Annotated in this window: 49 protein-coding genes and 2 pseudogenes (2 of these 51 running past the window's edge); 24 read left to right on the forward strand and 27 right to left on the reverse strand. The window is 71.6% G+C overall.

Annotated elements, in window-relative coordinates:
- A protein-coding gene (locus IF17_RS0123080) for an LPXTG cell wall anchor domain-containing protein (protein ID WP_030568954.1) crosses the window boundary here: on the reverse strand, positions 1-1,028 show its 5' portion. The gene continues 313 nt to the left of window position 1, outside the view; 1,028 of the gene's 1,341 nt are visible here — the first part of the coding sequence; its start codon is at positions 1,026-1,028; its stop codon lies off the left edge, out of view.
- Positions 1,029-1,198: 170 nt separating this feature from the next.
- Positions 1,199-2,566 (reverse strand): cation:dicarboxylate symporter family transporter, encoded by a 1,368-nt coding sequence (locus IF17_RS0123085; protein ID WP_030568957.1) that lies wholly within the window; start codon positions 2,564-2,566, stop codon positions 1,199-1,201.
- Positions 2,567-2,747: 181 nt separating this feature from the next.
- Here IF17_RS0123085 and IF17_RS0123090 point away from each other — a divergent pair, with 181 nt between their 5' ends.
- The 3 genes from IF17_RS0123090 (at position 2,748) to IF17_RS0123100 (ending at position 5,977) form a co-directional block, all read left to right on the forward strand.
- On the forward strand, positions 2,748-4,418 hold the full coding sequence (locus IF17_RS0123090) for a sensor histidine kinase (RefSeq protein WP_030568959.1): 1,671 nt from the start codon (positions 2,748-2,750) through the stop codon (positions 4,416-4,418).
- Positions 4,415-5,089: a response regulator gene (locus IF17_RS0123095; protein WP_018509853.1), complete on the forward strand. Its 675-nt coding sequence runs from the start codon at positions 4,415-4,417 to the stop codon at positions 5,087-5,089. Before IF17_RS0123090 ends, IF17_RS0123095 begins: the two co-directional genes overlap by 4 nt.
- A gap of 183 nt (positions 5,090-5,272) precedes the next feature.
- Positions 5,273-5,977 (forward strand): helix-turn-helix domain-containing protein, encoded by a 705-nt coding sequence (locus IF17_RS0123100; RefSeq protein ID WP_030568961.1) that lies wholly within the window; start codon positions 5,273-5,275, stop codon positions 5,975-5,977.
- Between the two features lie 92 nt (positions 5,978-6,069).
- On the opposite strand, the gene IF17_RS0123105 is transcribed toward IF17_RS0123100, so the two are convergent.
- Positions 6,070-7,095 (reverse strand): ATP-dependent 6-phosphofructokinase, encoded by a 1,026-nt coding sequence (locus tag IF17_RS0123105; protein ID WP_018509855.1) that lies wholly within the window; start codon positions 7,093-7,095, stop codon positions 6,070-6,072.
- Positions 7,096-7,419: 324 nt separating this feature from the next.
- On the opposite strand from IF17_RS0123105, the gene pta reads away from it, so the two are divergent.
- The 3 genes from pta (at position 7,420) to pyk (ending at position 12,282) form a co-directional block, all read left to right on the forward strand.
- The gene (gene pta / locus IF17_RS0123110) at positions 7,420-9,501 is read left to right on the forward strand and encodes a phosphate acetyltransferase (RefSeq protein ID WP_030568964.1); all 2,082 of its coding nucleotides are present in this window, start codon (positions 7,420-7,422) and stop codon (positions 9,499-9,501) included.
- On the forward strand, positions 9,498-10,751 hold the full coding sequence (locus IF17_RS0123115) for an acetate kinase (RefSeq protein WP_032772464.1): 1,254 nt from the start codon (positions 9,498-9,500) through the stop codon (positions 10,749-10,751). Before pta ends, IF17_RS0123115 begins: the two co-directional genes overlap by 4 nt.
- A 103-nt stretch (positions 10,752-10,854) precedes the next feature.
- Positions 10,855-12,282 carry a pyruvate kinase gene (gene pyk, locus IF17_RS0123120; protein WP_030568969.1) on the forward strand — a complete coding sequence of 476 codons (1,428 nt, stop codon included), beginning with the start codon at positions 10,855-10,857 and terminating at the stop codon, positions 12,280-12,282.
- An 83-nt stretch (positions 12,283-12,365) separates the two neighbouring features.
- On the opposite strand, the gene IF17_RS0123125 is transcribed toward pyk, so the two are convergent.
- Genes IF17_RS0123125 through IF17_RS0123135 form a run of 3 tightly spaced genes read right to left on the reverse strand, consistent with a single transcriptional unit; the run spans position 12,366 to position 14,815 of the window.
- On the reverse strand, positions 12,366-13,097 hold the full coding sequence (locus IF17_RS0123125) for a hypothetical protein (RefSeq protein WP_030568972.1): 732 nt from the start codon (positions 13,095-13,097) through the stop codon (positions 12,366-12,368).
- A complete protein-coding gene (locus IF17_RS0123130) occupies positions 13,094-13,618 on the reverse strand; it encodes a SigE family RNA polymerase sigma factor (protein WP_030568975.1) in 525 nt (174 codons plus the stop codon). The genes IF17_RS0123125 and IF17_RS0123130 overlap by 4 nt, the downstream gene beginning before the upstream one ends.
- Before the next feature lie 45 nt (positions 13,619-13,663).
- A complete protein-coding gene (locus IF17_RS0123135) occupies positions 13,664-14,815 on the reverse strand; it encodes a right-handed parallel beta-helix repeat-containing protein (protein ID WP_030568978.1) in 1,152 nt (383 codons plus the stop codon).
- A gap of 212 nt (positions 14,816-15,027) precedes the next feature.
- On the opposite strand from IF17_RS0123135, the gene IF17_RS0123140 reads away from it, so the two are divergent.
- Together IF17_RS0123140 and IF17_RS1000000139900 are read left to right on the forward strand one after the other, a co-directional pair.
- Complete coding sequence (locus tag IF17_RS0123140; protein ID WP_030568981.1) at positions 15,028-15,297, forward strand: type II toxin-antitoxin system Phd/YefM family antitoxin; 270 nt, start codon at positions 15,028-15,030, stop codon at positions 15,295-15,297.
- A gap of 2 nt (positions 15,298-15,299) precedes the next feature.
- Positions 15,300-15,395 (forward strand): annotated as a pseudogene (locus tag IF17_RS1000000139900) (VapC toxin family PIN domain ribonuclease); the annotation flags it as partial.
- Positions 15,396-15,470: 75 nt separating this feature from the next.
- On the opposite strand, the gene IF17_RS0123145 reads toward IF17_RS1000000139900, so the two are convergent.
- From IF17_RS0123145 to IF17_RS0123160, 4 genes are all read right to left on the reverse strand, one after another.
- Entirely contained in the window at positions 15,471-16,832 is a 1,362-nt protein-coding gene (locus tag IF17_RS0123145; RefSeq protein ID WP_030568984.1) for an MSCRAMM family adhesin, read from the reverse strand.
- Positions 16,822-17,391, reverse strand: a complete 570-nt coding sequence (locus IF17_RS0123150; protein WP_030568987.1) for a DUF6114 domain-containing protein — start codon at positions 17,389-17,391, stop codon at positions 16,822-16,824. The genes IF17_RS0123145 and IF17_RS0123150 overlap by 11 nt, the downstream gene beginning before the upstream one ends.
- Before the next feature lie 96 nt (positions 17,392-17,487).
- Positions 17,488-18,138, reverse strand: coding sequence for a DUF6230 family protein (locus IF17_RS0123155; protein ID WP_030568991.1), 651 nt, complete (start codon positions 18,136-18,138; stop codon positions 17,488-17,490).
- A gap of 623 nt (positions 18,139-18,761) precedes the next feature.
- Complete coding sequence (locus tag IF17_RS0123160; protein WP_030568994.1) at positions 18,762-19,730, reverse strand: tetratricopeptide repeat protein; 969 nt, start codon at positions 19,728-19,730, stop codon at positions 18,762-18,764.
- A gap of 433 nt (positions 19,731-20,163) precedes the next feature.
- On the opposite strand from IF17_RS0123160, the gene IF17_RS0123165 reads away from it, so the two are divergent.
- Positions 20,164-20,805 carry a TetR/AcrR family transcriptional regulator gene (locus tag IF17_RS0123165; protein ID WP_106980226.1) on the forward strand — a complete coding sequence of 214 codons (642 nt, stop codon included), beginning with the start codon at positions 20,164-20,166 and terminating at the stop codon, positions 20,803-20,805.
- Positions 20,806-20,862: 57 nt separating this feature from the next.
- Here the strand turns inward: IF17_RS0123165 and IF17_RS0123170 are convergent, their stop codons facing one another.
- The 3 genes from IF17_RS0123170 to IF17_RS0123180 are packed head-to-tail and all read right to left on the reverse strand — an operon-like array spanning position 20,863 to position 23,755.
- On the reverse strand, positions 20,863-21,516 hold the full coding sequence (locus IF17_RS0123170; RefSeq protein ID WP_051884106.1) for a hypothetical protein: 654 nt from the start codon (positions 21,514-21,516) through the stop codon (positions 20,863-20,865).
- Positions 21,517-21,548: 32 nt separating this feature from the next.
- Complete coding sequence (locus IF17_RS0123175) at positions 21,549-22,556, reverse strand: GDP-mannose 4,6-dehydratase (protein ID WP_030569003.1); 1,008 nt, start codon at positions 22,554-22,556, stop codon at positions 21,549-21,551.
- On the reverse strand, positions 22,553-23,755 hold the full coding sequence (locus tag IF17_RS0123180) for a UDP-N-acetylglucosamine--N-acetylmuramyl-(pentapeptide) pyrophosphoryl-undecaprenol N-acetylglucosamine transferase (protein ID WP_030569006.1): 1,203 nt from the start codon (positions 23,753-23,755) through the stop codon (positions 22,553-22,555). Before IF17_RS0123180 ends, IF17_RS0123175 begins: the two co-directional genes overlap by 4 nt.
- 64 nt (positions 23,756-23,819) lie before the next feature.
- Between IF17_RS0123180 and IF17_RS0123185 the strand changes: the two genes are divergently transcribed.
- Positions 23,820-24,497, forward strand: coding sequence for a response regulator transcription factor (locus IF17_RS0123185; protein WP_030569009.1), 678 nt, complete (start codon positions 23,820-23,822; stop codon positions 24,495-24,497).
- Positions 24,494-25,909 (forward strand): sensor histidine kinase, encoded by a 1,416-nt coding sequence (locus tag IF17_RS0123190; protein ID WP_030569011.1) that lies wholly within the window; start codon positions 24,494-24,496, stop codon positions 25,907-25,909. The genes IF17_RS0123185 and IF17_RS0123190 overlap by 4 nt, the downstream gene beginning before the upstream one ends.
- 41 nt (positions 25,910-25,950) lie before the next feature.
- Here the strand turns inward: IF17_RS0123190 and icmA are convergent, their stop codons facing one another.
- The 4 genes and pseudogenes from icmA to IF17_RS0123210 form a co-directional block, all read right to left on the reverse strand.
- A complete protein-coding gene (gene icmA, locus IF17_RS0123195; RefSeq protein WP_030569014.1) occupies positions 25,951-27,651 on the reverse strand; it encodes a coenzyme B12-dependent isobutyryl-CoA mutase large subunit in 1,701 nt (566 codons plus the stop codon).
- 87 nt (positions 27,652-27,738) lie between these two features.
- Complete coding sequence (locus tag IF17_RS0123200; RefSeq protein WP_030569016.1) at positions 27,739-28,065, reverse strand: DUF3817 domain-containing protein; 327 nt, start codon at positions 28,063-28,065, stop codon at positions 27,739-27,741.
- 56 nt (positions 28,066-28,121) lie between these two features.
- Positions 28,122-28,631, reverse strand: a complete 510-nt coding sequence (locus IF17_RS0123205; protein WP_026241067.1) for a MarR family winged helix-turn-helix transcriptional regulator — start codon at positions 28,629-28,631, stop codon at positions 28,122-28,124.
- Between the two features lie 10 nt (positions 28,632-28,641).
- Positions 28,642-29,995 (reverse strand): annotated as a pseudogene (locus IF17_RS0123210) (MFS transporter).
- Positions 29,996-30,009: 14 nt separating this feature from the next.
- Between IF17_RS0123210 and IF17_RS0123215 the strand changes: the two are divergent.
- Complete coding sequence (locus IF17_RS0123215) at positions 30,010-30,993, forward strand: ArsR/SmtB family transcription factor (protein WP_030569023.1); 984 nt, start codon at positions 30,010-30,012, stop codon at positions 30,991-30,993.
- 150 nt (positions 30,994-31,143) lie between these two features.
- Positions 31,144-32,196: a glycoside hydrolase family 6 protein gene (locus IF17_RS0123220; RefSeq protein WP_030569026.1), complete on the forward strand. Its 1,053-nt coding sequence runs from the start codon at positions 31,144-31,146 to the stop codon at positions 32,194-32,196.
- Positions 32,197-32,240: 44 nt separating this feature from the next.
- Here the strand turns inward: IF17_RS0123220 and IF17_RS0123225 are convergent, their stop codons facing one another.
- The 6 genes from IF17_RS0123225 to IF17_RS0123250 all read right to left on the reverse strand — a co-directional run bounded on the left by IF17_RS0123225 (position 32,241) and on the right by IF17_RS0123250 (position 38,720).
- Complete coding sequence (locus IF17_RS0123225; RefSeq protein WP_030569028.1) at positions 32,241-33,479, reverse strand: YncE family protein; 1,239 nt, start codon at positions 33,477-33,479, stop codon at positions 32,241-32,243.
- Positions 33,476-34,033: a SigE family RNA polymerase sigma factor gene (locus IF17_RS0123230; protein ID WP_030569031.1), complete on the reverse strand. Its 558-nt coding sequence runs from the start codon at positions 34,031-34,033 to the stop codon at positions 33,476-33,478. Before IF17_RS0123230 ends, IF17_RS0123225 begins: the two co-directional genes overlap by 4 nt.
- Positions 34,034-34,117: 84 nt before the next feature.
- Complete coding sequence (glxA, locus tag IF17_RS0123235) at positions 34,118-36,073, reverse strand: radical copper oxidase GlxA (protein ID WP_030569034.1); 1,956 nt, start codon at positions 36,071-36,073, stop codon at positions 34,118-34,120.
- 3 nt (positions 36,074-36,076) lie between these two features.
- Positions 36,077-37,906, reverse strand: coding sequence for a glycosyltransferase family 2 protein (locus IF17_RS0123240; protein WP_030569037.1), 1,830 nt, complete (start codon positions 37,904-37,906; stop codon positions 36,077-36,079).
- Between the two features lie 173 nt (positions 37,907-38,079).
- Entirely contained in the window at positions 38,080-38,373 is a 294-nt protein-coding gene (locus IF17_RS0123245; RefSeq protein ID WP_030569039.1) for an MTH1187 family thiamine-binding protein, read from the reverse strand.
- Positions 38,370-38,720 carry a DUF3817 domain-containing protein gene (locus tag IF17_RS0123250; protein WP_030569041.1) on the reverse strand — a complete coding sequence of 117 codons (351 nt, stop codon included), beginning with the start codon at positions 38,718-38,720 and terminating at the stop codon, positions 38,370-38,372. The genes IF17_RS0123245 and IF17_RS0123250 overlap by 4 nt, the downstream gene beginning before the upstream one ends.
- Before the next feature lie 260 nt (positions 38,721-38,980).
- Between IF17_RS0123250 and IF17_RS0123255 the strand changes: the two genes are divergently transcribed.
- The 4 genes from IF17_RS0123255 (at position 38,981) to IF17_RS0123270 (ending at position 41,636) form a co-directional block, all read left to right on the forward strand.
- A complete protein-coding gene (locus tag IF17_RS0123255; RefSeq protein WP_030569044.1) occupies positions 38,981-39,613 on the forward strand; it encodes an AIM24 family protein in 633 nt (210 codons plus the stop codon).
- Positions 39,613-40,263: an AIM24 family protein gene (locus IF17_RS0123260; RefSeq protein WP_030569047.1), complete on the forward strand. Its 651-nt coding sequence runs from the start codon at positions 39,613-39,615 to the stop codon at positions 40,261-40,263. Before IF17_RS0123255 ends, IF17_RS0123260 begins: the two co-directional genes overlap by 1 nt.
- Positions 40,260-41,012 (forward strand): AIM24 family protein, encoded by a 753-nt coding sequence (locus tag IF17_RS0123265; RefSeq protein ID WP_030569050.1) that lies wholly within the window; start codon positions 40,260-40,262, stop codon positions 41,010-41,012. The genes IF17_RS0123260 and IF17_RS0123265 overlap by 4 nt, the downstream gene beginning before the upstream one ends.
- A gap of 147 nt (positions 41,013-41,159) precedes the next feature.
- A complete protein-coding gene (locus IF17_RS0123270; RefSeq protein WP_030569053.1) occupies positions 41,160-41,636 on the forward strand; it encodes a MarR family winged helix-turn-helix transcriptional regulator in 477 nt (158 codons plus the stop codon).
- Between the two features lie 46 nt (positions 41,637-41,682).
- On the opposite strand, the gene IF17_RS0123275 is transcribed toward IF17_RS0123270, so the two are convergent.
- On the reverse strand, positions 41,683-43,140 hold the full coding sequence (locus tag IF17_RS0123275) for a sensor histidine kinase (protein ID WP_030569056.1): 1,458 nt from the start codon (positions 43,138-43,140) through the stop codon (positions 41,683-41,685).
- The gene (locus IF17_RS0123280) at positions 43,137-43,799 is read right to left on the reverse strand and encodes a response regulator transcription factor (protein WP_030569059.1); all 663 of its coding nucleotides are present in this window, start codon (positions 43,797-43,799) and stop codon (positions 43,137-43,139) included. The genes IF17_RS0123275 and IF17_RS0123280 overlap by 4 nt, the downstream gene beginning before the upstream one ends.
- 119 nt (positions 43,800-43,918) lie before the next feature.
- Here IF17_RS0123280 and IF17_RS0123285 point away from each other — a divergent pair, with 119 nt between their 5' ends.
- Positions 43,919-44,650, forward strand: a complete 732-nt coding sequence (locus IF17_RS0123285; RefSeq protein ID WP_030569062.1) for a PepSY domain-containing protein — start codon at positions 43,919-43,921, stop codon at positions 44,648-44,650.
- Between the two features lie 81 nt (positions 44,651-44,731).
- On the opposite strand, the gene meaB is transcribed toward IF17_RS0123285, so the two are convergent.
- Together meaB and IF17_RS0123295 are read right to left on the reverse strand one after the other, a co-directional pair.
- Positions 44,732-45,700: a methylmalonyl Co-A mutase-associated GTPase MeaB gene (gene meaB / locus IF17_RS0123290; RefSeq protein WP_179115554.1), complete on the reverse strand. Its 969-nt coding sequence runs from the start codon at positions 45,698-45,700 to the stop codon at positions 44,732-44,734.
- A 37-nt stretch (positions 45,701-45,737) separates the two neighbouring features.
- Positions 45,738-46,943, reverse strand: a complete 1,206-nt coding sequence (locus IF17_RS0123295; RefSeq protein WP_076967976.1) for an acetyl-CoA C-acetyltransferase — start codon at positions 46,941-46,943, stop codon at positions 45,738-45,740.
- A 145-nt stretch (positions 46,944-47,088) separates the two neighbouring features.
- Between IF17_RS0123295 and mce the strand changes: the two genes are divergently transcribed.
- The 6 genes from mce to IF17_RS0123325 all read left to right on the forward strand — a co-directional run.
- On the forward strand, positions 47,089-47,517 hold the full coding sequence (gene mce, locus IF17_RS0123300; protein ID WP_030569070.1) for a methylmalonyl-CoA epimerase: 429 nt from the start codon (positions 47,089-47,091) through the stop codon (positions 47,515-47,517).
- Positions 47,518-47,758: 241 nt separating this feature from the next.
- Positions 47,759-51,652 (forward strand): polarized growth protein Scy, encoded by a 3,894-nt coding sequence (gene scy / locus IF17_RS0123305; protein WP_030569074.1) that lies wholly within the window; start codon positions 47,759-47,761, stop codon positions 51,650-51,652.
- 290 nt (positions 51,653-51,942) lie between these two features.
- A complete protein-coding gene (locus IF17_RS0123310) occupies positions 51,943-52,881 on the forward strand; it encodes a coiled-coil domain-containing protein (protein WP_018509889.1) in 939 nt (312 codons plus the stop codon).
- A gap of 79 nt (positions 52,882-52,960) precedes the next feature.
- On the forward strand, positions 52,961-54,013 hold the full coding sequence (locus IF17_RS0123315; RefSeq protein WP_030569077.1) for an ATP-binding cassette domain-containing protein: 1,053 nt from the start codon (positions 52,961-52,963) through the stop codon (positions 54,011-54,013).
- Positions 54,014-54,018: 5 nt separating this feature from the next.
- On the forward strand, positions 54,019-54,798 hold the full coding sequence (locus IF17_RS0123320) for an ABC transporter permease (protein ID WP_030569080.1): 780 nt from the start codon (positions 54,019-54,021) through the stop codon (positions 54,796-54,798).
- A 163-nt stretch (positions 54,799-54,961) separates the two neighbouring features.
- On the forward strand, positions 54,962-55,878 hold the 5' portion of the coding sequence (locus IF17_RS0123325) for an ABC transporter ATP-binding protein (protein ID WP_030569083.1). It continues 277 nt past the right edge of the window; 917 of the gene's 1,194 nt are visible here — the first part of the coding sequence; the start codon lies at positions 54,962-54,964; the stop codon falls past the right edge of the window.

The raw sequence follows: 55,878 nt of genomic DNA on the forward strand, positions 1-55,878 counted from the left end.
GAGGAGGTGCCGCCCGTGGACTCCGTGCCGTCGGTGGGCGGTTCGGGGGTGTCGACCACGATCTCGGCGGTGTCGTTGGCCGCGTTCTTGTCGAAGGGGCGGGCCGCGCCGCCGAAGGACATCCTGCCTGTCGTCCGGCCGACGGCCTTGTCGATGCGCAGGACGAAGGAGTAGGTCTCCCCGCCCTTCGCCTCGACCCACGACTGCGAGGTCCCGCACCGGTAGTGCGTCTGGATGACCGGGCGGCAGAACCCGTGGGCCTTGGTGACGGTGGTGCCGGCCGGGATGTGGACGTCGACGTTGGCGGCGCTGGTGCCCTGATCCCGGTAGACGCGGGCGGGACCCTCGTTGGTGAAGGTGACCAGGGCGGTGACCTTGTCGCCCACTTTCCCCTGGAGCTCCGCTCCGGTCAGCGCGTAGTCGGCGGTGTTGACCGCCGTGACCTCCGTCCGCGAGCCGGGCTCTGCATGGGCGGCCCGGTCGGCTGCGGTGGCCTCGCCCCGCTCGACCAGCTTCAGCGGCCCGCCGGTGCCCGGCTCGGGCTCGCCGTGGTGGATGTCGGGGTGGGGCACCGGCTCCTCGGCCAGCAGCCCCAGACCCACCTCGTCGTACAGCGCGTTCGCCCGCGCCGTGAGCGCGATGGGCTGCTCGGTCCCGTACAGCACACCCGGCTTCAACGGCTGGTCGACGGTGCAGTCGGCCCGGTGCTCCTTCGGCCACTCGCCGCCCGGGGAGAGGGTGTAGTACACGCAGTTGGAGTAGGTCTCGGCGGGAGCGATACCGGAGGAGTAGGTGTAGCTCACCCAGACCTTGGGCAGCTCCTCCGTCCCCTTGTTGAGCAGGCTCACCGGCAGCCCGAAGCCGCTGCCCGCGGCGATCCCGGTGACCGGCGCGAGGGCACGGACCCCCAGGTCGGGCTTGATCGCGTCCGCCTGGGCGGGTGCGGCCCCCAGCGCGATCAGGGCGGCGGTCGCCGACACTGCGGTGGCGCTCAGCAGCGTACGACGGCCGGAAGCGGCGATCCCCATGAAATCCTTGGTCAAAGACGGTCGACTGCCCCCTGGGCAGTTTTTTCATCCGCAAGACATGCCCCGGCATCGAATGGTTGTACGGACCCGCAGCGCACAGCAAGGACACCCGTACCGGGGGATACGGGTGTCCTTGGGTGGGGGGTGTCGCAGTGGCTGGAAAGGGCCGGTCAGACCTTGGCGGGCTCGGCCGCCTTCGCACGCGGCTCGGGGACCTCGGTGGAGTCGGCCGGGGTGCCGTGGTCGTCGTCGACCAGGGTCCGCTCGTCGAACGGGAACTGTCCGGCGAGGACCTGGCCGACGCGCTCCTTGTCGATCTCCTTGGTCCAGTGGCCGACCAGGACCGTGGCGACCGCGTTGCCCGCGAAGTTGGTCAGGGCGCGGGCCTCGCTCATGAAGCGGTCGATGCCGACGATCAGGCCGACGCCGTCGACGAGTTCGGGGCGGTGCGACTGGAGGCCGCCTGCCAGGGTCGCCAGGCCCGCGCCGGTCACGCCCGCCGCGCCCTTCGAGGCGATGACCATGAAGATCAGCAGCGAGATCTGCTCGCTCGCGCTCAGCGGGTCGCCCATCGCGTTGGCGATGAAGAGCGAGGACATCGTGAGGTAGATCGCGGTGCCGTCGAGGTTGAAGGAGTAGCCGGTCGGCACGGTGATGCCGACGACCGGCTTGCTGACACCCAGGTGCTCCATCTTCGCGATGAGCCGCGGCAGGGCGGACTCGGAGGAGGAGGTGGAGAGGATGAGCAGGAACTCGCGGCCCAGGTACTTCAGCAGGGAGAACAGGTTGACCCCGGCGACCAGGCGCAGGATCGCGCCGAGCACCACGAAGACGAAGAGCCCGCAGGTGACGTAGAAGCCGATCATGATGATGGCCAGGGACTTCAGGGCGTCGAGGCCGGTCTCCCCGACCACCGCCGCGATCGCGCCGAACGCGCCGACCGGGGCGGCCCACATGATCATGGCGAGGATGCGGAAGACGAGCCGCTGGATGTGGGTGATGCCGCGGATGATCGGCTCGCCCGCCGAGCCCATCGCCTGGAGCGCGAAGCCCGCGAGCAGCGCGACCAGCAAGGTCTGGAGCACCTCGCCCGCCGTGAAGGCGGAGACGATGGTGGTCGGGATGATGCCGAGCAGGAAGTCCACGGTGGACTCGCTGGCACCGGACGCCTGCTTCTCACCGGCGGCACGGGCCGCCTCGGTGATGTGGAGGGTGGAGCCCGGCTCCAGGAAGTTGCCGACCAGCAGCCCGATGGCGAGGGCGACGGTCGACATGACCAGGAAGTAACCCAGCGCCAGGCCGCCGACCGCGCCGACCTTGGCCGCCTTGCGGACCGAGCCGACGCCCAGCACGATCGTGCAGAAGATGATCGGCGAGATCATCATCTTGATCAGGTTCACGAAGCCGGCGCCGATGGGCTTGAGCTCGACGGCCACCCCGGGGGCGACGAAGCCCACCAGGATGCCGAGCGCCACGGCGGCGATCACGGCGATGTACAGGTAGTGGGTACGGTCCCGCTGTTTGGCTGCCACAGCCATCGTGGGGCTCCTCGGCTCGGTCACGGCTTGCGCCCCGTCCCTGGGGCTTCCGTCCCCCGTCCCTGGGGGCTCCGGTGACTATCCACCGCCCTGTGACCCCGGTCACCCTTGCGTTCATATCGTTCACGGGCGCTTTCGAGCCACTGGGAGAGCGCGCTCCGGCCGAGGCAGACTGTGGGGCATGCGCCTCCCCCGTACCCGCCCCCGCAGCCTGGCCGGGCAGCTCTTCGCCATGCAGGTCGTGCTGATCGCCGCGGTGGTCGCCGGGTGCGCGGTCTTCGCGTACGTCTCCGGCTCCGCGCAGGCGGAGCAGACGGCGACCCGGCAGGTGCGGGCGGCGGCCGTCGCGGTGGCCGATTCCCCCTCCGTACGGGAGGCGATCCGGACCCCGGACCCCTCCGCCGTACTCCAGCCGTACGCGGAGCAGGTGCGCCGGGACACCCAGATCGCCTTCGTCACGATCATGGACACGGAGCGGCGGCGGTGGACGCACCCCGACGCGTCACTGATCGGCGAGACCTTCCTCGGCCACACCGAGGAGGCGCTGCGCGGAGAGACCTTCACCGAGACGTACACCGGCACGCTGGGCCCCTCGATACGGGTGGTGACCCCGGTCCGGGACGGAGAGCGGATCATCGGGCTCGTCAGTGCGGGCATCACCGTGGACCGGGTCTCCTCGCAGGTACGCGAACAGCTCGGCGCCCTCGCGCTGGCGGCGGGCGGGGCGCTGGCGCTCGGCGGGATCGGCACGTACGTGATCAACGCCCGGCTGCGGCGCCACACCCACGGGATGAACGCGGCCGAGCTGAGCCGGCTGCACGACTACCACCAGGCCACATTGCACGCGGTGCGCGAGGGGCTGCTGATGCTGGACGGGCAGCGGCGGATCGCGCTGATCAACGACGCCGGGCGGGAGCTGCTGGGCATCACCCCGAAGACGGAGGCGCTGGGGCGGACCGTGGACGAGCTGCACCTGCCCGCGCCGCTGACCGGGGCGCTGCTGGCCTCGGAGGCGCGCGTGGACGAGCTGCATCTGACGGCGGACCGGGTGGTCGTCGTCAACACCCGTCCGGTGGTGGGCGGCGAGCGGCGCGGCACGGTGGTGACCCTGCGGGACCACACCGAGCTGCAGGCGCTCACCGGTGAGCTGGACTCCGAGCGCGGCTTCACGCAGGCGCTGCGCTCGCAGGCCCACGAGGCGGCGAACCGGCTGCACACGGTGGTGTCGCTGATCGAGCTGGGGCGGGTGGAGGAGGCGGTGGAGTTCGCGACGGCCGAGCTGGAGCTGGCGCAGGTGCTGACCGACCGGGTGGTGGGCGCGGTCGAGGAGCCGGTGCTGGCCGCGCTGCTGCTGGGCAAGGCGGCCCAGGCGAACGAGCGCGGGGTGGAGCTGGAGCTGGCGGAGGACAGCCTGATCGACGACGGGGCGCTGCCTGACTCCCTGGCCCAGCGGGATCTGGTGACGATCCTCGGCAATCTGATCGACAACGCCGTGGACGCGGCCTCGGAGGGGGACGGCCACGGTTCCGCGGGGGCCGTTCCCGCGCAGCGTACGGCTTCGCAGGGCGCCGGGCGGGCCCGGGTCACCGTGACCGCGCTCGCCGACGACCGGGAGCTGCTGCTGCGGGTCTCGGACACCGGGCCGGGCATCGGTCCCGAGGAGGCGGACGAGGTGTTCCGGCGCGGCTGGTCCACGCACGGGGCGGGGCGCGGGCTCGGCCTCGCGCTGGTGCGGCAGGCGGCCCACCGCAACGGCGGGTCGGTGGAGCTGGACCGGGCGCCGGAGGGCGGGGCGCGGTTCACGGTGCGGCTGCCGCTCGGGGACCGTACCGCCACGGAGGTGACCGCGTGATCCGGGTGCTGGTGGTGGAGGACGATCCGGTGGCCGCCGACGCGCACCAGATGTACGTGGAGCGGGTCGCCGGCTTCACCGTGGCCGCCGTGGCCCACACCCGGGCGGAGGCCGTACGGGTGCTGGAGCGCACCCCGGTCGATCTGCTCCTGCTGGACCTGTACCTCCCCGACGGGCATGGGCTCGGGCTGCTGCGCTCGTTGCGGGCCGCCGGGCACGGGGCGGACGTGATCGCGGTGACCTCGGCGCGGGACCTCGCGGTGGTGCGGGAGGGGGTGTCGCTGGGGGTCGTCCAGTACGTCCTGAAGCCGTTCACCTACCCCACGCTGCGGGACCGGCTGGTGCGGTACGCGGAGTTCCGGGGCGCGGCGGGTGAGGCCAGCGGGCAGGAGGAGGTGGACCGGGCGCTGGGCGCGCTGCGGGTCACCGAGCCGGCCGCGCTGCCGAAGGGGCTCAGCGGGCCGACCCTGGAGGCGGTGACCCGGGTCCTGCGGGAGTCGGCGGAGGGGGTGACGGCGGCGGCGGCCGGGGAGCGGCTCGGGATCTCGCGGATCACCGCACGCCGCTATCTGGAGCATCTGGTGACCGTGGGGAGCGCGGCGCGGCGTCCACATTATGGGCAGGTCGGCCGACCGGAGCTCCACTACCGCTGGCTGGCCGGCGGCCGCTGAGCCCCGGCCACCGGGGCATACGGCAAGCGCTTGCCGCAAGGGCGCACCGAGGTGTCGGGGCGGTGGTACCGACGGTAGGGAAAGCGCTGGTGGGGCCCATGATTGCGTACCGCCCGCCCGGTTCGCGCTAGGAGGTTCCTACGAAGCGTGTTCTGCGCGGAACAGACCGTAGCCAGGACGGAAATGGACTTCTACGGTGGGGCCGTGCACCCCACCCCGCCCTTCAACGCCCCCGCCGCGCGCCGCCTCCGCGAGGCACTGGGGATGGCTCCCGGACATGTCGCCTACGGCCTCGCCGCCCAGTACGGACTCCGGATACCCGCCGAGACCGTCGTCGCCTGGGAACGCGGTCTCGCGACCCCCGGTGAACGTGAACTGACCGCCCTGGCCGGTGTCCTGTGGTGCGCCCCGGGCGAGCTGCTGGCCGCCGCCGCCACCCTGCGCGAGCACCGGATGAGCCGGGAGCTCTCGGTGGACGACCTGGCGCGGCAGCTAGGGATGACCGGGGCCTCGTACCTGCGGATGGAGGAGACGGGGCGCTGGAAGGGCAACGAGCGGCAGTCCGCCGCGCTGTGCCGGGCGCTCGGTCTGTCACCGGCCCAGTTCCTCACGGCGACGGGCCGCGACGAGGAGCTCGCCGAGCTGCTGACCAGTGCGGTCACCACGCGCTGGCAGGCGTACGTCCGGCCGGTGGCGAAGATCGTCCCCCTGGACCGGGGGCGGATCCAGGACGTCCTGGAGCAGCTGCACGCGGACTACCAGGCCTTGATGGTCTCCACCCTGAGCTGGAGCAGCACCGGCCAGGAACGGTCCGCGACGACGGGCGACGCGGGACGGGCGTTCCTGGCCCGGGTGGTGGACCAGTTCTGGCGGACGGCGGGGGTGTGAGCCCCAATGCGCGGTCGGACGGCCGGCGTGTGAAACCCGTACGCGGTCGGACCGCCGGGGTGTGAAACCCGTACGCCTCAGGCCTCAGAGGTCTAGAACACCGACTCCGCCTCGTACATCCGGTCCAGCGGGACCGTCTTCAGCTGCGTGACCGCGTCCGCGAGCGGGACCATGGCGATCTCGGTGCCGCGCAGGGCGGTCATCCGGCCGAAGTCGCCGCGGTGGACGGCCTCCACCGCGTGCCAGCCGAAGCGGGTGGCGAGGACCCGGTCGTACGCGGTGGGCGTGCCGCCGCGCTGGACATGGCCGAGAATGACCGGCCGGGCCTCCTTGCCGAGCCGGGTCTCCAGCTCGACGGCGAGGCGGTTGCCGATGCCCTGGAAGCGCTCGTGGCCGAACTGGTCGATGGCGCCCTTGGCGTACGGCATGGAGCCCTCGGCCGGGTGCGCGCCCTCGGCGACGCAGATGACCGCGAACTTCTTGCCGCGCGCGAACCGCTCCTCGACCATCTTGACCAGGTCGTCGACCTCGAAGGGACGCTCGGGCAGGCAGATGCCGTGGGCGCCGCCGGCCATCCCGGACTCCAGCGCGATCCAGCCCGCGTGGCGGCCCATGACCTCGACGACCATCACCCGCTGGTGGGACTCGGCGGTCGTCTTGAGACGGTCTATGGCCTCGGTCGCGACGCCCACCGCCGTGTCGAAGCCGAAGGTCCGGTCGGTGGCGGAGATGTCGTTGTCGATGGTCTTCGGTACGCCGACGACCGGCATGCCCGCGTCGGAGAGCATCCGGGCCGCCGTCAGCGTGCCCTCGCCGCCGATCGGGATGAGCGCGTCCAAGCCGTAACGGCGAGCCAGCTCCTCGCAGTTCTCGGCGGCCTCGCGGAGCCGGTCGCGCTCCAGGCGGGCCGAGCCGAGGATGGTCCCGCCGCGGGCGAGGATGCCGCTGACCGCGTTGAGGTCGAGGGGGCGGACGTGACCGTCCAGCAGCCCCTTGAAGCCGTCCTCGAAGCCGATGACCTCGTCGCCGTGGCCCACGACGGCCCGGTGGACGACCGACCGGATCACTGCGTTCAGGCCGGGGCAGTCGCCGCCCGCGGTGAGAATGCCGATGCGCATCGAGGTGTGTCTCCTGCTCGTTAGTCGCGCTGTTCCAGGAGGCCGACCGAGGCGGCCCCCCTGCCCTGAACCACGTCGATTGTCCCACGCCCGGCACGGACCCCGCGCTTTCGGCCGGGCCGGGGCAGCGATCCGGCAGCGGGTAGGAGGTGGTCGGGGGGCCGGAACCTCCGGCGGGCGGCATAGCGGCCCGCGCAGGTATCGTCAAGAGGCAATGCAGGCCAATGGCCGCACCCCTCGGAGCGCCGGGGACAGCGCGGGGAGACCCCCCACGTCCTGGACGGACCGCGGGGAGCGGCACCGCACAACGACGGGAGAGCACGCGTGGCGCGCAGCGTGTACGTGACCGGGATCGACCGGGGGGACGGCCGGCAGGTCGTCGAGCTGGGAGTCATGGAGCTACTGACGCGTCAGGTGGACCGGGTCGGGGTCTTCCGCCCTCTCGTCCACGACGGGCCCGACCGGCTCTACGAGCTGCTGCGGGCCCGCTACCGGCTCTCCCAGAGCCCCGCCTCCGTCTACGGCCTGGACTACCACGAGGCCTCCACCGTGCAGGCGGAGAAGGGGACCGACGAGCTGGTCTCGCGGCTGGTCGACCGCTTCCACCAGGTGGCCCGGGAGTACGAGGTGGTCCTCGTCCTCGGCAGCGACTTCGCCGCCACCCAGCTCCCCGACGAGCTGGCGCTCAACGCGCGCCTGGCCAACGAGTTCGGCGCCTCGGTGATCGCGGTCGTCGGCGGCAAGGGGCAGACCGCGGAGTCCGTCCGCGCCGAGACCCGTAACGCCTACCGCGCCTACGCCGGGCTCGGCTGCGACGTCCTGGCGATGGTGGTGAACCGGGTCGCCCCCGAGGACCGGACGGTGATAGCGGAGCGGCTGGCGGCCCGGCTGCCGGTGCCCGTCTCCGTACTGCCGGACGACCCGGCGCTCTCCGCCCCCACGGTCGCCCAGATCACCGCCGCCCTGGACGGCACGGTGCTGCTCGGCGACGACGCGGGGCTCGCGCGGGACGCGCTGGACTTCGTCTTCGGCGGGGCGATGCTGCCCAACCTGCTGAACGCGCTGACGCCCGGCTGCATGGTGGTGACGCCCGGGGACCGGTCCGACCTGGTGGTGGGCTCGCTGGCCGCGCACAGCGCCGGCACCCCGCCCATCGCGGGCATCCTGCTGACCCTGAACGAGCGCCCCGGCGAGGAGATACTCACCCTGGCCGCCCGGCTCGCACCGGGGACCCCGGTCGTCTCGGTGGCCGGCGGCTCCTTCCCCACGGCGGCCGAACTCTTCACCCTCGAAGGGAAGTTGAACGCGGCGACGCCCCGTAAGGCGGAGACCGCGCTCGGCCTCTTCGAGCGCCATGTCGACACCGGCGCCCTGTTGGAACGGATCTCGGTGGCCCGCAGCGGCCGGGTCACGCCGATGATGTTCGAGCACGAACTGCTGGAGCAGGCCCGCTCCGACCGCAAGCGCGTGGTGCTGCCCGAGGGCACCGAGGAGCGGGTGCTGCGCGCGGCCGATGTCCTGCTGCGCCGCGACGTCTGCGACCTCACCCTCCTCGGCGATGTGGACACGATCCGCAAGAAGGCCGCCGACCTCGGCATCGACCTCGCCGAGACCCAGATCGTCGACCCGCACACCTCCGAGCTGCGCCAGGCGTTCGCCGAGCGGTACGCGCAGCTGCGCGCGCACCGCGGGGTGACGGTGGAGCTGGCGTACGACGTCGTGGCGGACGTCAACTACTTCGGCACGCTGATGGTGCAGGAGGGGCTGGCCGACGGAATGGTCTCCGGGTCGGTGCACTCCACGGCGGCCACCATCCGCCCGGCCTTCGAGATCATCAAGACCAAGCCGGACGCCTCGATCGTCTCCTCGGTCTTCTTCATGTGCCTGGCCGACAAGGTCCTCGTCTACGGCGACTGCGCGGTCAACCCGGACCCGAACGCCGAGCAGCTCGCGGACATCGCGGTGCAGTCGGCGGTGACGGCGGCCCGCTTCGGCGTCGAGCCCCGGATCGCGATGCTCTCGTACTCCACCGGCACCTCCGGCTCCGGCGCCGACGTCGACAAGGTGCGCGAGGCGACCGAGCGGGTGCGGGCCGAGCGGCCGGAGCTGCGGGTGGAGGGGCCGATCCAGTACGACGCGGCGGTCGAGCCGTCCGTCGCGGCGACCAAGCTGCCGGAGTCGGAGGTGGCCGGGCAGGCCACCGTCCTGATCTTCCCGGACCTGAACACGGGCAACAACACCTACAAGGCCGTGCAGCGCTCGGCGGGCGCGGTGGCGGTCGGCCCGGTGCTCCAGGGTCTGCGCAAGCCGGTCAACGACCTCTCCCGGGGCGCGCTGGTCCAGGACATCGTCAACACGGTGGCGATCACGGCGATCCAGGCGCAGGGCGAGGAGCGCCCCGCATGACGACTCCCTCCATCCCCCAGCACGAAGGTACGGCCCCTGTGGAACCGCATCGCGTCCTCGTCCTCAACTCCGGCTCCTCGTCGGTGAAGTACCAGCTCCTCGACATGCGCGACCGCTCGCGGCTCGCCTCCGGCCTGGTCGAGCGGATCGGCGAGGAGACCTCGCGCCTCGTGCACACCCCGCTGGCCGGCGGCGGCGCCGAGCCCCGGGAGCGTACGGGCCCGATCGCGGACCACGACGCGGCGCTGAAGGCGGCGGCCGAGGAGCTGGCGGCGGACGGGCTCGGCCTGGACTCCCCCGAACTCGCGGCCATCGGGCACCGGGTGGTGCACGGCGGGCTGAAGTTCTCCGCGCCGACCGTGATCACCGACGAGGTGCTCACGGAGATCGAGCGCCTCGTCCCGGTCGCCCCGCTGCACAACCCGGCCAACATCACCGGCATCCGTACGGCGCAGGCGCTGCGCCCGGACCTGCCGCAGGTCGCCGTCTTCGACACGGCGTTCCACACGACGATGCCGGAGTCGGCCGCCCGGTACGCGATCGACGTGGAGACCGCCGACGCGCACCGCATCCGCCGCTACGGCTTCCACGGCACGTCCCACGCGTATGTGTCGAGGAAGACGGCCGAGCTGCTGGGCAAGGCACCGGAGGACGTCAACGTCATCGTGCTGCACCTGGGCAACGGGGCCTCGGCCTCGGCGGTCGCGGGCGGGCGGTGCGTGGAGACGTCCATGGGGCTGACCCCCTTGGAGGGGCTCGTGATGGGTACGCGCTCCGGGGACATCGATCCGGCGGTCGTCTTCCACCTGAAGCGGGTGGCGGGCATGTCGACGGACGAGGTCGATGTCCTGCTCAACAAGAAGAGCGGGCTGGTCGGGCTCTGCGGCGACAACGACATGCGGGAGATCCGCCGCCGGATCGAGGAGGGCGACGAGCAGGCCGCGCTCGCCTTCGACATCTACATCCACCGGCTGAAGAAGTACATCGGCGCGTACGCGGCGGTGCTCGGCCGGGTGGACGCGGTGGCGTTCACGGCGGGGGTCGGGGAGAACTCGGCCCCGGTGCGGGAGGCTGCCATCGCGGGTCTGGAGGAGTTCGGTCTCGCGGTGGACGCCGGCCTCAACGCCGTACGGTCCGGTGAGCCGCGGCTGATCTCTCCGGAGTACGCACGGGTCGCGGTCGCCGTGGTGCCGACGGACGAGGAGCTGGAGATCGCCGGCCAGACGTTCGCGCTCGTCGAGGGACCGTAAATCCTGAGATGGGCCGAGTCGACAACTGAGCACCCCCGCGCCCCTTTGTATCTTCCACCAGACGGAATATTCCGCAGCGAAACAAACCGATAGGATCCGCCTCATGCGCCGTTCCAAAATCGTCTGCACCCTCGGTCCCGCCGTCGACTCCCATGAGCAGCTCGTCGCTCTGATCGAGGCCGGCATGAGCGTGGCCCGTTTCAACTTCAGTCACGGCACCCACGAGGAACACCAGGGCCGGTACGACCGTGTCCGCAAGGCGGCCGCCGAGACCGGCCGCGCGGTGGGCGTCCTCGCCGACCTCCAGGGCCCGAAGATCCGGCTGGCGAAGTTCGCCGAGGGCCCGGTCGAGCTGGTCCGCGGGGACGAGTTCACCATCACCTCCGAGGACGTCCCCGGCGACAAGTCGATCTGCGGCACGACCTACAAGGGTCTGCCCGGCGACGTCACCAAGGGCGACCCGATCCTGATCAACGACGGCAACGTCGAGCTGAAGGTCGTCGAGGTCGTCGGCCCCCGGGTCAAGACCATCGTCATCGAGGGCGGTGTCATCTCCGACCACAAGGGCATCAACCTGCCCGGCGCGGCGGTGAACGTCCCCGCGCTCTCCGAGAAGGACGTCGAGGACCTGCGCTTCGCCCTGCGGATGGGCTGCGACCTGGTCGCCCTCTCCTTCGTCCGGGACGCCGAGGACGTCAAGGACGTCCACAAGGTGATGGACGAGGAGGGCCGCCGGGTCCCCGTCATCGCCAAGGTGGAGAAGCCGCAGGCGGTCGAGCACATGGAGGGCGTCGTCATGGCGTTCGACGGTGTGATGGTGGCCCGCGGTGACCTGGCGGTCGAGTACCCGCTGGAGAAGGTCCCGATGGTGCAGAAGCGCCTCATCGAGCTGTGCCGCCGCAACGCCAAGCCGGTGATCGTGGCGACCCAGATGATGGAGTCGATGATCACCAACTCGCGGCCGACCCGCGCCGAGGCGTCCGACGTCGCCAACGCGATCCTGGACGGCGCGGACGCGGTCATGCTGTCCGCCGAGTCGTCGGTGGGCGCGTACCCGATCGAGACGGTCAAGACGATGTCGAAGATCGTCTGCGCCGCCGAGGAGGAGCTGCTCTCCAAGGGCCTCCAGCCGCTGGTCCCGGGCAAGAAGCCCCGTACGCAGGGCGGCTCGGTGGCCCGCGCGGCCTGCGAGATCGCGGACTTCCTGGACGGCAAGGCCCTGGTCGCCTTCACCCAGTCCGGCGACACCGCCCGCCGCCTCTCCCGCTACCGCACGGCCCAGCCGATCCTCGCCTTCACCACGGACGAGGGCACCCGCAACCAGCTGGCCCTGAGCTGGGGCGTCGAGTCGCACGTGGTCCCGCACGCGGACAACACCGACGCGATGGTCGACCTGGTCGACGCGGAGCTGCTCAAGCTCAACCGCTACAACAACGGCGACACGATGATCATCACGGCCGGTTCGCCCCCCGGCATCCCCGGCACCACGAACATGGTCCGGGTCCACCACCTGGGCGGCGAGCAGGGCTAGTCCCGCAGCCGCACCGATCCCGAGGGGCGGTGTTCCGGAGCGATCCGGGACACCGCCCCTCGGCGTTCGCAGTGCTGTGCCTCTCAGGTCGTACGGGCGAAGTCGCCGCCGACCTCGTACGTCGTCCCGTCGGCGGTCCTGGCCGTGGCCCGGTACGTGTCCGGCGCGGCGTCGCGGCCGCCCGGGGCGTGGTCGTACTGCCCGGCGAAGACATGTGTCCCGGCCGGGACCGTGCGGCCGGCCCTGAGCGTCCAGCGGTGGACGAGGACGCCGTCCCGCTCGCGTACGGAGAGGTCGAAGTCCCCGTCCGGCCGGGTCTGCCAGGTGCCGGTGGAGCGGACCTGGCCGGTCTGCGGCACGAGCAGTTCCACGGTGAGCGCGGTGAGCGGCTCCTGGGACTTGAGGGTGACCTCGCTCTGCGCCCAGTCCGGGTTGTCCTCGGGGGCGATGGAGCCGTCCGCCCAGAGCGGGCCGTCGGTGGTGGAGAGGCGGCGGCCTGGCGTGGGCGCGGGGCTCGTCGTGGTCTCCCGGGGCGCGGGCGTGACCCGCTCCTCAGGTCGTTCCTCCTGTACGACGGACGAACCCGGTACGTCGTCGGGCCCCTGGACCACCGAGGCCACGGCGAAGCCGCCGACCACACACGCCCCGGCCGCGGCGAGTCCGGCGAGGGCGATCCTGGGCCAGCCGAAACGGGTCCGGCGGGCGGGGGCGCCCCGGGTCCGAGGCCGGGCGCGCTCGATACGGGCGAGCATCCGGGCCCGGTCCGGCTCGTGCGACCGGGCCGCCTCCCGCAGCTCCCCGGGCAGGTCGCTCATCGTTCTCCCCTTCCCGCGAGTTCGAGCGAGGTCCGGCCGCCCAGCAGCCGTTCGAGCTCGGCCATCCCCTTGGAGGTCTGGCTCTTGACGGTGCCGACGGATATCCCGAGGGCCAGGGCGGTGTCCCTCTCCGACAGGTCGAACGCGTGCCGCAGCACGACGCACGCCCGCTTCCGGAAGGGCAGTTTCCCCAGCGCCTGCCGCACATCGAGGACCGCCGCCACGTCCGGTCCCTCCGCCGGGTCGCCGCGCCGGGACCAGAAGAGCGCGACGCGGTGGCGTTCGCGTACGGCCGCGCGGATCCGGCTGCGGGCCATGTTGGCGACGACCCCACGGGCGTACGCGACGGGGTGCTCGGCCGCACGGACCCGGTCCCAGCGGTCCCAGAGCGCCACCAGCGCGTCCGCCGCGAGGTCATCGGCTGCGGCCGCCTCGCCCGTCAGCAGGTGGGCGAGGCGCGCGAGTTCGGCGTAGTGGCGGTCGAAGAAGTCATGGAACTCCGCGGACGCGTCGTCAGCCACGCCCCGAACCCCTCCCTCGTACGTGCGGATCGCTGCCTGCTTCGCCTACTTCATCCCCGCGCCGATGTCCGGGGTGCCGGTGACCAGGAAGGTGGTCGCCGGGAGGGAGCCGTCGGCCCGGCGGGGCCCGTACGCAGTGGTGGGATCGGTGCGGAGGCCTGCAGGGCGCGTCTGCCCGGTGTCCCAGGTGTTGGCGGCCGAGACGACGCGCCGGGAGAGCTTCGCGGCGCCGGTCGCGTTGTCCACGGCGAGGTTACGGGAGAGGCGGGCGGGCGAGGAGGCGAAGTAGTAGCCGGAGGCGCCGTTGGCGTAGGCGGTGTTGCGGTGCAGCCGCAGGGCGCCGGGGTTGCTGTTCTCCGTGAAGCCGTGCTTGCTGTTGCCCCAGGCGGCGTTGCCGGTGACGACGTGCGCGGCGCTCGCCCCGCCGCCGCCGAGCTTGAAGCCGTTGCCGTTGCCCTCGAAGGCGGAGTCGTTCCAGCGGTCGACCCCGTTCCCGTACGCCCAACTGCGCTCGATCCGGACAGGGCTGGCCCACTGCCAGAGGTCGATGCCGTCGTCGGCGTTGTGGTAGAGCCGCGCGCCGACGACCTTGTTTCCGGTGCCGGAGCCGAACTTGACGGCGAGGCCGTCGGCGTTCTGGCCGTGGTTCCGGGCGTCGTAGTTGCCGTACGAGTCCAGGTTCTCGATCAGGTTGTCCGTCGTGCCCTCGCCGCGCAGCGTGAAGCCGGAGTCGCCGTTGCCGTGGGTGGTGAGGTTGCGGAAGATCCCGCCGGTGGACGAGGTCACGACGACGCCGTGGGCGCCGGAGTTGCGGAACGTCAGGTCCGACAGGGTCCAGTGGTCGCCGCCTATCGCGACCAGCCACTCCCCCTTCGGCAGCTTGGACCCGTCGACGACCGCCTTCTCCGTCCCGTGGGCGGTGACGGTGATGCGGCGCTGCGCGGTCCCGTTCGCCTGGCTCTTGAGGCTCTTGGCGGGGTGGTACGTACCGCCGCGCAGCTGGATGGTGGTGCCGGGGCCCGCGGCGGCGAACGCCTTCTCCAGCTGGGCCGTGGTGGAGACGACGACGGCCTCGGCGGCGCTCGCGTCATCGGGGGCCGTGGCCGCCCAGACGCCCACACCCCCCGCCGCGACGGCGACGGCCACGGCGGCCGAGAGCGTACGGGTCCTGCGGTGTCGTCCTCTGCTGGTGCTCACGTGGGGTGGTTCCTTCGCTCGGTCGGATCGGCAGGGGTCGGCGGGGCAGGTCGGTGCCTGGCCCGTGTCCCCTGGTTGCCGCCGCTCGCGGAAAGGTTGCCGGGGCGTGAGAGAAAAGAATGAGGCGCCTGATGCCGGACTGCGGAGCGGCATGGGCAAAGCGGATGAGCAGGCCGAGGCGCCCTGCGGGCGGCCTGGGTAGCGTGGTCGGCGTGAGCGCGCAGCCCGGGATCACCCAACGGGATCTCCGCAACAGATCGAAAGAGATCATGGACGCCGTGCAGAACGGCCAGGCGTTCACGGTGACACGCGACGGTCACCGCATCGGCGAGCTGATCCCCCTGCGGCGACGGAGACGTTTCGTACCCCGCGCGGAGTTCTCGGAGTTGTCCCGATCGTCCCCGGACATCTCGCTCGATGCCTTCCGTGAGGATCAGGACGTCACCGCCGAGCAGGCGCAGGACGACCGGCACGCCGGCTGAGCCCCCTGTTCACGACCACCCCCGACGACTTCAAGGGACTGGACGAGCTGCTCACCGTGGTGCCGGTGACGCGGCCCGCTGTTCTCCACGACGGATGACCGTGGGCTGTACCCCTCACGAGGGGTACAGCCCGCGGCTCTGTGCGGCTCCCGGACGGGATCAGGTGGCGGCGGCTAGCTGCGGCCGCCCTCCAGGTAGTTCTGCAGGCCCGGGACCTTGAGCGTGCCGCCGAACTGGCCGGCCTGCGTGACCTTGACCTTGGTGAAGAAGGCGAAGGGCACGTTCAGGGGCGGCGGAGTCTGCGGGTTGAAGGTGATCGGGATGAGGCCGAAGAGGTTGCCCTTCAGCTCCTCCGTGTACATCGTCACCGTGCCGTTGCGGATGGTCGACGTGGAGCCCGGACGCGACTTCACGTGGCCCGTGGTGCCCGCCGGTCCGACGGTGAGCTGGTGCAGGTCCTTGATGTCGATGGAGCTCGCGGTGAACTTCAGCACCTTCTTGATGCTGCCGTCCGCCCTCTTCACCTCGACGATGCCTTTGTAGTCCAGGCCGTTGAGCGTGAGCAGCGAGGACTCCAGGACCCACGGTTCGGCCGGGAGCAGCGGGATGCCGGGCTCCAGGGACGCCGCGGCGAGGGCCTCCGGGTCGGGTTCGGGGCAGGGGAAGCGCGGCTTGGCGCCGTCGGGGATGTCCTCGTCCTTCTTGGGGTCGAGTCCCTTGACGTCGTCGTCGAGCTCCTTGACGTCCTTGCCCGCCTTCTCGGCGGCCTCGCGGATCGCATCGGCCGTCCCGTCGGCTTCTTCCTTCGCCTGGTCGGAGGCGTCCTTCGCGGGGACGTTCGCCGGGTCCTTCGCCTCGTCCTTCTCCGGAGCCTTCGGCTTGTCGGCCGGCTTCGGGGAGTCGGCCGTGGGGCTCGGGGACGGGCTCGCCGTCTCCTCGGGCTTCTCCTCGGCCTTGCCCTTGTCCGGGTCGAAGAGGTCCTTGAGGGCGTCGCCCAGGCCCAGCGGGTCGAGCGGGTTCTTCGACTTGGTGGGCGTCGGGGTGGGGCTCGGCTCCTCGGCGGGCTTCCCGGCAGGCTTCTCGTCGGCCGTGTCGGGCTTCTGCCCCCCGTCAGGCTTCTCGCCGGCCGCCGGGTCCTCGGTGGCCGTGGCGCTCTCCGTGGGCTTCGGGGTCGCGCCGTCGCCTACGCCCGGCTCCTCGCCCTTGTCCGGCTCGTCCGTGGGCGTCGCCGACGGGGTCGGGGTGGCCTTCGGGGACTCGGACGCGGACGGGTCGGGCTCGTCGGACCGGGTGACGCAGGGGCCCGGGGCGAAGGGGATGTCGGGGTTGCCGTCGGCCATGGCGAGCTTGGGCGTGAGGCCCATGCCGACGAAGACGGCGGTCGGCATCGCGGCAAGAGCGAAGGCCTTCTTCCCGCTCGGCATGTGCAGCTTCGTCAGCAGCGACTTCTTGGGGGCCGCGTGGCGGGGCCCTTTGCGTACCGGGAGAACCTCGTCCGCGTACGCATGCGGCTGCTGTTGCTCGTCACCCCGCACGGTGTGTCCCCCCGTCGTAGCCGGAGGCCGCGTCGTGGTCGCCCGCCGGCTGCTGCGGAACGGCGGCGCCGTGCAGGGCGCCCTCGGGGGCGTACCCGCTCTCCGGCTGCTGCTTGTCCAGCGACGACGGGGCGGCCTGCGGGTCCGCTCCGTCGGCCGCCGGCTCGCCCGGCGCCCAGGAAATGGACAGGGCTCCGCCGATGAGCGCGAGGAGGAATCCGATGACGAAGCCGCCGATGTTGGCGACGGGTATGGAGATCAGCGCGAGAAGAATGGCCGCGACCCCGGCGAAGACCCGGACGATGCTGTGGAACCACATCGTCAGGCCCAGCGTGATCAGCAGGACCCCGATGATGAGGGATCCGGCGCCGGCGGTGGTGGACATAGCCAGCGTCATGTTGCCGAGGTGGAGATCGGCGTACGGGAAGTAGGCGATGGGCGCACCGCCCAGCATGGTGAACAGACCCGCCCAGAACGGCCGGTTACCCCGCCAGGTACGGAATCCCCGCCGGTAGACGGTGAGGTTGTGCTCGTTCTGCCCTGTGGACTCGGGGCTCATGGAAAACAGCTCCCTGGAACCGGTACTGCTGTGAGAGGAGAAAGGGTGGGCGGCCGGAAGGCCCGCGCGGGACGTTCCGACCACCCGGGCGAGTGCTTAGAAGCATTCCTTGACGCCCGTGTGCAACCTCAGCTTGAGGTCACTGAGCTTGAAGGTTCCGGCCGTGGTCGCCCACGCCGTCTGCCTCACCTTCGTCAGGACAGCCCTGTCGGCACGCTGCGCAAAGCCCTCCGACTTGGCCTGGGTGCCGGGCTGGACGCCAATGCTCCCTTCCTTGCCCTCCTGCTTCAGCGAGCCGGTCGCGACGCCGATGTCGATGTTCTCGAAGGCGGCGTCCGCGTCGAGCTGTGCGACGTCCAGGTAGAGATTGGTCGCCAGAACCGGCTTGTCCGGGTTCGTACCGGCCCGCAGCTGAAGGCTGACGTTGCCGATGCCGGGCACCTTCGGCGTGACCACCGACTGGCACATGTTGGTGATCTTGGCGCTGCTGAAGCCCGACACCGCGACCGCGTGCGCGGCGTCCTTGCCCTCAAGGTCTTTGCCGACCGCGACACTGCCGTACTGGACGAAGTTCCGGCCGTCCAACTCGTCGGTGCTGACCTTGAAGCTCTGGCCGGACACGCTGAAGGACGCGGCCAGCGCGCCCTGCGCGAGACCGACACCCACAGCTGCGGTCGCGACGACGCTCGGCACCATGACCAGAGCGAAACGCTTCCATCTCGTCCCACCGCGAACCTGGGAACTCATAACTTGCTCCTTCTTCTCGGACGTACATCTCCGGGCGGGTGGGAAACCCGTCCTGGGATGGGAGAAGTGCTACGTCCTCGGGAAGGAGAGCGCCCGCAGGCGGAGGCATGTACCGCATCCGCTGCACCGGCGTTCACCCCCGAGCGACAAACCACTGGCTGCACGGTGTGTACAGCCGGTCGGACAGGCCCCGTCTGTCGGCGGGAACCCCCCTGTCCACGGCCGGCGCCACTGCCGCCGGCCCACTCGGTGGGGACCCAACAGGCCCCTCGGCACCGGCTGGAGACCGGGCCGAAGGTATGGGACCGAGCGTGGCCGATCGTGGTCCATTCGGCGCCGCCGCACAAGGGGGGTCGTTACTTGCCAGTAACGACCTGATAACCGTGGCGCGACCGGGCGACATCATGCGGCCACACAGGGTGGCACGAAAGGGACATCGAAATAGCGGGAAACTCAATGGAAGCAGGACAGAGCGACCCCGTCGACTTACTGCCAGTAACAGCACGTCTTATTGTCAAGTTTTGGTAAAGCGGCGGTGACTCTTAGCGTTCGGACGGCAAAACGGCCGCGATACCCGAGGGGCATCACGGCCGTCTTGTCACATCGGAACAACCGGCTCGCGGTCAGAACAGAACACGCGCCAGCGAGGTACGCGCGGCGGTGACCCGGGGGTCGTCCGGGCCGATCACCTCGAAGAGCTCCAGCAGCCGCAGCCGGGCGGTGTTCCGGTCGTCGCCGGTGGTGCGGCGGACCGCCTCGACGAGCCGGCCGAAGGCGTCCTCGACATGGCCGCCGACCAGATCCAGGTCGGCGGCGGCGAGCTGGGAGGTCACGTCGTCCGGATTGTCCGCCGCGTCCTTGCGGACCGCGTTCGGGTCCATCGTCTGGACGCGGGCCAGCAGCTCCGCCTGGGCCAGGCCGAGCTTGGCCTCCGGGTTGGCCGGGTCGTCGGCGAGCACGTTCTTGTACGCCTGTACGGCGCCGCCGAAGTCGTTGGCGTCGAGGGCGGAGGCGGCGGCCTCCAGCAGGTGGTCGTACGGACCGGCCGGCACCTCGGCCGGGGCGGCGTCCGGCGACGCGTTCGGATCGACGGCGATCCCGGTGAGGCCGAACCGCTCCTCGCCGACCTGGATCAGCTGGTCCAGCGTCTCGCGGATCTGGGCTTCGGGGGCCGCGCCCTGGAAGAGCGGGAGGGCCTGCCCGGCGACGACGGCGAAGACCGCCGGGATGCCCTGGATGCCGAACTGCTGCATCAGCATCTGGTTGGCGTCGACATCGACCTTGGCCAGCAGGAAGCGGCCGTTGTACTCGACGGCCAGGCGCTCCAGCAGGGGGCCCAGCTGCTTGCACGGCTCGCACCACTCGGCCCAGAAGTCGATGACGACCGGGACCTCGGCGGAGCGCTGGAGGACATCGCGCTCGAAGCCTGCTTCATCGACGTCGATCACCAGGGCGGCGGGCGCCACGGCGCCGGCGCCCCCTGTACGGGCGGCCTGCGCGCGGGCCTGCTCCGCCTTGGCCTTGGCCTCGCCGGCCGCCTTGACGGCGGCGAGGTCGACGACGCCGCTCATGGACATGTTCCTAGGCTGCATACGTACATCCTCCCCCCTGAGCACGCCGTTCCGGAAAGCGATACGGGAACCGGGCCGGTCCGCGGCACCGGCCGGTGTGCCGGGCGGGCGGACGAAGACGGTTCCCAGGGCCCTGAAGAACCCCGGCGGGGCTCCGAAAAGACCCCGGTGGAACAGAGACGGGCCCCGATGAGACCCGGTGGACCTTCCGGATCCCCATCCGGCCGTGTCCGTGCGGCCCCGGGTCCCCACCCGGCGCCTGGGCCTCGGTGAAGGCCCTGGTGGCTGTCGCTCGTTCGTTCCGTGGCGTACGGGGCGGGCCTGCCGCCTTCCTTACGCTACGACCCGTAGCGTAACTGCCGATCAGCCCGCCGGAACAGGCCCTCCCGGTGATCTGTCTCACGGAACCCGGGGCGGACCGGACGTGCCTACCGGCCGGTATGGTCGCCGCATCATGAGCAGCACCGACCCCCAGACCGCCCGAACAGGGCGCCCTCGCTCCACCGCCGCCGATGCCGCGATCCTGGAGGCGACGCGCGCCTCCCTGGTCGACCTCGGCTGGTCGAAGCTGACCATGGGCGATGTGGCGGCCCGGGCCGGCGTCGCCAAGACGACCCTCTACCGGCGGTGGGCGGGGAAGAACGAGCTGGTGGTGGACGCGGTCGCCGTCCTCTTCGACGAGCTGGAGCTCCCCGACCGGGGCAGCCTGGCCGCCGATGTGCAGGGGGTGGTGCTCCAGTTCGCCGCCCTGCTGGAGCGGCCGGAGACCCGGACGGCGCTGATGGCGGTGGTGGCCGAGTCCACCCGGGACGACTCGCTGCGGGTGCGGATCCGGGACTCGATCGTGGACCGGCAGAAGCGGCTGGTGCTGGAAGGCCGGCAGCGTGCGCAGCGGCGGGGCGAACTGCCCGTCGAGCCGGACGCGGTGGTGGCGGACCGCACCGCCGACCTGATCTTCGACGTGATCGCGGGTGCGGTGGTGCACCGGATGCTGGTGAGCGCCGAGCCCGTCGACACGGACTGGGCCCGGCAGTTCACCCTGCTGCTGCTGTCAGGGCTGGGGGCGGGAACGATGGAACGGCGCCCTGGGAGTTGATGCCCCCGGGACGCCGTTCCCCTGTTCACGGCGGTCTCACGCGGTGCGCGGCACCGGTCACCACCGCGTCAGATGCTCCACATCGGACACGTGGAAGCGCCCGTAGCCGAACATCTCACCGAGAGCCTCGTACTGGGCGTACTGGGCATCCGAGATCGGCACCCGGCAGGCGCCCAACACCCGGAGGAGGAGCCGGAAGCCGAGGTCGGGATCGACCTGCGCGGCGACCAGCTCCAGGGCCCGGACCACCTCGCCCGGCTCGTGACCGAAGAACGTCTCAGCCTTCGCCGCCAGGGAGGGCTCCGCCGCCGCGATGGCCGCCACAACGGCCCGGACCGAGTCCTCGGACGCCGCTACCGCCTCGATTACCAACGTCCCCGCCGGATCGGCCTGCCGCGCCTGTTCGGAGCAGACGGCCGCGACGTGGCGCAGCCAGTCCCGCCCGTCGACGCCGAAGTAGGCGAGGTTGTACCCGCCCTCCGAGGCGACCGTCCACACGGTGGCGATGACCTCGGTGGACAGGGAGGACTGTTCGAGGCGCACCGCGTCGGCCAGGATCGCCCGGGCAGCCTCTCCCGCCGGCTCGCCCAAGTGCCCCAGGGCGGCGTCCGTGATGGTCTGGTCGACGGTCCGGTCGTAGGACCACGGCCCGGCGAAGAACTTGGTCAGCCGGCTGAGACCGAAGTCCCACTCGGTCTGGCGCGGTGCCATGGTTCCCTCTTTCGGTTCGGGTGAGCCGGTCGTCAGACCTGGTAGCGGCCCGGTGCGAAGAGGTGGAGGTGGTCCGCCACCCAGGCCGACGTGCGCTCCAGCCCCTCCTCCAGGGTGACTTCGGGTTCCCATTCTGCCCACTCACGGGCCCGGGTGTTGTCCGAAAGCAGCCGGTGCACCTCGCTGCCGGAGGGCCGCAGCCGCGCCGGGTCCACGACGATCTCGGCGTCCCGGCCGGAAGCGGCGATGAGAGCCTTCGCGAGATCCCCGATCGAAATCTCCTGACCGGTACCGAGGTTGACGCTCTCCCCCAGCGCCCGGTCGCAGTCGGCCAGCGCCAGGAACCCGGCGGCGGTGTCGGTGACGTACGTGAAGTCGCGGGTCGGGGTCAGCGAGCCGAGCCGGATCTCCCGTGCGCCGGAGTGCAGTTGGGCCAGGATCGTGGGGATGACGGCACGGGCGGACTGGCGGGGCCCGTAGGTGTTGAAGGGCCGCACCACCGTCACCGGCAGCTCGAAGGCGTGCCAGTGCGACAGCGCCATCATGTCCGCGCCGATCTTCGAGGCGGAGTACGGCGACTGCGGCTGGAGCGGGTGGCCCTCGCTGATCGGGGCGGTCAGCGCGGACCCGTACACCTCGCTGGTGGAGGTGTGCAGGAGACGGCGTACGGAGTGGCGGCGGCAGGCCTCGGCGATGTTCTCGGTGCCGACGACGTTCGTACGGACGTACGCTCCCGGCGCGTCGTAGCTGTACGGGATGCCGATCAGCGCGGCGAGGTGGAAGACCGTGTCGCACCCCGCCACCGCGTCCATCACGCGGCCCGCGTCACCGACGTCTCCGGCGATGAACTCGACCGGGCTGTGCGGGTCCTGGAGGTAGCGGGCGAGGTGGCCCTTGTCGGCGTACGGCTTGTAGTGGACGAACGCCCTCACCCGGGCGCCTCGTTGTACGAGAAGGTCCACGAGGGTGGAGCCGATGAAGCCCTCGGCTCCGGTGACCAGGACGGTCCGGCCGGTCCAGTCGGCGGTGGTGCTGTTCATGAGGTGAACTCCCTTGTATTGGTGGGTTGTCCGGCGAGGCGGATGACCGTCTCCGCCAGCAGGTCGGCGGCGCGCGCGTGGTTTCCCGGGTCGGCCGCGCGCCCCATCACGGCGAGCCGCGCCGGGTCCGCGAGCAGCGGGTCGATCAGTTCGGCCAGCCGGTCGGCGGTCGTCTCGGCGTCGGGGACGAGATGGGCGGCACCGGCCTCGGAGAGGACCCGGGCGTTGTGGGTCTGGTGGTCGCCGGGCGCGTGCGGGTACGGGACGAGGACGGCGGGCACCCCGGTCGTCGCCAGCTCCGCGATCGTGGCCGAGCCCGCCCGGCAGACCACCAGGTCGGCCACCGCGTAGGCGAGGTCCATCCGGTCGAGGTAGGGCACCGCCTGGGCGACGGGGCCGGAAGCAGCGTCGGTCGGCTGCTGACGGGCCTCCCCCTGCGCGGCGGCTCCCACGCCCGCGTCGACGAGCTTCCGCCGGGTCTCCGCCAGCGCGGCCGGGCCCGTCTTGATGAGCAGGTGGACGTCGGTCCGGTCCCGCCACCGGGCGGCGAGCCCCACCGCGGCCGCCGTCAGCCGAGCCGCGCCGAGGCTCCCGCCGTTGAAGAGGACCACCCGCGCCCCCTCGGGTATCCCGAACGCGCGCCGGGCCTCCGCGCGCAGCGCGGGCCGGTCCAGGGCGGCCAGCGAAGCGGCGATCGGCATGCCGACGGTCAGGGCCCGCTCACCGCCCGACAGATGGGCGCGGCTGCCGTCGAAGGCGACGGTGAGGTGTTCGGTGAGCCGGGCGGCGAACTGGTTGGCCCGGCCCGGGACCGCGTTGGACTCGTGGATCACGCTGGGCAGCCCGGCCATCTTCGCGCCGACGATCGCCGGGGCGCTCGGGTAGCCGCCCATGCCGACGACGACCTGCGCCTGCTGCCTGCGCAGGACCGAACGGGCCTGGGCGCCGGAGCGCAGCAGCGCGGCCGGGAGGAGGAAACGCTTCGCGCCGAGCGCGGGGTCGAAGGGGATCATGTCGACGGTGTGCAGCCGGTAGCCGGCGGCCGGGATCAGGGTCGTCTCCAGACCCCGTTCGGTGCCGATGAAGGAGATGACCGCGTCCGGGTCGGCGCGGCGCAGGGCCTCGGCGAGGGCGAGACCGGGGTAGATGTGGCCGCCGGTGCCGCCCGCACCGATCACGACGGAGAGTGGTGTGCGCATGGCCGCCACTCTCGGGAAGCGGCCTAAGAAGGTTCTAAGAGTCCGGTTTGGCAGGCTTCGGACTATGAACAGGATTCTGGTGGCCGAGGACGAGCCGGAAGTGCGGGCCGCTGTCGAGGACGGGCTGCGGATCGAGGGGTACGAGGTCCGGGGCGTCGGCGACGGGCTGGCCGCGCTGTCGGCGGTGGCCGCCTGGGAGCCGGACGCGGTGGTCCTGGACGTGATGATGCCGGTGCTCGACGGGCTGGCGGTCTGCCGGAGGCTGCGGGCGGTGGAGGACCGGACTCCGGTGCTGGTGCTGACCGCACTGTCGTCGGTGGCCGAGCGGGTGGACGGTCTTGAGGCGGGGGCCGACGACTATCTGGTGAAGCCGTTCGCGCTGGACGAACTGGTGGCACGCGTACGGGCGTTGCTCCGGCGGGCCGCGCCGCCCGCCCCGGACGGGGATCTCGCCTTCGCGGACCTGACCCTGGATCCGGTGGCGCGGACCGGGCGGCGGGCGGGGCGGCCCATGGAGTTCAGCCGCACGGAGGCCGCACTGCTGGAGCTGCTCCTGCGCCACCCCGGCCAGGTGCTCCCGCGCGAGGTGATCCTGGAGCGGGTCTGGGGACAGGACTTCGGGCCGGACTCCAACTCGCTCGCGGTGTACGTGGGTTACCTGCGGCGCAAGCTGGAGGCGGGCGGTGAGCCACGGCTCGTCCACACCGTGCACGGGCTCGGCTACCGGCTGGACGTGGCGTGAGCGGGGTGCGGCGGCTGGGCGCCCGGTGGCGAAGGAGGCGCCCCCTCCGTACGCGCCTCGCGCTGGCGGCCTCGGCGGCCGTGGCGCTCGTGGCCGTCGGGGTGTGCGCGGCGGCGTTCTTCGTCATCCGCTACGAGCTGCTGCACCAGCTGGACCTGTCCCTGACCCAGTCCGCGACCCGGGTGGTCCAGGAGAACCGGGGCGAGGGCCCGCAGATCATCGCCGGTGAGTGCCGCTTCCTCTCCGCGCCCGCGTGCGCCCAGGTCGTCCCGGCCGACCCGGCGGCGGACCCGGAGGCCGCCTATCTGCTGCCCGTCTCCGCCCCCGTACGGGAGGTGGCGGCGGGGACGCGGGCCCCGTACTTCAGCAATGTCACGCGCTTCGGGCAGCCCTTGCGGATGCTGACGACCCCGTTCGGGGACGGGCGGGCGCTCCAGGTGGCGCTGCGCGCGGACCCGGTGGAGAAGGGCGTGCGGCAGGCGGCGGTGCTGCTGGCGGCGGTCGGCGGGGCGGGGGTGCTGCTGGCGGGGCTGCTCGGGTACGCCGTCTCGCGTACCGGGCTCGCCCCGGTGGCCCGGCTGACCTCGACCGCCGAGCGGATCGCGGCGACCCGGGACCCGCGCCACCGCATCGAGCTGCCACCGGGGCCGCCGGGGCGGCAGGACGAGGTGACCCGGCTCGCGGCCAGCTTCAACACGATGCTCGGGGAGCTGGAGCAGTCGGTGAGCGCCCAGCGCCGGCTGGTCGCGGACGCCTCGCACGAGCTGCGGACCCCGCTGACGGCTCTGCGCACCAACGCGGAGCTGCTGGCCCGCGCGGACCGGCTGACGCCCGCGCAGCGGGAGCGGGCCTCGGGGGCGCTGGGGCGGCAGATCCGGGAGGTGACCGGGCTGGTGAACGACCTGATCGAGCTGGCCCGGGACGAGGAGCCGCTGCCGCTGGTGGAGGAGGTGCGGATCGCTGAGCTGGCGGAGCACACGGTGGCCATGGCCCGGACGCACTGGCCGCGCCTGCGCTTCGAGCTGGAGGTCGGCCCCGGTGCGGCGGAGGCGGTCCGGCCCGGGGTGCCGGCGCGGCTGGCCCGGCTGCTGACCAACCTGCTGGACAACGCGGCCAAGTTCAGCCCGCCGGACGCGCCGGTCGAGGTGGCGCTGACCGCGTACGGGGACGGAAGCGGGGACGGCCTTGAGCTGACGGTCCGGGACCACGGGCCGGGGATCGCGGCCGAGGATCTCCCGTACGTCTTCGACCGCTTCTACCGCGCCGAGGCCGCCCGCGCTCTCCCCGGCTCGGGGCTGGGGCTCGCGATGGCCCGGCAGATCGCCCGCGCGCACGGGGCGGAGCTGACCGCGAGCGCGGCGCCGGGCGGCGGGGCGCTGTTCACGGTGGTGTTCGGCGGGGAGGGCCCGTAGGAGCCAAGGGGATCTCAAGGGCCCTCCCTCCGTAGAGAGCATCAGAAGCCCGGCGGCTCCGTGTACGTGCCCCACTCCTCGCGCAGCGCCTCGCAGATCTCGCCGAGCGTGGCCTCGGCCCGTACCGCGTCCAGCATCGGCGCGATCATGTTCGAGCCGTCGCGGGCGGCGGCGAGCATCGCGTCCAGCGCGGCGCTCACCTTCGCGTCGTCGCGGGCGGCCTTGCGGGCGGTGAGCTGGCTGACCTGGTCGCGCTCCACCTCGTGGCTGACCCGGAGGATCTCCAGGTCGCCGGTGACGGAGCCGTGGTGGACGTTGACGCCGACGACCCGCTTGTCACCCTTCTCCAGGGCCCGCTGGTACTGGAAGGCGGACTCGGCGATCTCGCCGGTGAACCAGCCGTCCTCGATACCGCGCAGGATGCCGGAGGTCATCGGGCCGATGGGGTGCTGCCCGTCGGGGTGGGCCCGGGTGCCGCGTTCCCTGATCTGGTCGAAGATCTTCTCGGCCTCGGCCTCGATCCGGTCGGTGAGCTGCTCCACGTACCAGGAGCCGCCCAGCGGGTCGGCCACATTGGCGACGCCGGTCTCCTCCATCAGCACCTGCTGGGTGCGCAGCGCGATCTCGGCGGCCTGCTCGGAGGGGAGGGCGAGGGTCTCGTCCAGGGCGTTGGTGTGGAGCGAGTTGGTGCCGCCGAGCACGGCGGACAGGGCTTCGACGGCCGTCCGTACGACGTTGTTGTACGGCTGCTGCGCGGTGAGGGAGACCCCGGCGGTCTGGGTGTGGAAGCGGAGCCACTGCGCCTTGTCGGTCTTGGCGCCGTACGTCTCCTTCATCCAGCGGGCCCAGATGCGGCGGGCGGCGCGGAACTTGGCGATCTCCTCGAAGAAGTCGAGGTGGGCGTCGAAGAAGAAGGAGAGCCCGGAGGCGAAGGTGTCGACGTCCAGGCCCCGGGAGAGGCCGAGCTCCACATAGCCGAAGCCGTCCGCGAGGGTGTACGCCAGCTCCTGCGCGGCCGTCGCCCCGGCCTCGCGGATGTGGTAGCCGGAGACGGAGAGCGGCTTGTAGGCGGGGATGGAGGAGGCGCAGTGCTCCATCAGGTCGCCGATGAGGCGCAGGTGGGGCTCGGGCTGGAAGAGCCACTCCTTCTGCGCGATGTACTCCTTGAAGATGTCGGTCTGGAGCGTGCCGTTGAGCACCCCCGGGTCGACGCCCTGGCGCTCGGCGGCGACCAGGTACATGCAGAAGACCGGGACGGCGGGGCCGCTGATCGTCATGGAGGTCGTGACGTCACCGAGCGGAATGTCCTTGAACAGGATCTCCATGTCGGCGGCGGAGTCGATGGCGACCCCGCAGTGGCCGACCTCGCCGAGCGAGCGCGGTTCGTCGGAGTCGCGGCCCATCAGGGTCGGCATGTCGAAGGCGACGCTGAGGCCGCCGCCGCCCGCCGCGAGGATCATCTTGTACCGCTCGTTGGTCTGCTCGGCGTTGCCGAAGCCGGCAAACTGGCGGATGGTCCACGTACGGCCCCGGTAGCCGGTCGGGTGCAGGCCCCGGGTGAAGGGGTACTCCCCCGGCCAGCCGATCCGCTCGAACCCCTCGTACGTGTCGCCGGGGCGCGGCCCGTAGACCGGCTCCACCGGGTCCCCGGAGAGCGTGGTGAAGTCCGCGTCACGCTTGCGGGCCTTGTCGTAACGGGCCTGCCAGCGGAGGCGGCCTTCCTCGATCGCGTCAGCGTCCATACCTTCGAATTTACTAGGACGTCCTAGTAAATGTCGATGGCAAACCGCCCGGCGCTTTTGCGCGGGGCGGTGGGGGTGCCGTGCCGGTCAGGCTTTGGCGGGCTCCGTGGCGGGCTTGGTGACCAGCGCCTGGGCCTCGCGGCTGACCTTCGGCTCCACGAAGAAGGAGGCGAAGGGGATGCAGCCGGCCGCCAGCACCCACAGGAGCTTGCCGAACGGCCATTTCGCCTTGGAGCCGAGGTCGAAGGCGAAGATGACGTAGACGATGAACAGCACGCCGTGGATCTGGGAGATCACCATGGTGTCGCCGGTGTCGAAGGCGTACTTCGCGATGATCGCCACCGTGAAGACGAGAAGCCAGATGGCGGTGACGTAAGCCATCACCCGGTAGCGGGTGAGCACGTTCTGTTTCATGGACACGAGCGTAACGGGACGGGCGGGGCGATCTTCGCGCACCCCCCGGGCCGTGTTCACCCCTCGTCGAAGTCCTGCGCCGCCACCCGCAGCGGCCGGAGCATCGCGAAGATCTCCGCGCACTCCTCCGCGTCGTACACCCCGAGCCCGAAGTCCATGGCGACCAGGTCCTCGGTGGCCGACTCGACGACCTCGCGCCCCTTGTCGGTGATGGAGGCGAGCGTTCCGCGCCCGTCGTTGGGGTTGGGGCGCTTGCTGACCAGGCCGGACTTCACCAGCCGGTCCACCGTGTTGGTGACCGAGGTGGGGTGCACCATCAGCCGCTCGCCGATCTTGGACATCGGCAGCTCGCCCGCCTTGGAGAAGGTGAGCAGCACCAAGGCCTCGTACCGTGCAAAGGTCAGACCGTACGGCTTGACGACCGCGTCCACCTCCGCGAGCAGGATCTGCTGCGCCCGCATGATCGAGGTGATCGCCCCCATGGAGGGCACGGGCCCCCAGCGCTGATGCCAGAGTTCCTCGGCACGGGCGATGGGATCGAAAGGAAGGCTGAGCGGCTTCGGCACGGCACCGACCTTACCGACTGGTCATATGCCGGTCAGCCCCGTCTCGCCTTTCGGTATCGGACATCCGTCCGGGGGCCGTACGGCGGACCTCGGCGACGACGAGGAGCGCGACGACGGTACCGATGATTCCGGATCCGGCGACCACGTGGTGCACCGGGAAGAACTCGGCCGCGAGCCCCGCCAGCGCCATCCCGGCGCCCTGGATCGTCATCAGCCCGGCGGTGAGCAGCGTCATGGCCCGGCCGCGCAGCTCGGGCGGGACGGCGTCCACGAACCACTGGTCGAGCCCGATGACGTACGCCGCCCCCATCCCGGCCAGCGCGAGTGCGGCCAGGGCGAGCGGCAGCCCCGGCCGGATCACGTACACCACCAGCGGCAGCAGGCCCACGGCGGCGACCGGCAGCACGATCCGGGAGCGGGTACGGGGCCGGAGCGCGGACCCCACGAAGAGCTCGGCCCCCACATGCCCGACGGCCATCGCGCACAACAGCAGTCCGAGCGCGGCCGGACCGGCGCCGATCTCGGCCACGTACGGGGCGGCCAGCGCCTCCGGGGCCACCACGAACATCGCGGGCAGCCAGAGCAGGAGCAGCAGCGCCCGGATGCGGCGGTCGCCCAGGATCAGCCGGGCCCCGGAGAGCGACTCCTTCAGCAGGGTGGCGGAGCCGCTCCCGGCGCGGGCGGGGCGGTCGCGGGTGCCGACGCGGAGGAGCGCCGCCGAGCAGAGGAAGGTGACCACGGTGACGGTGATCGCCCCGCGCGGGGAGAGCACGGTGAGCAGCGCGCCGCCCGCGCCGAAGCCGATGAGCATGGCGCTCTGCGAGACGATCCGCAGGAGGGAGCGGCCGAGGACGTAGAGGTCGCCGTCGCCCAGGATGTCGGTGAGCGCGGCCATCCGGGTCCCGGTGAAGACCGGCGCGACCGCTGCGACCAGGCAGCGCAGGGCGAGGAGTCCGGCGACCGGGGTGGCGGGCACCAGCATCACGGCGACGCAGGCCGCGCAGACCAGGTCGCAGACGACCAGGACGCGGCGGGCCGGGTAGCGGTCGGCGACCCCGGCGAACAGCGTCCCGCCGATCACGTACGGAAGCAGCCCCAGCGCGAACGTCAGGGCGCTGAGCAGCGGGGAGCCGGTGAGGTCGTACACGAGGACGGTGAGGGCGAGTTCGCTGACGACGACGCCGAGGAGCGAGAGCAGGTGGGCGGCGAAGACGGCCCGGAACTCGGTGACGGCGAAGACGGCGCGGTAGCCGGCGGGCGGGGCGGTGGCAGGTCCGTGGGACATGGCAGGAGCCTGGGCCCGGTGGGCCCCTTCGCCGTAGAGTTTCGGCTGGAGCCGAATGTTCACCGGCCGCCGGGATCATCGGGGAGGGAAAGCGTGCCGTTCCAGCTGCACTTCGGCGAGAGCGACCTGCTGCGCTGCCGGTTCGCGCTCTCGCCGCTGGTCGAGACCCAGGAGGCCGTGCGCACCCTGGCCCGCCCCTACCGGCACGGCTACCACCTCCCCTGGCTCCGGCAGATCCGCGAGGCGGCCGCAACCCTCGATCTGGAGCCGCTGTGGCTGCTGATGCCGGACGGCGGCCACAACCCGGACTTCATCTGCCCGCCCCCGATCGGCCCGCTGGCCACCTTCGAGGAGGAGATCGCGGGCGTCCGGGCGGTCGATCCGGAGGTGGCGTGGGCGGACATGGAGCTGGCACTGTCGGAGCGGCTCGGTGCCCGCGAGTCGGTGACCGGCCGGCGTCTGCTCGACGACCCGGCGCGTGCCGTGCTCGAGATCGCCGATCTGCTGGCGCGGGTCTGGCAGACCTTGATCGAACCGTACTGGCCCCGGCTGCGGGCGGTCCTGGAGGCGGACATCGCCCACCACTCCCGCCGGCTCGCGGACAGCGGGCTCGCCGGGCTCCTCGGCGAGGTGAGCACGCAGCTCAGCTGGAACGGCTCGACGCTCACCGTGAAGGGGACCCGGGGCGACCACCAGCAAGTGCTGGGCGGCCAGGGGCTGGTGCTGATGCCGAGCGTCTTCGTCTGGCCCGAGGTGGTGGGCGGCCACCAGGAGCCGTGGCAGCCCGGGCTGATCTACCCGGCGCGCGGGATCGGCGGGCTGTGGAGCGCGGCCGGCGAGCGGACACCGGACGCCCTGGCCCGGCTGCTGGGGCGGGTCCGGGCGGACGTGCTGTGCGCGCTGGACGAACCGGCCGGGACGAGCACCCTGGCCCACCGGCTCGGCCTCGCCCCCTCCTCCGTATCGGCGCATCTGTCGGTGCTGCGGGGGGCGGGGCTGCTGACGTCGCGGCGGTACGGACACCAGGTGCTGTACGAGCACACGCCGCTGGGGATCGCGCTGACCGCGTCCACCTGAGCGGAGCCCGGTCACGGACGGTGTCGCGGCACCACTCTCGGTGACCGTTATGTCACGATTGCTGGCGTCTGCCTGAGCTCAGCCTTCCGCTGCGCCGTCCGGCACCACGCCGTCCCGTATCCGTGAGCCACCGCCGTCCGAGGGGGCTGGATGTCCGGCCGTAGAACCGTTTCCGGAAACCGCCGTGTCTTCGGGGTTCCCCCCGCCCTGGCCGCCGCCGCTCTCGCGGCCGCCCTCACGGCGGGCTGCTCCGCGCCGGGCGGCACGAGCCCCGCGGCCGCCGACGCCGACCCCGTACGCGGCGAGCCCGCGCCGAGCGCGGCGTCCCCGTACTGGGTGGACCCGGACAGCGATGCCGCCCGTCAGGTGCGCGCCTGGGACCGGCAGGGCCGGGAGGACGACGCGAAGGCGCTGCGGCGGATCGCCGACCGGCCGGTGGCGCTCTGGCCCGCCTGGGACGCGCCCGGGCCCGAGATCGTGGCCGCCGCGAAGGCCGCGGCCGAGACGAAGAAGAGCATTCTGCTCGTCGCGTACAACATCCCCCACCGTGACTGCGGGCTCTACTCCGCGGGCGGGGCCAAGGACGCGGACGCCTACCGGTCCTGGCTCGGGGAGTTCGCCGAGGCCATCGGCGACGCCCCGGCCACCGTGATCCTGGAGCCCGACGCCCTCCCCCACATCGCGGACGGCTGCACCCCGCCCGAGCACCACGCCGAGCGCTACCAGCTGCTCTCCGAGGCCGTGGACACGCTCAAGGCCAAGCCGCGGACCAAGGTCTACCTGGACGCGGGCAACCCCGACTGGATCAAGGAACCGTCCAAGATCGCGGAACCGCTGCGCCAGGCCGGGATCGACCGGGCCGACGGCTTCTCGCTGAACGTCTCCAACTTCCAGTCGAACGCGAGCGTGAAGGAGTACGGAGCCCTCCTCTCCGACGCCGTCGGCGGCGGCGCGCACTACGTGATCGACACCAGCCGCAACGGCGGCGGCCCCCTGACCGGGGACCGCGCCGAGGCCTGGTGCAACCCGCCGGGCCGGGCGCTCGGCACGCCCCCGACCACCGACACCCGGGACGACCGGCTCGACGCCTACCTGTGGATCAAGCGGCCCGGCGAGTCGGACGGCACCTGCCGGGGCGGCCCGGAGGCGGGCACCTGGTGGCCGGAGTACGCCCTGGGACTGGCCGAGCGCGCGAAGTCCTGAGGCCCTCGCGCGAAGTCCTGAGGCCCTCGCGCACGGAGTACCTCTCACCCTCGCGCGAAGATCGGCTCCCAGCGCCCGGCGGAGTGGTCCTTGGGCGTGCGGGCGCCGCTCAAGGACACCGTCTTCTTGGCGCCGACACCGACCAGCACCAGCCGGTTCTCGTACTCCCCGCCGCCCGGCGCGATGTCCCAGGCGATCAGCCGCGTGCTGTCGACCCAGGCGAGGAGCTCCTGGCCCCGCAGCTTGGCGACGCGCTTGCCCGTCCGGGGGTCGAGCACCTGGGTGGCGGTGGTCTTCACCCCGCCCGCGAAGCCGCCGGCGACGAGCCGGCCGTCCGGGGAGAGGCCGGCGGGCGCGGACCAGAGGGCGACGTGGGCCTCCTGGGCCGGTGCGGTCACCGCCTTGCCGTCGAAAGTCCGGTAGATGGCGCCGGGGGCCATGTTGATGGGCTCGTACAGCAGGGTTCCGTCGGCGTTGAACCGCAGGTTCTCGCCGGAGCCGTAGCCGCCGCCCCCGCCGGCGTACGCGGGCAGCGGCTGCCAGGCCGAGGTCCCCGTCGCCACGTCGACGACGGCGAACCCGGTGCGGCAGGGCACCCGCTGCGGCTCGTAGTCGTCGTTCACCTGGACCTTGTGGGACCAGTAGGCGCGGTCCGGGTTCTTGTCGTACGTGGTGGCCACCAGCTTGCGGCCGTCGGGCGAGAAGAAGAGGCCACCGGCTCCCTGGGACAGGGGGATCCAGCGGGTCACCTCTCCGGTACGGAGGTCCAGGAGCCCGATGCGCGGGGCCGGCAATGCGCGTTCCAGGACGGCGGCGGTCCGCAGGCCGGGCGCGACGGCGAGGAAGGACCAGCGCTCGTCCGCCTCGTAGCGGCCGGTCTTCTGGTTCAGCACCGAGTAGGTCCGCTCGACGACCTCGTCGCGGTTCGGCTGCTTCACCTTCCTGGACGTGGAGTAGGCGGCGAGGACCTGGTCGCCGACGGCGATCTTGTCGCGCGGCGGGGACTGATCGACATGGGCCAGGACGTCGTGGGTGGAGACCTCACCACCGACCACATGGGCTCCGCCGACCCGGCCGGTGTGCCGGTCACCGGCGTCGAGCAGCGTGGGCACACCCACGGCCGCGGCGACGACCAGGGCCGTGGTGGCCGCGGCGGCGGCCAGCGTACGGGCCCGGCGACGGCGCCGCTCGGCGAGGATCCGGCCGGCCAGTCCGGGGGGCGGGGGCGTGATGCCGGCGGCCTGCTCGCGCAGGGAGTCACGGACGAGTTCCTCGACGTTCACGGTCGTACCTCCACGGCGGCGAAACCGCGGGGCCGCGGCTCCTCGGCATCGGACCGGCCGAGGGCGGTGAGTTCAGGCGCATGGGCGCGGAGCCGGGCCAGCGAACGGTGGGTGGTGGACCGCACGGTGCCGACGGAGCAGCCGAGGAGGCGGGCCACATCGGCCTCGGGCAGGTCCTCGAAGAAGCGCAGCACCAGGACCGTGCGCTGCCGCGCGGTGAGCCGGGACAGGGCCTCACGCATCACCAGACGCAGTTCGGCGGCTCCCGCGCCGTCCGCGCCGCTGCCGCTGTCGGGTGGCGCGGCCACCGTCAGTTCCCGTCTGCGCCCCTTCAGCCGCCAGCGGCTGACCTGCTGCCGGTAGAGGATCTGACGTACGTACGCCTCGGGTTCCTCGATCCGGTCCCATCGCCCCGCCGCCTTGATCAGCGCGTTCTGCAACAGGTCCTCACCCGCGTGGCGGTCCCCGCCGCTGAGCAGGACCGCCGTCCTCAGCAAGGCCGCCGAACGGTTGCTCACGAACTCCCGGAAGCCCTCCTGGCCTGCCGCGTCCATGGTCACCTTCGCTTCCCGGGCGGGCACCCTGCCCCTCCCTGACCGTACTGACGCGCGCGGGTGCCCCCCGCTATGCCTCCTCGTTCAGCCCGCCTTCACCCACTTCGCCTCGGACGGGACGCCGTCGGTGTCGGTGACGAAGAGCATGTACCAGCCGGGCGGCACCAGGGTGGGGTCGTCCGGCACGCTCACGCTCACCTCGCCCTTGCCCTTCTTCAGGCCCAGTTCGATGGAGCGCTGCTCCACATCCGTGGTGTGCGTGACCGCGCTCGGCCGCATCAGCCGGGCCGTCGCGATCCGGTCCGCGTCGGCGCTCTTGTACGTGACCGTCTTCCCGCGTTCGACCGCCTCGGGGCCGTCCCCGACCACCGGCCGCTTGTCCTTGCCCCGGTGCAGGGCGGGCGGGGTGTAGACCTCCATGCGCTGCTCGAACTTGCCGAGCTTGGTGTTGTCCTTGTCGCCGTAGAGCGAGTCGGAGCCGAAGGTGGCGACCCGGCCGTCGGGCAGCAGCAGCGCCTCGGAGTGGTAGTTGCGGCCGACCGTCGGCTCGGCCGCCTCCTTGAAGGTGTTGGTCTTCGGGTCGTAGGACTGCGCCTTGAGGATGTTGCTGTTGCCGCGGCCCCGGTAGTCCTCCGAGCCGCCGCTGGTGAAGACGGTGTCGTCCGGCATGATCACGCTGTTCAGGTAGCGCGTGCCCTGCGGCAGATCGGGGCCCGGCTTGAAGGCCGGGCTGGCCTGCTTGAGGTCGATGACGGCCGTGCGGGCGGTGGACTTCTTGGACTCGCCGACCCCGCCGCCGCCGAGCACCATCACCTTCTGGTCCTGGACGGGCGGCAGCAGCAGTGAGGCCGCCGTCTCCAGCTCGTCGGTGTCGGTCAGCCCGGGCACCTTGGTGAAGGTGTTCTTCCTGATGTCCCAGATCCCGGGGTCGCGGCCCTTGTCGGCCGGTCCGTAACCGGCGTTGGCGCCCGGGTAGAAGAGCTTGCCGCCCTTGGTCAGGAAGAGCGCCGGGTAGGTCGGGAAGTAGTGGAAGGGGCCCTTGGCCCACTTCTTGGTCTTCGGGTCGTAGATCTCGTTGTCGCCCGGCAGGATCGCGCCCACGTCGTCGAGGCCCGAGACGGCGAGCACCCGGCCGTCCTCCAGGCCGACGAGCGTCGGGTACCAGCGGGCCTCCTTCATCGGGTCGACCTTGATGTACTTCTCCGCCGTCGGGTCGAACTCGTAGGCGGCCCTGATCCCCTGGAAGTCCTGCTTGTCCATGGTGATCTTCTCGGCGAGCCCGTAGGAGTTGTCGGCCTCCTTGCCCTTCAGCCCGACGATCTCGTACTGGGCCGCCTCGGCCGCCACCGCCTCGACGCCGTCGTTCACCGCCTCCACGAAGACCCGCTGCTCGGCCGCCGTCACCTTCGTCTTCCACGGCTTCATCTGGCCGCTCTCGAAGTACGTGACCTCGAACTCGCGCTTCGCCTTGGGCACGGTGACGTCGAACTTGGCGACGTACTCGACACCCGAGGGGGAACGGAACACCGTGCCCTTCTTCAGCTTCAGCGGCTTGTCCGGGTTCTCGTTCTTGACCCGCATCCCGCCGCCGGCCCGCTTCACCTTGTCGTCCAGCACCTCGTAGCGGGCGGTGCCGCCGGCGATCAGCAGCCGCCCGTCCGGGAGCTGGGCGTGGCCGCCGCAGAAGAAGTCCTCGGGGGTGGGGATCTTCTGGAAGACGTTCTCGGCCGGGTCCCACAGCACGGTGTCGAAGGTGCCCGCGTCGAAGTTCTTCTCGTCGTTGCCGGAGCCCGCGACGATCAGCACCTTCCCGGTGTGCAGGAGCGCCGCGTGGATGGCGTTGGTGCGGTACTCCTTCGGGATGTCGACCCGCTCCCAGGAGCCGTACTCCGCCTTGTACTTCGGCTGGGCGATCTTGTACGCGTGGTACTGGTCCTCCGCGAAGGAGAGCGCCGCCGGCGCGTTGAGGCCCGCGAGCACGACCACGGCGCCGCCGCCCAGGAGCGTCTTCCGCATCTTCTTCGAAGGCCGGTAGGCCATGGGTCAGTTCCCTCCTGCGGTGGTGGTGGCGGTGGTACCGGCACTCGCGCTGCTGGTCGCCGGGGCGCTGGTGGTCGTCGTCGTGGGGACGAACGCCTTCGCGGGAAGCGGCTGTACGGGGGTGGGCGCGGGGGCGGGTACGGCGGTGCGTTCCCGCGTACGCCGGTCCTGCCACTGGGTCCAGGCCCAGACCGCGACCGGGGACAGGGCTATCGCGAGGCCCAGCGTCGCCCAGGTCCGCATCGCGACATGGGTGTGGTCCAGGTAGACGGAGGCGGCGAGCGAGGAGACCAGGACAGCGGCCCAGGCGAGATGGATACGGAAGGTGAGCAGCCGGTCCGGGGAGACCTGGCCGCCCTTGGGCGTGACGACGAACCGGCCCTCCGTGCGCAGCACCGCCGAGCCGAGCGACTTGAGGTAGATCGGCGCGGAGAGCGCGGACATGGCCATCCCGGCGAGGCCGCCGGAGCCCTCGGGCTCGTGCGGGGAGACGTTGTGGCGCCGGTTCCAGAGGTACAGCCCGATCTGGAGGGCCGCCGCGTCGCTGTAGAGCATCAGCCAGATGGAGGCGGCGACCTGGGTGCCGGACGCCCCGAACCAGAGGAAGAGGACACAGCTGAACACGCCGAGCAGCCAGTTGACGGCCGTCATCGGGTAGTAGACGAGCATCAGCGTGTAGCTGAGGAGCCGGCCGGGCGGCACCCGGAACAGCGCCTTCCCGTACTGCTTGAACAGCGTCTCGTACGTCCCCCGCGACCAGCGCAGCTGCTGGGTGAAGAAGTCCGTCCAGGAGGCGGGCCCCTCGCCGACGGCCAGCACGTCGGGTGTGTAGACGGAGCGCCAGAAGCGGCCGGTGAGGGGGTTGCGGCGGCGGTGGATCTCGAAGCCGGTCGCCATGTCCTCGGTGATCGAGTCGTAGAGGCCGCCGACCTGCCGTACGGCGGCGACGCGGACGACGTTGTTGGTGCCGACGAACATCGGGGCGCCGTAGCGGTTGCCCGCGCGCTGGATCAGCGCGTGGAAGAGGAACTGCTGCGATTCGGCGGCCTTGGTGACGGCCGAGTCGTAGTTCCCGTAGACCTGCGGTCCGACGACGAAGGCGACGTCCGGGTCCCGGAAGTAGCCCAGCATCCGCTCCAGGAAGTTGGGCATCGGCACATGGTCGGTGTCGACGGAGGCGAAGAAGTCGTAGGCGTCGCCGTGCAGGGCGATCCACGCGTTGTAGTTGCCGTGCTTCGTCTTCGCCTTGTGGGCGCCCTTCTTACGGTTCCACTCGGGCACCCCGCGCCGGGTGAAGTGGTGCACGCCCAGCTCCGCGCAGAGCATCCGGGCGGCCGGGTCGTCGCCCTCGTCGAGGAGCCAGATGTCCAGCGGCCCGGGGTGCGTGAGCCGCACCGCGCCCTTCAGGGTGGCGCGCACCATGGAGAGCGGTTCCTTGCCGGGGACGTACGTGGTGAGGAAGGCGACCCGGGTGCCCGGCTCGGGCGTCACGGGTACGGGGTCCCGGGCGACCATCGTGGCGTGCGCGATGGAGACCACGTTGACCAGCATGAAGAGCCCGATCAGGCCGATCGAGACCAGCATCGCGGTGTCGGCGACGACGAGCCACCGCTCCCCGTTCTCCCGGTCGGTCCAGTGCGAGGGCCAGACCAGGTAGAGCATCAGGGTGGCGGTGAGCACCGGGGCCAGCGTCATCAGCAGGGCGGCCCTTATTCGGTGCTTCTCGCTCGAGAGCAGGGATCGGTACCGGACTCGGTATCCCTCGGGGTCCGGCTCGGTGAGCGGACCCGCGAGCCGGCTGTAGGTGTCGTAGTCGTAGCCCTCCGACCGCACCGTGCCTCCCACTGTCGAACGGGTTGATATCCCCACAGAAGGGGACGGGCAACGGCGTGTCGACTTGGCAGGTCCGAGTGAGGGGTTTTTGATCCGGGACCGGAAAAGCCCCCGGCCGTGTGGCGCCGGGGGCTTATCGGGTGAACGCGGGGCGGCGGAGGGCCGACGGGGCGTCAGGGGGCGAGATACCGCTCCACCGTCTCGACCTTCGAGGTCAGGCCGTCGGTGACACCGGGCCGGATGTCGGCCTTCAGTACCAGGGAGACGCGTCCGGCGCGGGCTTCGACGGCGGCCACGGCACGCTTGACGACCTCCATGACCTCGTCCCACTCGCCCTCGATCGAGGTGAACATGGCGTCGGTCCGGTTGGGCAGCCCCGACTCGCGGACGACCCGGACGGCGTCGGCGACGTACTCGCCGACGTCCTCACCGACACCGAGCGGGGAGACCGAGAAGGCGACGATCATGCGCTGACCGTGCCCTCGCGGCGGGCGCGGGCGGCGATGACGCCGTCGGCCTCGTACTGCTTCAGGAGCTTGTCGCCGTAGAGGCCGCCGAAGGGGATGACGGCGAGGAGGAAGAACAGTGCGACGCGCTTGAGGGGCCACTTGGCCTTGACCCACACGTCCAGCAGGAACACGACGTAGATCGTGAAGAGGACGCCGTGGATCATGCCGAGGGGCGGCATGAGGAAGTCGATGTCCGAGACCCGCATGAGCAGCGAGCCGAAGATGAGCAGAGCGGGGAAGGAGAGCGCCTCGGGGAGTGAGATGAGGCGCAGCCGGTGCAGGGCGGAAGCGGTCTTGATGTCCACAGGGGCACCTTCGGTGGGAGGGGGTCGTGTGGGCTTGTGAACGCGGGCACAAGCCGCCCCCATTGTGGCATCGCGCGGCCCCGCCCCCGGCGCCGGGGGCCTCCGCGTCCGCGGGCGCGCGTATCGCCGCATATCAGGGCCGGTCAGGGCGCGCATCATCAGGGCCGGTCCAGGTGCGCATCAGGGGAGCATCAGGGGCGTAACGGTTCCGTAGGACCTGGCCGGAGCGCGGGGCGGGCGGCTACCTTCATCGCGTGGCGATGTTCCGACTCCAAGGCAGCAAGACGCTCGCCGTCGATCTGACGGGCGATGTGGTCAAGGCGAAGAACGGCTCGATGGTCGCGTACGACGGCCGGATGAGCTTCAAGAAGCTGTCCGGCGGCGGTGAGGGCCTCCGCGGGATGGTGACCCGCCGGCTGACCGGCGAACAGATGACGGTGATGGAGGTGTCCGGGCAGGGCACCTGCTACTTCGCCGACCGGGCGAGCGAGATCAGCCTGGTCTCCCTGCACGGCGACAAGCTGTACGTGGAGGCGAGCAATCTGCTGGCCACCGACTCCGGCCTGCGCACGGGGACGACGTTCACCGGCCTGCGCGGCGGGGCGAGCGGCAACGGCCTGTTCACCACCACGGTGGAGGGCACCGGCCAGGCGGCGATCATGTCGGACGGGCAGGCGGTCGTGCTGCGGGTGACCCCGCAGTATCCGCTGATGGTCGACCCCGGCGCGTACATCGCCCACCAGGGCCACCTCCAGCAGCACCTCCAGTCCGGGGTGAACTTCCGGACGCTGATGGGCGAGGGCTCGGGCGAGGCGTTCCAGATCCGCTTCGAGGGCGACGGCCTGGTCTACGTACAGCCGAGCGAGCGCAACACCGTCGGGGGCGATGTCTGATGCCGTTCCGCGAGATCAACTCCAAGATGATCGAGGCCACGGTGGTCCCGGGCGAGAAGCTGTTCAGCCAGCGCGGCGCGATGCTGGCCTACCGGGGCGAGGTCTCCTTCACCCCGAACATCCAGGGCGGCCAGGGCGGCTTCGCCTCGATGATCGGCCGCCGGGTGGCCGGCGAGGCGACACCGCTCATGACGGTCGAGGGCTCGGGCACGGTGATGTTCGGCCACGGCGGCCACCACATCCAGGTGATCAACCTGGCCGGCGACACCCTGTACGTGGAGGCCGACCGCCTCCTCGCCTTCGACGGGTCCCTCCAGCAGGGCACGATGTTCATGGGCTCGCAGGGCGGGGTGATGGGCATGGTCCGCGGCCAGGTGACCGGCCAGGGCCTCTTCACCACCACCCTCAAGGGGCACGGCGCGGTCGCGGTGATGGCGCACGGCGGGGTGATCGAGCTGCCGATCACCCCCGGCCGGGACGTCCACGTCGACCCGCAGGCGTACGTCGCCCACCACGGGGACGTACGCAACAAGCTCTCCACCGCCGTCGGCTGGCGGGACATGGTGGGACGCGGCTCCGGCGAGGCGTTCCAGCTGGAGCTGAGCGGGAACGGCGCGGTGTACGTCCAGGCATCCGAGGAGAAGCTGTGAGCACGCCTGTGGTCTTCGATCCGATGACGCTGCCGTCGGACGACAACGTCAACTCCTACACCTTCTGCGTGGAGCTCAAGGGGAGCCGGTGGTTCCTGCAGAAGGGGAAGATGATCGCCTACTACGGGCAGATCAACTTCGACGGCATCGGGCACGGCCGGTTCGACCGGCTGGTGCGCTCCAGCTTCCACTCGCCGCTGCACGCGAGTGACTGGGTGGTGGCCGAGGGCAGCGGGAAGATGCTGCTGGCCGACCGGGCCTTCGATGTGAACTCCTTCGACCTGGAAGAGGGCAACCTGACGATCCGGTCGGGGAATCTGCTGGCGTTCGACCCGTCGCTCGCGCTGAAGCAGTCGATCGTGCCCGGGTTCGTGACGCTGATCGGTACGGGGAAGTTCGTGGCCGCGTCGAACGGGCCGGTGGTCTTCATGGAGCCGCCGCTGCGGGTCGATCCGCAGGCGCTGGTGGGCTGGGCCGACTGCCCCTCGCCGTGCCACCACTACGACCACGGGTACATGACGGGCGTGATGGGCGGAATCCGGTCATTGACGGGGATCGGCGGGGTATCGGGCGAGGAGCACCAGTTCGAGTTCGTGGGGGCGGGCACGGTGCTGCTCCAGTCCAGTGAGGCCTTGATGGCCGAACAGGCGACGGGTGCGGTGCCGGGCGAACCGGGCGTTCCGGGTGGCGGATCCGCACCGCGCATGCCCGGCCAGCTGGGGGACCTCCAGCGTCGCTTCGGTTTGTGAGCGGTAGGCTGCGGAGTGTGACGTCGAACGTCTGCGCCCAGCCGTCGGTCCTTGCCAACAGCCCTGCCGTCGCTCCGGCGATTCCGGGGTGCCTGCCGTCACACCTTAATTTCGTCCGGCTTTCAACATCTTAGGTAGAATCGATATATGGAGACCGAGACGGCCACCCGCTGGCTGAGCGACACGGAGCAGTGCGCCTGGCGCACCCACCTGGACGTCAGCAGGCTGCTGATGCACCAGCTGGAGAAGGACCTCCAGCCGTTCGGCCTGACCATGAACGACTACGAGATCCTGGTCAACCTCTCCGAATCCGAGGAACAGCGGATGCGGATGAGCGACCTCGCCGCCGCCACCCTGCAGTCCAAGAGCCGGCTCTCGCACCAGATCACCCGGATGGAGAGCGCGGGCCTGGTCCGCCGTACGCACTGCGAGTCGGACCGGCGTGGGCTGTTCGCGGTCCTCACCGAGCTGGGCGCGGAGACCATGCGCAAGGTCGCCCCGCACCACGTCGAATCGGTGCGCAACCACTTCATGGACCTGCTCTCCCCGGAGGCCCTGGCGCAGCTGCACGCGGCGCTGACGCCGATCGCGGAGCACCTGCGGGGGCGGCGCGGGAAGCCGTGACGCGTACGGCCTGACCGGTGCTCCCGAAGCGTCGGTCGGGCCGCGTTCACGCCGCGCGCGGCAGCTGGAGGCGGAACGCGGCGCCGCCCTCCGGGGCCCGGTGGACCGTGAGCGTTCCGCCGTGGCGCGTGGCCACGTCCCGGGCGATGGCGAGGCCGAGACCGGCACCGCCGTCGTCGCGGCTGCGGGCGTCGTCCAGCCGGACGAACCGCTCGAAGATCCGCTCCCGCTCGTCCTCCGGCACGCCCGCCCCGTCGTCGCGGACCTCCACGCGCACCCCGGCCCCGTCGGCCGCCACCCGGACGGCGACCAGGCTCTCCGCGTGCCGCTGGGCGTTGTCCAGCAGGTTGCCGACGACCCGGGCCAACTGCCCGCGTGACCCGTTCACCTCGTACGAAGCGTCCTCGGCCGCCTCCACCTCCACCGTCACCGCGATCCTGTCCCCGGTCCGCTGGGACACCTCCTCGCGCACCAGCGCCCCCACCTCCAGGCGGGCGGCCCCGGGCTTCTCCCCCGCGTCCAGCCGGGCCAGCAGCAGCAGATCCGCCGCCAGCACCTGGAGGCGTACGGTGTCGGCGACCGCGCCCGGGAGGTCCAGCAGCTCCGGGTGGGCCTCGGCCACCTCCAGCTGGGTACGGAGCGAGGCGATCGGGGAGCGCAGCTCGTGCGAGGCGTCCGCGACGAACCGCCGCTGCCGCTCCACGGACGCCTCCAGGGCGGTGAGCGTCTCGTTGGTCGTCCGGGCCAGCGCGGCGATCTCGTCGCGTGAGCCGGGCTCCGGGACGCGGCGGGCCAGGTCCTCGGAGGCGGTGATCGCGGCCATCTCGCGGCGGATCCCCTCGACGGGCCGCAGTGCGCGCCGGGTCACCAGCCAGGTCACCCCGGCAACGACGGCCAGCAGGAGCGGCAGCCCGGTCAGCATGGCCCCGCGTACGGTGTTCACGGCCTCCTGCTCGGCGGCGAGCGGGGCGCCCGCGTGGACGGTCAGGGTGAGTCCGGCGGGGGTGGTGGCCTCGACGGCGGCGAACCGGTAGTCGGCCTGCTTGCCGTCCACGGTGGCGGTGCCGTCGGAGAAGTCCGGGTCGTCGGAGGAGACCTCGCCGCGTGCGGGCCGCGCGCTGTCGCCCCCGTCATCGTCGTCGCCGTCATCGTCGTCGTCCCCGGGCGAGGGGGTGGCTCCGGCCGAGGCGGAGGGTACGGGGCTGACGCCCGTCGAGGCGGTCCCGGAGATGGCCCGCAGCCCCTTGGAGACGAAGACCACCCGCCCCTCCTCGTCGGTCACCTGGACCGGGTGGTCCTCCTCGTCGTCCAGGTCCAGATCGGCGTAGGCGGTGTCCAGGGCCAGCTGTCCGGCCACCTCGCGGGCGGCCACCTCCGCCTGGAGGTCCGCCTGGTCGATCAGGTTGGTCCGCAGGACGGAGAGCACGGCGAGCCCGGCGGCGACCAGGGCGACGGCGACGACCAGGGTGGCGCCGATGGCGGCCCTGGCCCGGACCGACCTCATCCCGCCTCCAGGCGATAACCGGCGCCCCGCACCGTACGAATAGAAGCAGCGCCCAACTTGCGGCGCAGGGTGGAGATGTAGACCTCCACGATGTTCGGGTCGCCGTCGTAGGCGAAGTCCCAGACGTGCTCCAGGATCTCCGCCTTGCTGATCACCTGGCCCGCACGCAGGGCGAGTTGCTCGAGGACCGCGAACTCCTTGGCGGTGAGGGCGTATTCGTCCTCGCCCCGGTGGACGCGGCGGGCGGCGGTGTCGATGCGGAGGGTGCCGACGGTCAGCACGGGGGCGGCGGTTCCGGCGCCTCGGCGGCGCAGCAGGGCGCGGACCCGGGCGACGAGGACGACATAGCTGAAGGGCTTGGTCAGGTAGTCGTCGGCGCCGGTGTCGAGCCCCTCGGCCTCGTCGTACTCGCCGTCCTTGGCGGTCAGCATGAGGATCGGCACCTCGTGCCCGGCGGCGCGCAGGGCACCGCAGACCCGGTAGCCGTTCATGCCGGGCAGCATGATGTCGAGGATGACCAGGTCGTAGCCGCCCTCGCTCGCCCGGTGGAGCCCTTCGAGCCCGTCGTGCACGACATCCACGGCGAAGCCCTCGGCGGTGAGTCCCCGGGCGAGGGACACCGCGAGACGCTTCTCGTCCTCCACGATCAACAGGCGCATGCGCACAGCCTCGCAAACTCCACCTGAAGACGCCTTCAGGTGGCTTCAGGCTGCGTTCAGCATCAGGTCGGCAGTGTGGACCCCGTCAACCAGCACAGCAGCTCTCGGGGAGGAACCTCATGAAGCGCAACGTCACCATCGCAGCCGTCACCGCCGCCGTTCTCATCGGCGGCACGGCCGCCGCCACCGTCGCCTTCGCGGACAGCGACGGGGACCGCGACCGGACGTCCACCAGGAGCGCGAGCACCGTGAGCCTCGCCGATGACCGGGACGACCGTACGGACGACGCTTCCGACGACCGGTCGGACGACCGCGCTCCGGCCGCCGCGAAGGGCTCCGGGATCTCCCTGGACCAGGCCGTCGCCGCCGCGCTGAAGAGCGTGCCGGGCACGGTCACCCAGGCCGAACTGGACCGGGACGACGACGACCACGACGGCCGTACGGTGTGGGAGCTGGACGTCCGAGGCTCCGACAAGAAGTGGCACGACGTCACGGTGGACGCCGACAACGGCAAGGTCCTGAAGACCCGCGACGACGACAACGACGACCGCGACGACCACGCGCCCCGCTCGTCCACGGTCACCCTGAAGCAGGCGGCGGACGCGGCACTGAAGACCGCGCCGGGCAGCATCACGTCGATCGGCCTGGACGACGATGACGATGACGACGGCAAGGGCAGCAAGGGCAACGTCCTGCGCTGGGACGTCGACATCGCCGGCAAGGACGGCAAGAGCCACGAGCTGCGGGTCGACGCGAAGACCGGCAAGGTCACGGTGGACCGGGACGACGACGGCGACGACCGGGACGACAGCGCGGACGACCGCGACGACCGCGACGGCGACGACGACTGACCGCCCGCCGCCCGGAACCTCCTCAGCACCACGGCCCCGTATCGCAGCCGCGATACGGGGCCGTTCGGCGTCACCGCAGGCTCAGGAGCTCCCCGTCAGCCCCGCCACCAGTTCGTCCGCCGCCGCGTACGGGTCCAGGTCCCCCGCAACGATGCGTTCGGCCAGGGCGTGCAGGCGGCGGTCGCCGCGCAGGTCCGCGATCCTCTCGCGGAGCGCGGTGACCGCGATCGTCTCGACCTCGTGGGACGCGCGGGCCGCGCGGCGCTCGGCCAGGACGCCGTGCTCCTCCATCCAGGCGCGGTGCTTCTCCAGGGCCTCCACGACCTCGTCGATGCCCTCGCCCCGGGCCGCGACCGTCTTCACGATCGGGGGGCGCCAGTCGCCGGGGCCGCGGGACTCCCCCAGGCCGAGCATGTGGTTCAGCTCGCGGGCGGTGGCGTCGGCGCCGTCGCGGTCGGCCTTGTTGACCACGTAGACGTCACCGATCTCCAGGATTCCGGCCTTGGCCGCCTGGATGCCGTCACCCATGCCGGGGGCGAGCAGGACGACGGAGGTGTCGGCCTGGGAGGCGATCTCCACCTCGGACTGGCCGACGCCGACCGTCTCGACGAGGACCACGTCGCAGCCCGCCGCGTCCAGCACCCGGATCGCCTGCGGGGCCGACCAGGCGAGGCCGCCCAGGTGGCCCCGGGTGGCCATGGAGCGGATGTAGACGCCGGGGTCGGAGGCGTGGTCCGACATCCGGACCCGGTCGCCCAGCAGCGCGCCGCCGGAGAACGGCGAGGACGGGTCGACGGCCAGGACGCCGACCCGCTTGCCCGCCCGGCGGTAGGCGGAGACCAGGGCCGAGGTGGAGGTGGACTTGCCGACGCCGGGCGAGCCGGTCAGCCCGACGACGTAGGCGTGGCCGGCCAGCGGGGCCAGCGCGGCCATCACCTCCCGGAGCTGCGGGGACGCCCCCTCCACCAGCGAGATCAGCCGGGCCACCGCACGCGGCCTGCCTGCTCGCGCCTGCTCGACCAGCGTGGGGACGTCCACGTCCACGTTCACCGCTCCGTTCGCCTTGCCCTGGAACCCGTACGGGTACTTACTTGCCCGGGACGCGGATGATCAACGCGTCACCCTGACCGCCGCCGCCGCACAGCGCGGCCGCACCCGTGCCGCCGCCGCGCCGCTTCAGCTCCAGGGCCAGGTGCAGCACGACCCGGGCGCCGGACATGCCGATCGGGTGGCCGAGCGCGATGGCGCCGCCGTTGACGTTGACCTTGTCCGGGGTGACGCCGAGGTCCTTCATGGACTGGACGGCGACGGCGGCGAAGGCCTCGTTGATCTCGATCAGGTCGAGGTCCTCGACGGCCAGGCCGTCCTTCTTCAGGGCGTGCCGGATGGCGCCCGAGGGCTGCGACTGGAGGGAGTTGTCCGGGCCCGCGACGTTTCCGTGGGCGCCGATCTCGGCGATCCACTCCAGGCCCAGCTCCTCGGCCTTCGCCTTGCTCATGACGACGACCGCGGCGGCCCCGTCGGAGATCTGCGAGGAGGTGCCCGCGGTGATCGTGCCGTCCTTGGCGAAGGCGGGGCGCAGCTTGCCGAGGGACTCGACGGTCGTCTCGGGGCGGATGCCCTCGTCCTTCGCGAAGACGACGGGCTCGCCCTTGCGCTGCGGGATCTCGACCGGGGTGATCTCGGCCTCGAAGATCCCGTTCTTCTGGGCGGCGGCGGCCCGCTGGTGGGAGAGGGCGCCGATCTCGTCCTGGGCGGTGCGGTCGAGGCCGAGGCGGCTGTTGTGCTTCTCGGTGGACTCGCCCATGGGGATGTTCTCGTACGCGTCGGTGAGACCGTCGTAGGCCATCGAGTCGAGCATCTCGATCGCACCGTACTTGTAGCCCTCGCGGGACTTGGGGAGCAGGTGCGGGGCGTTGGTCATGGACTCCTGGCCGCCCGCGACCACGACGTCGAACTCACCGGCGCGGATGAGCTGGTCGGCGAGTGCGATGGCGTCGAGCCCGGAGAGACACACCTTGTTGATGGTGAGCGCGGGGACGTTCATCGGGATGCCGGCCTTGACGGCGGCCTGGCGGGCGGGGATCTGGCCCGCGCCGGCCTGGAGCACCTGGCCCATGATCACGTACTGGACCTGGTCGCCGCCGATACCGGCCCGGTCCAGCGCCGCCTTGATCGCGAAGCCGCCGAGGTCGGCCGCGGAGAAGCTCTTCAGGGAGCCGAGGAGACGGCCCATGGGCGTCCGGGCGCCCGCGACGATCACTGAGGTGGTGGTACCGGTCGTTGCTGGCATGGGCTCGGCCCCTTGGGATCGGATGTGAACGAGGGTTTACCTGAATGTACTGAGCGGTACCGCGCCCGTCATCCGGCAGCCGGTGTGACGGCGCGCACGTTGCGTAACCGTGGCGGGAGCGGGGGTGCGAAGCCATGCTGAATCCATGCTGACGCGTATCGACCACATCGGGATCGCCTGTTTCGACCTGGACAAGACGGTGGAGTTCTACCGTGCCACGTACGGATTCAAGGTGTTCCACAGCGAGATCAACGAGGAGCAGGGCGTCCGGGAGGCCATGCTCAAGATCAACGAGACCTCGGACGGCGGGGCTTCGTACCTCCAGCTCCTTGAGCCGACCCGGGAGGACTCGGCCGTGGGCAAGTGGCTGGCGAAAAACGGGGAGGGCGTCCACCACATCGCCTTCGGTACGGCGGATGTGGACGGGGACGCCGCGGACATCCGCGAGAAGGGCGTCCGCGTGCTGTACGACGAGCCCAGGACGGGTTCGATGGGGTCCCGGATCACGTTCCTGCACCCCAAGGACTGCCACGGCGTCCTCACCGAACTGGTCACGAGCAGCCCGGAGCACTGACCCGGCACATACCCGGCCCGGTAGAGTGGGCGGTTCCGGGCCGGGGCCGGGTCGGGGCCGTACCGCGTCCTCGTCGTTTGTCTGTCACCATTCCCCGGGGGACCGCTCGTCGGCGAGCGGTCCTGTGCGGAGTTGCGACCAGGGTTGGGGTCTCCCCCTGCTCAATGGGGCATCCCCTGCTCGAACGAAGTTGAGAGCTTGGGGAAGAAGTTGAGAGCTCGGGGAAGGATGGGACCGCGCAGTGCGGGGCTACGAAAGCCAGGAGAGCCACCGAGCTGAAGACGACCATCTCTCGCGGTTCGAAGCCGAGATGGACCGGCTGAGGACCGACCGGGAGAAGGCCGTCCAGCACGCCGAGGACCTCGGTTACCAGGTCGAGGTCTTGCGCGCCAAGCTGCACGAGGCGCGGCGCAGTCTGGCGACCCGTCCCGCCTACGACAGCGCGGACATGGGCTACCAGGCCGAGCAGATGCTGCGGAACGCGCAGATCCAGGCCGAGCAGCTGCGCAGCGACGCCGAGCGCGAGCTGCGCGAGGCCCGGGCCCAGACGCAGCGCATACTCCAGGAGCACGCCGAGCATCAGGCGCGCCTCCAGGCGGAGTTGCACAACGAGGCCGTCCAGCGCAGGCAGCAGCTCGACCAGGAGCTGGCCGAGCGCCGGCAGACCGTCGAGTCGCACGTCAACGAGAACGTCGCCTGGGCCGAGCAGCTGCGGGCCCGCACCGAGTCGCAGGCCCGCCGCCTGCTGGACGAGTCCCGCGCCGAGGCCGAGCAGGCGCTCGCCGCCGCCCGGGCCGAGGCCGCCCGGGTGGCCGAGGAGACCCGGCAGCGCGTCGGCTCGGAGGCCGAGAGCGCCCGGGCCGAAGCCGAAGCGATCCTGCTGCGCGCCCGCAAGGACGCCGAGCGCATGCTCGGCGCCGCCTCCGCGCAGGCCCAGGAGGCCACCAGCCACGCGGAGCAGCTGCGCTCCAGCACCACCGCGGAGACCTCGCAGGCCCGCCAGCAGACGGCCGAGCTGAACCGGGCCGCCGAGCAGCGGCTCCAGGAGGCCGAGACCCGGCTGCGCGAATCCCGTCTCGAGGCCGAGAAGGTCCTCGCCGAGGCGAAGGACGCGGCCGCCAAGAAGCTGGCCGCCTCCGAGTCGCAGAACGAGCAGCGCACCCGTACCGCCAAGTCGGAGATCGCCCGGCTGGTCGGCGAGGCCACCAAGAGCGCCGAGACGCTCAAGGAGGAGGCCGAGCAAGCCCTCGCCGACGCCCGCGCCGAGGCCGAGCGCGTGGTCGCCGAGGCGGCCGAGAAGGCCCGTACGGTGGCCGCCGAGGACGCCGCCGCCCAGCTCGCCAAGGCCGCCCGCTCCGCCGAGGAGGTCCTCACCAAGGCCTCCGAGGACGCGCGGTCGACGACGAGGGCCGCGAGCGAGGAAGCCGAGCGGATCCGCCGCGAGGCGGAGGCCGAGGCGGACCGGCTGCGCGGCGAGGCCGCCGAGCAGGCGGACGAGCTCAAGGGCGCGGCCAAGGACGACACCAAGGAGTACCGGGCCAAGACGGTCGAGCTCCAGGAGGAGGCCCGCCGGCTGCGCGGCGAGGCCGAGCAGCTGCGCTCCGAGGCGGTCGCCGAGGGCGAGCGCATCCGGGGCGAGGCCCGCCGTGAGGCGGTCCAGCAGCTGGAGGAGGGCGCGCGCAAGGCGGAGGAGCTGCTGACCGAGGCCCGCTCCGATGCGGACGAGCTGCGCACCAAGGCGAACGGCGAGAGCGAGCGCATCCGCGCCGAGGCCGCCGAGCGCGCGGCCACCCTGCGCAAGCAGGCCGAGGAGACGCTGGAGCGCACCCGCGCCGAGGCCGACAAGCTGCGGGCCGAGGCCGAGGAGCAGGCGGAGGCCACCACAGCCGAGGCCGAGCGGGCCGCCGCCGAGCTGCGCGAGGAGACCGAGCGCGCGGTCGCCGCCCGGCAGGCCGAGGCCGCCGACGAGCTGAACCGGCTGCACACCGAGGCGGAGACCCGGCTCGCCGCCGCCGAGGAGGCCCTCGGCGAGGCGCGTACGGAGGCGGAGCGGATCCGCCGCGAGACGAACGAGGAGGCCGAGCGGCAGCGCGCCGAGGCCGCCGAGCGCGTCCGTACGCTGACCGAGCAGGCCGAGGCGGAGGCCGAGCGGCTCCGTGACGAGGCCGCGGCGGACGCCTCGCAGTCGCGTGCCGAGGGCGAGAACATCGCCGTACGGCTGCGGAGCGAGGCCGCCGCCGAGGCCGAGCGGCTGAAGACCGAGGCGCAGGAGACCGCCGACCGGGTGCGGGCCGAGGCCGCGGCCGCCGCCGAGCGGGTCGGGGCCGAGGCGGCCGAGGCGCTGGAGGCCGCCCAGGAGGAGGCCACGCGCCGCCGCCGGGAGGCCGAGGAAATTCTCGGCGCCGCCCGTACGGAAGCGGGCCAGGAGCGCGAGCGGGCCCGCGAGCAGAGCGAGGAGCTGCTGGCCTCCGCCCGTAAGCGGGTGGAGGAGGCGCAGGCCGAGGCGCAGCGGCTGGTCGAGGAGGCGGACGCCCGGGCGACCGAGCTGGTCTCGGCGGCCGAGCAGACCGCCCAGCAGGTGCGGGACTCCGTCTCCGGCCTCCAGGAGCAGGCCGAGGAGGAGATCGCCGGGCTGCGCTCGACGGCGGAGCATGTCGCGGAGCGCACCCGTACCGAGGCGCAGGAGGAGGCGGACCGGGTCCGCGCCGACGCGCACGCCGAGCGGGAGCGGGCCGTCGAGGACGCCGTACGCCTGCGCCAGGAGGCGAACGAGGAGGCGGCCCGGCTCCGGCAGGAGGCCCACGACGAGACCGAGGCGGCCAAGGCGCTGGCCGAGCGGACGGTCTCCGACGCGATCACCGAGTCCGAGCGGCTGCGCGCGGACACCTCGGAGTACAGCCAGCGGGTGCGTACGGAGGCGTCGAACGCCCTCGCCTCGGCGGAGCAGGACGCGTCGAAGGCCCGGGCCGAGGCGCGGCAGGACGCCAACCGGATCCGTTCGGAGGCGGCGGCCCAGTCGGACCGGCTCATCGGTGAGTCGACGACCGAGAGCGAGCGCATCCGCAACGAGGCCGCCCAGGCGTCCGAGCAGCTCGTCGTCGAGGCCACGACGGAGGCCAACCGGCGCCGCAAGGACGGAGCCGAGCAGGCCGACCGGATGCTGGCCGAGGCCACCGAGGAGGCCGAGCGGCTCCGTACGGAGGCGGCCGAGCACCTCGGCTCCGCGCAGGAGCACGCCGCCCGCACCCGCGAGGAGGCCGAACGGCTGCGCAGCGAGGCGGAGTCGGCGGCGGAGGAGCTGAACTCGCAGGCCCGGCAGGAGGCGGACCGGGTGCTGGACGAGGCGCGCGAGGCAGCGGCCAAGCGCCGGGCGGACGCGGCGGAGCAGGCGGACCAGCTCATCAACAAGGCCCGCGAGGAGGCGCTGCGTACGGCCACCGAGGCCGAGACGCAGGCCGACACGATGGTCGGCGCGGCCCGGAAGGAGGCCGAGCGGATCACCTCGGAGGCGACGGTCGAGGGCAACACCCTCGTGGAGCGCTCCCGTGCGGACGCCGACGAGCTGCTGGTCGGCGCCCGGCGTGACGCGACCCAGATCCGGGAGCGGGCCGAGGAGTTGCGGGCCCGGCTGGAGAGCGAGATCGAGGAGCTCCACGAGCGGGCCCGCCGCGAGACGTCCGAGCAGATGAAGACCGCCGGCGAGCGCGTCGACAACCTGATGAAGGCGGCGACCGAGCAGCGCGACGAGGCCGAGGCGAAGGCCAAGGAGCTGATCGCGGAGGCCAATTCGGAGGCGAGCAAGGTCCGGATCGCCGCGGTGAAGCGGGCCGAGTCGCTGCTGAAGGAGGCCGAGACCAAGAAGGCCGGGCTGATCCGCGAGGCGGAGAAGCTGCGGGCCGACGCGGCGGCCGAGGCCGAGAAGACGGTCGCCGAGGGCAAACGCGAGCTGGATGTCCTGGTGCGCAGGCGCGAGGACATCAATACGGAGATCTCCCGTGTCCAGGACGTGCTGGAGGCGTTGGAGTCTTTCGAGACTCCGGGCGGCGGCGCGAAACCGGTGCCCGGCCCGTCGGGAGGCGGCAAGGCTCCCGCGGCGGCGGGCACGCGCTCGGGGGGCAAGTCCTCGGAGAGGTAGCGGTCGTACGGGGGGCGGCGCGGCGGAGAACGTACGGGGGATGGCGGAAGCCGTACGGGGGGAGCAGCAGACGTACGGGGGAGAACAGAGCAGGATGTCCGGGGCGGCAGGCGTACGGGGGCGCGTGCTTCGTCATGGACATTCAAACCTTCGAGTGGCAAGCACTCCGGGGGTCAGCCACTCAAAAGGGGTGTCATTCTCCAGATCAAACCAGTATCTGCACGCTGACACGCCGCTATGGCCCCTAGGATTCCCTTATCACCTCACCGGTCTCATTCGACAGGAACCCCATGAGTGACCCTTCCTCCCCCTTCGGCTTCGAGCTCGTGCGACGTGGTTACGACCGCGGTCAGGTGGACGACCGCATCACCAAGCTCGTCGCCGACCGTGACAGTGCCCTGGCGCGCATCACGTCTCTGGAAAAGCGCATCGAGGAACTGCACCTCGAAACGCAGAACGCCCAGGCCCAGGTGAACGACGCCGAGCCGTCGTACGCCGGGCTCGGTGCACGTGTCGAGAAGATCCTCCGCCTCGCCGAGGAGGAGGCCAAGGACCTGCGTGAGGAGGCCCGCCGCGCCGCCGAGCAGCACCGCGAGCTGGCCGAGTCGGCCGCCCAGCAGGTGCGCAACGACGCGGAGTCCTTCGCGGCCGAGCGCAAGTCGAAGGCCGAGGACGAGGGCGTCCGCATCGTCGAGAAGGCGCAGGGCGAGGCGAACACGCTCCGCTCCGACGCCCAGAAGGACGCCCAGCAGAAGCGCGAGGAGGCGGACGCCCTCTTCGAGGAGACCCGCGCCAAGGCCGCGCAGGCCGCCGCCGACTTCGAGACGAACCTCGCCAAGCGGCGCGAGCAGTCGGAGCGCGACCTCGCGTCCCGTCAGGCCAAGGCCGAGAAGCGTCTCGCCGAGATCGAGCACCGCGCCGAGCAGCTCCGCCTGGAGGCCGAGAAGCTCCGCACGGACGCCGAGCGCCGGGCCCGTCAGACGGTGGAGACCGCGCAGCGCCAGGCCGAGGACATCGTGGCCGACGCCAACGCCAAGGCCGACCGGATCCGCAGCGAGTCCGAGCGCGAGCTGGCGGCGCTCACCAACCGCCGCGACTCGATCAACGCGCAGCTGACCAACGTCCGCGAGATGCTGGCGACGCTGACCGGTGCCGCGGTGGCCGCCGCCGGCTCCCCGGTGGACGACGAGCCCGCCCAGCGCGGTGTTCCGGCCCAGCAGACCCGCTGACCCCGGAGCGGCTCCTTTCCGCGCGCCCGGTTCCGCCTTTGTGGTGGCGCCGGGCGCGCGGCCGTTCTAGCGTGTCCGCATGATCGAGCTCGAGGGACTGACCAAACGATTCGGCAGCAAGGTTGCCGTCGACCATCTGACGTGCCAGGTCAGGCCGGGTATGGTGACCGGTTTTCTGGGCCCCAACGGGGCGGGCAAATCGACCACCATGCGCATGATGCTCGATCTGGACAACCCGACCAGCGGTACGGTGCGCATCGACGGCAAGCACTACCACGAGCTGCAGGAACCGCTGAAGTACATCGGAGCGTTGCTCGACGCCAAGTCGATGCACGGCGGCCGCAGCGCGTACAACAACCTGCTCTGTCTGGCGCAGAGCAACCGCATCCCGAGCAGCCGGGTCGACGAGGTGCTCGACACCGTCGGTCTGAGCGGGGTGGCGAAGAAGAAGTCCAAGGGCTTCTCCCTCGGCATGGGCCAGCGCCTCGGCATCGCCTCCGCGCTGCTGGGCGACCCTGAGATCCTGATGTTCGACGAACCGGTCAACGGCCTGGACCCCGAGGGGATCCACTGGATCCGCAACCTGATGAAGGCGCTCGCCGCCGAGGGCCGGACCATCTTCGTCTCGTCCCACCTGATGAGCGAAATGGCGCTGACCGCCGACCATTTGATCGTGATCGGCCAGGGCAGGCTGCTCGCCGACACCTCGATGGCGGACTTCATCCACGAGAACTCCCGCAGTTACGTACGGCTGCGCTCGCCGCAGCAGGAGCGGCTGCGGGACGTCCTGCACCAGGAGGGCTTCACCGCCGTCGAGGCGGACGGCGGCACCCTGGAGATCGACGGCGCCACCACCGAGGAGCTCGGTGAGCTGGCGGCCCGTCACCAGGTCGTGCTGCATGAGCTGAGCTCCCAGCGGGCCTCCCTGGAGGAGGCGTTCATGCAGATGACCGCCGGCTCCGTGGAGTACCACGCCCACTCCGGACCGGGCGGCGCCGAACCCCCGCCGACGGTGGGGGCGGGCTGGGGCGAGGGCTGGCAGCAGCCGGGCGGGACCGCCGCACCCGGCACCACCGCACCGGGCACCACCACGCCCGGCTCCGTCGACGGCACCGAGAACAAGGGGGCCTGACGACGATGGCTTCGGTACCCGCGGTCCTCAACTCCGAGTGGACCAAGATCCGTACGGTCTCCTCCACCACCTGGACGCTCATCTGCGCGTTCGCCGTCACGGTCGCCATGAGCGCGGCCCTGTGCGCCCTGCTGAACGCGACGTTCGACGACCTCTCCGAGGCCGAGCAGGCCACCTTCGACCCGACGCTGGTCAGCTTCTCCGGTACGGTCCTGGGCCAGCTCGCCATGGTCGTGTTCGGGGTGCTCGTGGTCGGTACGGAGTACAGCTCCGGCATGATCCGCACCTCGCTGGCGGCCGTGCCGCAGCGCGGGACGCTCCTCTTCAGCAAGATCACCGTGGCCGGGGTGCTGGCCCTCGTGGTCGGCCTGTTGACGAGCTTCGTCTCGTTCTTCCTCGGCCAGGCCCTGCTGGGCGACCGGGGCACCGACCTCGGCGCGGACAACGTGCTCCGCGCGGTCGTCGGCGCCGGTCTCTACATGGGGCTGATCGCGATCTTCTCCATGGGCGTCACGGCGATGCTGCGCAGCTCCATGCTGTCGCTGGGCATCCTGGTGCCGTTCTTCTTCCTGATCTCGCAGATCCTGATCGCGGTGCCGTACGCCAAGGACGTCGCCCGGTACTTCCCCGACCAGGCCGGGTCGAAGATCATGCAGGTGGTCCCGGAGGCGATGGGCAGCGACCCGTCGCCGTACGGGCCGTGGGCCGGTCTCGGGATCATGGTCGCCTGGGTGGTGGCGGCGGTGCTCGGCGGCTACCTGGTCCTGAAGAACCGGGACGCGTAGCGGGCCGGGGAGAGCGCCGCCGGTCCGTGTGACGGCCCGCTCGCGGGCTGTGCGGAACTTGGCCGGAACCGTCAAGGCCTGGTTATCCTCCTAACTCTTACGGGGGGTGTGCGGCCATGCGGCCCGAGCCCCGAACGACAGAGTGAGTCGATGGGGCTGGAGAATGATCGAGGCAGTCGGCCTGACCAAGCGCTACGGCGCGAAGACGGCCGTGGACGACCTTTCCTTCCAGGTGCGGCCGGGGGCCGTCACCGGCTTCCTCGGTCCGAACGGGTCGGGCAAATCCACGACCATGCGGATGATCCTCGGCCTGGACCGGCCGACGGCGGGCCATGTGACGATCGGCGGGCACCCGTACCGGAGCCTGCCGAACGCTCCGCGCCAGGTGGGCGCGCTGCTGGACGCCAAGGCGGTGCACGGCGGACGGACCGCCCGCGCCCACCTGCTGTCGCTGGCCCAGCTGGCCGGGATCCCGGCCCGGCGGGTGGATGAGGTGCTGGGCGTCGTCGGGCTCAGGGACGTCGCCAAGCGCCGCTCCAGCGGCTTCTCCCTCGGGATGGGGCAGCGCCTCGGGATCGCCGCGGCGCTGCTCGGCGACCCGCAGGTGCTGCTCTTCGACGAGCCGGTCAACGGTCTCGACCCCGAGGGCATCCACTGGGTCCGCAATCTGATGAAGACGCTGGCGGCCGAGGGCCGCACGGTCTTCGTCTCGTCCCACCTCATGAGCGAGATGGCCCTCACCGCCGACCACCTGATCGTGATCGGGCGCGGCCGGCTGCTCTCCGACATGAGCGTCACCGACTTCATCTCGGCGAACTCCGCCGACTTCGCCCGGGTCCGGGTCCCCGAGAACGCCCCCCAGGAGCGGGAGAAGCTGACGTCCTCGCTCATCGAGGCGGGCGGCAGCGTGATGTCCGAGCCGGACGGCGCCCTGCGCGTCACCGGCCTCCCGCTGCCGAGGATCAGCGACCTGGCCCACGGCGCCGACGTACGGCTCTGGGAGCTGTCGCCGCACCGGGCCTCGCTGGAGGAGGCGTACATGCGGATGACGCAGGGCGTCGTGGACTACCGCTCGACGGA

Origin of the sequence: Streptomyces cyaneofuscatus (assembly GCF_000718135.1) — a bacterium.
Lineage (GTDB): Bacteria > Actinomycetota > Actinomycetes > Streptomycetales > Streptomycetaceae > Streptomyces > Streptomyces cyaneofuscatus.

What these genes read in the sequence shown, in the direction of transcription:
- IF17_RS0123085 (WP_030568957.1), bottom strand. Translation starts at nt 2,566, where the DNA reads ATGGCTGTGGCAGCCAAACAGCGGGACCGTACCCACTACCTGTACATC.
- IF17_RS0123090 (WP_030568959.1), top strand. Translation starts at nt 2,748, where the DNA reads ATGCGCCTCCCCCGTACCCGCCCCCGCAGCCTGGCCGGGCAGCTCTTC.
- IF17_RS0123100 (WP_030568961.1), top strand. Translation starts at nt 5,273, where the DNA reads ATGGACTTCTACGGTGGGGCCGTGCACCCCACCCCGCCCTTCAACGCC.
- IF17_RS0123105 (WP_018509855.1), bottom strand. Translation starts at nt 7,095, where the DNA reads ATGCGCATCGGCATTCTCACCGCGGGCGGCGACTGCCCCGGCCTGAAC.
- IF17_RS0123115 (WP_032772464.1), top strand. Translation starts at nt 9,498, where the DNA reads ATGACGACTCCCTCCATCCCCCAGCACGAAGGTACGGCCCCTGTGGAA.
- pyk (WP_030568969.1), top strand. Translation starts at nt 10,855, where the DNA reads ATGCGCCGTTCCAAAATCGTCTGCACCCTCGGTCCCGCCGTCGACTCC.
- IF17_RS0123125 (WP_030568972.1), bottom strand. Translation starts at nt 13,097, where the DNA reads ATGAGCGACCTGCCCGGGGAGCTGCGGGAGGCGGCCCGGTCGCACGAG.
- IF17_RS0123150 (WP_030568987.1), bottom strand. Translation starts at nt 17,391, where the DNA reads ATGAGCCCCGAGTCCACAGGGCAGAACGAGCACAACCTCACCGTCTAC.
- IF17_RS0123155 (WP_030568991.1), bottom strand. Translation starts at nt 18,138, where the DNA reads ATGAGTTCCCAGGTTCGCGGTGGGACGAGATGGAAGCGTTTCGCTCTG.
- IF17_RS0123160 (WP_030568994.1), bottom strand. Translation starts at nt 19,730, where the DNA reads ATGCAGCCTAGGAACATGTCCATGAGCGGCGTCGTCGACCTCGCCGCC.
- IF17_RS0123165 (WP_106980226.1), top strand. Translation starts at nt 20,164, where the DNA reads ATGAGCAGCACCGACCCCCAGACCGCCCGAACAGGGCGCCCTCGCTCC.
- IF17_RS0123170 (WP_051884106.1), bottom strand. Translation starts at nt 21,516, where the DNA reads ATGGCACCGCGCCAGACCGAGTGGGACTTCGGTCTCAGCCGGCTGACC.
- IF17_RS0123175 (WP_030569003.1), bottom strand. Translation starts at nt 22,556, where the DNA reads ATGAACAGCACCACCGCCGACTGGACCGGCCGGACCGTCCTGGTCACC.
- IF17_RS0123180 (WP_030569006.1), bottom strand. Translation starts at nt 23,755, where the DNA reads ATGCGCACACCACTCTCCGTCGTGATCGGTGCGGGCGGCACCGGCGGC.
- IF17_RS0123185 (WP_030569009.1), top strand. Translation starts at nt 23,820, where the DNA reads ATGAACAGGATTCTGGTGGCCGAGGACGAGCCGGAAGTGCGGGCCGCT.
- icmA (WP_030569014.1), bottom strand. Translation starts at nt 27,651, where the DNA reads ATGGACGCTGACGCGATCGAGGAAGGCCGCCTCCGCTGGCAGGCCCGT.
- IF17_RS0123200 (WP_030569016.1), bottom strand. Translation starts at nt 28,065, where the DNA reads ATGAAACAGAACGTGCTCACCCGCTACCGGGTGATGGCTTACGTCACC.
- IF17_RS0123220 (WP_030569026.1), top strand. Translation starts at nt 31,144, where the DNA reads ATGTCCGGCCGTAGAACCGTTTCCGGAAACCGCCGTGTCTTCGGGGTT.
- IF17_RS0123230 (WP_030569031.1), bottom strand. Translation starts at nt 34,033, where the DNA reads ATGGACGCGGCAGGCCAGGAGGGCTTCCGGGAGTTCGTGAGCAACCGT.
- glxA (WP_030569034.1), bottom strand. Translation starts at nt 36,073, where the DNA reads ATGGCCTACCGGCCTTCGAAGAAGATGCGGAAGACGCTCCTGGGCGGC.
- IF17_RS0123245 (WP_030569039.1), bottom strand. Translation starts at nt 38,373, where the DNA reads ATGATCGTCGCCTTCTCGGTCTCCCCGCTCGGTGTCGGTGAGGACGTC.
- IF17_RS0123255 (WP_030569044.1), top strand. Translation starts at nt 38,981, where the DNA reads ATGTTCCGACTCCAAGGCAGCAAGACGCTCGCCGTCGATCTGACGGGC.
- IF17_RS0123260 (WP_030569047.1), top strand. Translation starts at nt 39,613, where the DNA reads ATGCCGTTCCGCGAGATCAACTCCAAGATGATCGAGGCCACGGTGGTC.
- IF17_RS0123270 (WP_030569053.1), top strand. Translation starts at nt 41,160, where the DNA reads ATGGAGACCGAGACGGCCACCCGCTGGCTGAGCGACACGGAGCAGTGC.
- IF17_RS0123275 (WP_030569056.1), bottom strand. Translation starts at nt 43,140, where the DNA reads ATGAGGTCGGTCCGGGCCAGGGCCGCCATCGGCGCCACCCTGGTCGTC.
- IF17_RS0123280 (WP_030569059.1), bottom strand. Translation starts at nt 43,799, where the DNA reads ATGCGCCTGTTGATCGTGGAGGACGAGAAGCGTCTCGCGGTGTCCCTC.
- IF17_RS0123285 (WP_030569062.1), top strand. Translation starts at nt 43,919, where the DNA reads ATGAAGCGCAACGTCACCATCGCAGCCGTCACCGCCGCCGTTCTCATC.
- IF17_RS0123295 (WP_076967976.1), bottom strand. Translation starts at nt 46,943, where the DNA reads ATGCCAGCAACGACCGGTACCACCACCTCAGTGATCGTCGCGGGCGCC.
- mce (WP_030569070.1), top strand. Translation starts at nt 47,089, where the DNA reads ATGCTGACGCGTATCGACCACATCGGGATCGCCTGTTTCGACCTGGAC.
- IF17_RS0123310 (WP_018509889.1), top strand. Translation starts at nt 51,943, where the DNA reads ATGAGTGACCCTTCCTCCCCCTTCGGCTTCGAGCTCGTGCGACGTGGT.
- IF17_RS0123315 (WP_030569077.1), top strand. Translation starts at nt 52,961, where the DNA reads ATGATCGAGCTCGAGGGACTGACCAAACGATTCGGCAGCAAGGTTGCC.
- IF17_RS0123320 (WP_030569080.1), top strand. Translation starts at nt 54,019, where the DNA reads ATGGCTTCGGTACCCGCGGTCCTCAACTCCGAGTGGACCAAGATCCGT.